Origin of the sequence: Variovorax sp. JS1663 (assembly GCF_002157355.1) — a bacterium.
Classification (GTDB): domain Bacteria; phylum Pseudomonadota; class Gammaproteobacteria; order Burkholderiales; family Burkholderiaceae_C; genus Variovorax.
The window spans coordinates 1-53,884 of sequence record NZ_LYMK01000046.1 but is presented as its reverse complement, the minus strand read 5'-3'; the positions used below and the strand labels follow the sequence as shown (position 1 = coordinate 53,884).

Below are 53,884 nucleotides of genomic sequence, written 5' to 3'. Positions count from 1 at the left end.
GGTCACGTTGGTGTTGGTGGCGTCCAGCTGGCTGCCGTTGACCGCATCGGTGCTGGTGGTGCTCAGGGTGCCGGGCGCCACGTTGGTGATCTTGGTGCCGCCAGTGCCGGCCAGCGTGACGTTCTTGTTGTCGATCACACCGCCGTTGACGTCATACTTGATCACCCCATCCTGGATGTACTCCTGGACCGCAAACAACTGGCTGCCGTTGATGCCATCGGTGCTCAGCTTGCTCACCTGGCCAGCAGCCAGGTTGGTGATCTGGCGCCGTACGGTTGCGTTGCCCACGCTGACAACGCCTGCCGGCGTACCGCCCGCATAGGTATAGGGGACCCCGGCAATCGTCCCGTTCGCGGTAGCCACCGCCGCCGAGGTCGTCGTATTCGCGCCCAGCGCCACGCTGTCGGCCGTGGTGACGCTAGCCCCAAGCCCAAGCGCCGTGCCATTTTGGACGTCGACCCTGGAGAATGCGCCAACAGCCGTGCTATTTTGGGCGGTGACACTGGCGCCCGAGCCAACAGCCGTGCCAAAGGCCGCACTATTAAGGTCGTCGATCCCGACAACACTCGCAGAAGAACCAATCGCCGTTGAGGACTTGGCAAAGCTGATCTTTGCGCGGAAACCGAACACGGCTGCGTTGTCCGAGTTGTTGTTGACCAAAGAACTCACACCGATCGCGATCGAGCCGCCAGACTTGTCATCCAGGATGCCACCACTGTTATTACCAATGGCAATAGAGGTGCCGGAAAACACCCTCAAGTCCGAACCAAGGGCAGTCGAGTCCTGTCCTATGACGCGCACGTTACTCCCGATCGCGATCTGGTCGCCGGTGGTGAGCGGCTGCGTCGACGACGCCGTCGCCGAAGCGTTGTTGCCAATCACGATGTTGGTAGCCCCCGCCCCAGTGGCCACAGCAGTTCCAAGTCCAAAGGCAAAATTGGCCTTGCCCGTGCCAACAACGTCTTCCGGGCCGCGGCCGATATCCACCACCCAAGAGGTACCCATGTTGGCCTTTACGTCGCACCCCACGGCAACGGCGAATTGACCAGCCCGCGCCGGCGCGAAGCACTTGTCAGGTGAGATCGCTGTCGAGTTGAGATCGTTGGCGGCCTGGCCACTCCCGAGCTGCTGGGCAAACGCGTCAGGCACGCCACCCATCGCCACACACACCGTGACAGCCGCCACAGCCAGCTTCGCCGACCGGCTCCCCTTCCCCCTCGCCTTCGTGATCTCCGAAGCGGCAACCCATGCACCAAGGGCCTCGTTCCATACGGTGCGGTATGACTTATTCATGCTGTCGATGTCCTTTTGTGGCGATGAGGAAGGGACACTCCCTTCGATAGCAGCAGGCGCGCTCCCTCCGCGACAAACGCGCTTGCTCCTTGAGCGGGCTGGATCGTGCCGGACCCTCCACCCCCGGCGAGTCCACCGCGACAATTGATCAGATTGAGGAATAAGAGGCCAGAAAGCCCGAAACCGGCCTGGCGACGAAGCCGCGCGGAACGTGAAAACTGGCGGCGCCGAAATCAAAGGCGCAACAATTTACGAGATTGCCGGCCTGAAAAAAGGGAAGAATGCAGGCCCATCTTCTTGCACCCATGAGACGAGACATCATGCGCATCGCAGTACTCGACGACGACCCGACCCAGATGGGCTTCCTGGTTCACGCGCTCAAACGGGGGCTGGACACGGGGGACGAAACCGTGACCTGCGTACCCTTCGACAAGGGCGAGACGCTGCGCAAGTCGCTGCGGCAGGAAACCTTCGACCTACTGGTGCTCGACTGGAACGTGCCCGATCTCGACGGGGTGGAACTGCTGCACTGGCTGCGCAGCTTCCAGAAGAGCGACGTGCCGGTGATCATGCTGAGCTCGCGCAGCGCGGAGCGCGACGTCGCGGGCGCGCTGGGCATCGGGGCCGACGACTACGTGGTGAAGCCCTTCCGCACGATGGAGCTGTGCGCGCGCATCCGGCGGCTGCTGGCGCGCAAACCCATGCTCGCTGCTGCGGCCGAGCAGGAGCGCTTCGGCAAATGGCGCTTCGACCAGGCGAACCTCGCCGTGCATTTCAAGGGGAACGACGGGGCGGTGACACGCATCCCGCTCACGGACCGGGAGTTCCGGCTCGCGCTGGCGCTGTTCCGCCACATGGGCCATCCGGTCTCGCGCGCCTACCTCCTCGAGAAGCTGGGAGTGCACGGCACCGAGATGCCGTCGCGCGCACTGGACAGCCACATCTACCGGCTGCGCAGCAAGCTGGGGCTGCACAGCGCGAGCGGGCTGCGCCTGCAGACGGTGTACGGGCGCGGATATCGGCTGGAGCGGGTGGTCGAGGGGATGGACGAAGACGAAGGCACGCCGATGCCGGGCAGCGAGGACGGGGGCATGGTCGGTGACGAAAATGGCTAGGCCGGCCTTCGGGCAACGGCTGGCCGCAGTACTGAGCCTGGTCGGACTGGCTGCATCGGCATTCGCGCAGGGCCAGGAGGCCAAAGCTCCGCCGGCGCCAGCCGGGGGGGCCTACCAGGTACGGCCTGGCGACACGCTGTGGAGCCTGTCCGACAAGTTCATGAACTCGCCGCTGCAATGGCCGGAGCTCCAGCGGAAGAACGCAGTGCCGGTGCCCGAGCGGCTGAAAGTGGGCCAATGGCTGAAGCTGGGCAGCCGGGCTGCGGTGCTGCATGTGGCGGGCAGCGTGTCGATGCAGCGTGCACCCGGGCCGGAGCAGGCGCTGACGGCGGGCACCACCCTCGAGCCAGGGGATCTGCTGAGCACCGGGCGCGACGGCTTCGTGACCGTGGGCTTCGCGGATGGCAGCCGAGTGGTGATGCCCTCGAACAGCTCGGCGCAGCTGATGGAGGCGGATGGGCAGCAGACGCGGCTGACGTTGCGCAGCGGGAGCATCGAGTCCTATGTAGAGAAGCAACGGGAGCGTGAATTCGAGATCCGCACGCGCAGCTTCTCCCTCGGCGTGAAGGGGACGCATTTTCGTGCCCGTGCCGAAGGTGGTGCCGAGGCGCTGGAAGTGCTGGAGGGCCTCGTACGGGCGACGGAGCTCGATGGGGGCCGGCGCAGCGTGGACGTCGGTGAGTTCGAAGGCATTCCGCTGGGCGCCGGAGATGGCGCGCTGGAAGTGCGAGGCCTGCTGCCACCCCCAGTACTGCGCGCGCCGCACGATAGAAGCACGGTGGAGGCGCAGGCGGTGGCCGGTGCGGCCGCGTACCGGCTGCAATTGGCGAACGACTCGGGCTTCCTGCAGCTGGCGGCGGAGTTGCGCGCGCAGCGCCCGTATTTCGCGCTGCAGACACTGCCGGAACCGTTGGGGACGGGCTTCTATCACACGCGAATCTCCGCCATCGACGCGCAGGGGGTCGAGGGCCGGTCGAGTGAGGGCGTGACCTTCGTGGCGCCGCCGCAGGCGCCGACGACCAGCGAGGCGCGGGCGGCCGGCGGTGGCCTGTGGGATATACGCTGGACAACGCGTCAAGGGCAAGGCCATACTGTGTTTGAGCTCGCGAAAACGCCGGACTTTGCGTCGCCGCTGGTGGTGACGTCAGGGGCCTATGCAAGCGGCGTGTCGGTCGGTCCTCTCGAAGGCCCTGGACGCTACTACTGGCGAAGCCGCGAGCAAGCAGAGGGAGAGTCGGTGTTGTCATCCGAATGGGGGGGCAGCTTCGAAGTACCTCCCCCTTGAGCCGGGGAGTCCTCGCGGGTGGACTCATGCAGCGATTGCACCGTCGATATCTGGCCGAATGGATGTTGATGTTGCTGCTGCTGCCGTCTGCCATCGTCTGGCTGGATGGACGCCCCGGACTGGTGGAGGCCAACGCGGCCATCTATGACCGGATGCTGTTCGACAGCGCGCAGCGGCCGTCGGGCGACATCCTGATCGTTGGCATCGACAAGCGAACACTGGAGATGCTGGGTCCCTGGCCGGTTCCACGGTCGATCCATGCGCTGTTGCTCGAGCAGCTGGCCAGGCGTGCGCCGAAAGCGGTGCTGCTGGATCTCTTCCTCAGCACGCCATCTTCCGACCCCACGCAGGATCAGGCGCTGGCCGCGGCAATGGCAAAGGTGCCGGTGTACCTTCCGCTGGACTACGTGACGGGGTCGGGCAGGACGTCCTCGTTCAGGCCGCCGATTCCTGTGCTGGCCAAGGCGGCGCACGGTGTGGGCCATGCCAATGCGACGCCGGATGCCGACGGGTTGGTGCGAGGCCTCTGGCGCTGGGAGGGCCCGGCGCAGGAGGCATGGCCTTACCTGGGCCTGGTCATCGCCGGCAAGCCGGGGGCGCCGGTAGCCGCCTCCCAGCTGGGAGAGGAGGCGAGCGAGGGCTGGGTGCGGCTCGGACGCTTCGGGATCGACTTCGCGGGCGCGGCGGGCAGCTATCCCACGGTGTCGTACCTGGACATGCTGCGCGGCGATTTCAACGACGAACTGGTGCGCGGCAAGCTGGTGCTGGTGGGGGCGCTGGCCGATGCGGCACTGGGCGACACGGTTCCGGTAGCGGGCATTGGCGCACAAACCAATCTGCCGGGGGTGGAAGTGCATGCCAATGCGATCGACTCCCTGCTGCATGACCAGGCCATCGAGGTGCCAGTGGACTGGCGGCGGGTGTTGTGGATCTCGGTCCCGATCTGGATCGCGCTGCTGCTGTTCCTGCTGAACGCGAGCCATTCGGCGGCATGGACATTGTCGGTGGCGGCACTGTGCATCGGATTGAACTATCTCGCACTGGTGCAGGGGCGCATCGCGCTGCCGCTCGCTTCGCCGCTGTGCGGTGTAGCGGCGGCCTACGTCCTGTGGAGCTGGCGCCGCATGAGCGAGCTGCTGTTGTTCTTCCGCGAGCGCGCGGAGCGGCTCAATGCGGTGCCGGCGGGCGCCTTCGAACCGCCGCTTCCCTTGCAACCGGTCGCGCTGGACTCGGTGGAACGCCGGACCAACACGCTGGATCTGGCGATCGAACGGCTGACACGGCTCCAGGCGCTGTTGACCCAGGGCATGTGGTCCTTGCCGGTACCGGTGCTGATCTGCCGTCCCGACGGCGTGGTCAGCCAGAGCAATGCAGCGGCCCAGCAGCTCCTGGCGCCTCAGCCTTCGCTGTCCTCGGCGGGCGCGATGCAGCGGCCGGACGATGGTGCCGACCGGCTCCAGGGCGCGGACTTGCCCCAGCTGATCGCCGGCCTGCGGAAGGCGGAGATAGAGGACCCGCGCATGGTGCAGGGGCGGGTGCAAACAATCTGGGACGAGGCGATGGTCCGTGAATACACCACCGAACAGGGCAGCATCTTCACGCTGCGCGCAGCCTTGCTGGACGAATCCAACACGCAGAGCGCGTCCTCGCGTGCCTGGGTGGTGGTGCTCAACGACATCACCGCGGAGCGTCAGGCGCAGCGCGAGCGCGAGCAATGGTTCAGCTTTCTCTCGCATGACGTGCGCAGCCCGCAGGTGTCGATTCTCAGCCTGCTCGCGCTCCACGTCGACGGCGCCTCCGATGGCGACGTGCAGCACATGATCGACGGTATCGGCCGCGAGGCACGCCGCACCATCCAGTTGGCGGAAAGCTTCATGGACATGCTGGAAGCGGAGTCGAAGGTGTATCGCTTCGCGCCAACCCTTGCGGGCTCGGTGGTGCTCGATGCCATTGACGCGATCTGGTCCGCGGCCCACGCACGCGGCCTGACCGTCGAACCGCGGCTGGGCGCAGCGGAGGGTGCGCTCTGGGCGGACGCGTCATTGCTGACGCGCGGGTTGGTGAACCTGCTGAACAACGCGATCCGCTACAGCCAGCCCGGGGACACCATCTATGTCTGCGTGGAGACGGATTCCCAGTCCGCCTTGGCCCATGGTGAGGTCGTGATCTCGGTACAGGACGAGGGCAGCGGGATGGATGCAAGCCAGATCGAGGAGTTGATGACCCACGAAGGGGGACGCAAGTCGACGCCTGGCGCGGATGCAGAAGCAGGCCATGGCTGGGGCCTGGGCCTGATGATCGTGCGCAAGGTAATCGCGCGCCACGGCGGCTGGCTCGACGTGGTGAGCGCACCGGGCGCGGGGACGACCTTCCTGATCGGCCTGCCCCTCAGCCCGGAAGACACGCAGTTCGAACCGCCTGGCGGGGAAACGGCGGCAGTGGAAGGCACGAGCGCCGCGGCGCCGCGACTCAGCCGCTGAGGGCCGAGGAAGCCTCGCACTGCTCGATGCCATCCGGTATCACGACAGGCTTTGCGGTCTTCCTGCCATGGTGGCGGCTGAGCTTGAAGCCTCCATAGCGGATGCTGCTGAGCTGCCATTCGCAGCCCTCGAAGGTGGCCAATCCGAGATGGGTGCGAAGGCGTGCCACGGAGGCATCCAGCCAGCGGCCGCCGGCATCGGGGATGAGGCCCGAGGCCATGGTGCGCAGCCAGTCGCGCGACAGCACGCGGTTGGTGTTGTGGAAGAACTCGAGCGCGAGTTCGAAGTCCACCGGCCGCAGGTGGACCTCGATGTCGTCGAACACAACCGACTCCCTCGCCGGCACGAAACGGTAGGCCCCCCATGTCAGGCCCGTGATGGCGGGGGCCATCGAATGCTGCGTCAGGAACGACTTCAGCCCGTTGTGCACGTCCGCAAAGCAAGTCGGCGCGGCGAGCACCAGATCGCCCTCGGCGCAGCGCAGGGCGCCGGGGGCCTTCAATGGATTCTCCCGCGTGAGAAAGAGCATCGGCGCGCCGGCCGCCACCACGCTCCTGGCGGCACGCACCCAGGCCTGCACCTCGGCCGGGTAGTGCGGAAGGCCAAGGCACACGGCCGCACAACGCAGCAGGCCTTCGCGCAGCGGAAGCAGTTCCTCCAGATCGTTGAAGACCAGCGGTGCATAGCCAAGCGCGCGGACGGCGCGACGCATGTGCTCGCGGGTACGAAGTACAGGGTCGATCACGACCACACGTCGAATCAGGCTTTCTCCGGCTGGCATGTCATGGAGCTCCGATGGTTGGCATGGGCGCCGGGGAAGGCCGTGACACGGGACTCCTCGATCGCCTTGCACAGTGGTAAGACTTAATGCTTGCTATGGTGCCGAGCGGCACAAGGCGTACGACGGACCCGCGACAATTGATCAGGATTAATCCGAGTCAACGGCGAGATCCTGACCTGGTTCACAGTCTCGCGGCGAGAAGCACCACGCACCTTCGCAAAGGCGCGCAGCGTGGGCCGCATAGGCGCTACCGGCAGGCCCTTCGACGATCCGCGCGGCAGAAATCGTGATGATTCATAACCTGATGAATTGTCACGCCGCGAGAACCGCACTCACGACGCACATTCCACCCGGCGCAGTAGGCCGGCCGACGAGATCAGCTCATACCCTGCGCCCTCCGAGCGAGGCACCCGCCTGGCGCGGGAAACTCAGGCCTCGGTGAGCGACTGGGCTGCCACCACCGCCTCGGTGCGGTTGCGCACGTTGAGCGCGCGGAAGATGGCCGCGAGATGAATCTTCACCGTGCCCTCGCTGATGCCGAGCGCACGCCCGATCAGCTTGTTGGGCTTGCCTTGTGACAGCAGTTGCAGCACCTCCACCTGGCGCTCGGTCAGCACGGTGCGCAGGTGCTCGAGCGTCTGGGCGGTGGCCGCGGAGGAGGCACGCTGCGCCGCCTCACCGGCCCCTGCAGGCACGCCGGCCGTCACGCCCGGCGGCACGGCGGATAGCAACATGGGCGGCACGTAGACGCCGCCGGCCAGCACCAGGCGCACGGCCGACAGCATCACCTCGGGCGAGTAGGCCTTGGGAATGAAGCCCAGCACGCCGCGCTCCAGCGCCGCACGCATGATGGCCGGGTCCTCGTAGCCGGAGAGCACGATCACGGGCACGGCCGGATGGCGACGGCGGATCTCCTCCACGTGGGCCTGGCCCTCGGCGCCGGGCATGTTGAGGTCGATCACGGCCAGGTCGATGTCATCGGACGCGCCGGCCAGCAGCTCGTCGACGCTCATCGCCAGGACGAACTCGATGCCTGGCTCGATCTCCGACAGCTTGGCCTTGACCGCCTCGATGACGAGCCGGTGGTCGTCGGCGATCAGAATTTTCATGGCGGGCCCCAAAGAATTAGTCGTAGTGAAGCGTGACGCTCAAAGTACCACCAAAGATAACTTCGATCGCCACGCGCAGCAAGGCTCGCCGGCCGCCCGAACGACATAGTCCCCAAGCGGTATGGCGAGGCCCCAGGTGCGTTGAAAGAATGAATCCAACCTTCAACGCACAACCCACGGGGACATCGGCATGTGCAAACGCTGCAGGCCCAAAGCTCCCGTCGTCGAAGAATAGCGCGAGCGCTTCATGGCTCGGCTGTTCGACTGCTTCAGTGCGTTGTTTTCGTTCGGCCTCGAACTGGAAGCGGCCATCGCCGCCGGCCGCGCCGTGCCGGCGCCCGATGCGGTGCAGAACCGCGCGCGTCAACTGCTCGAGCAGGCGCGCACCGCGGCACGGGATGCCGGCAGCACGGACGCGCACATCGAATCGGCCGCCTTCGCCATGGTCGCGTGGCTCGACGAGCTGATCGCGCGCCATCCAGGCTGGAGCGGCAGCGGCGCGGCGCCGCTGCAGGCGCAGCTCTTCAACTCCAACAACGCGCACAGCGAGTTCTTCCACCACCTGTCGGCCCTGCAGCCGGACGAAGGCGAGGTGCGCGAGATCTACTGGCACGCGCTGGCACACGGCTTCAAGGGCCAGTACTACTTCGAAAACGGCGACGGCGGCGAGCTCGGCAAGCTGAAGGACCTGCATGGGCGCCAGCTGCCCGTGGTGCCGCTGGCGCTCCAGACCCTGGCCGAGGAGCGCATCACGCCCCAGCCCTATGGCACGCCCGACCCCCCGGCCCCGCGCGTGCCGGAACGCCGCGAGCGCGCGCTGATGCGTGCCGCCGGCGCCTTGGCGCTGCTGATCCCCCTCGCTTACCTGCTCTGGACCATGCTGGGCGGCCCGCGCGAGCCGTCCCCCACGCTGGCGCAGCGGGTCGAGCAGCAGTTGCAGGCCTTCGCCTGCGCGGACCTGGCCGCCTCGCCGGAGCGCAACGGCACGCTGCGCATCAGCGGCTTCGTCCCGGTGCCAGAGGACATCGCCCGCGTGGAACGCGAGGTGCGCGCCGTGCCGGGCGCAGAGGCGGCCAGCTTCGATCTGCGCCTGCGCATCTGGCCGCATTGCGAAGTGGTGGCCATCCTCAAGCCCTACCAGGCACGCAACCAGGCGCTGCGGCAGCCGCTCAAGGTGCGGGTGCCGAGCGCGCACGAGCACCGGCTGCGCGAGGGTGATCCGGTGCTGGTGCGCGTCACCCATGCCGATCAGGAGGGCCATCTCCGGGTCGACTACTACACGGCCGACGGTGCCGTCATGCACCTTGACGCGAGCCGAGGCCTGTCGCGCCTGCGGCCGGGCGAGGCCGTCGAGCTGGGCCACGACATCCCCTCGAGCTGGCTGGTGAGTCCGCCCTTCGGCACGGTGCTGATCACAGCCCTGTCTTCGACCGTTCCGCTGCAGGACACCGCCGGCGCGCCGCCCTTCGAGCTCGCCTCGGCCTACCTGCAGCGCCTGCGCGAGGGGCTGGCGCTCAACGAGGCCGCGGGGCGGCCGATCGCCGACTTCATGTTCCTCGAAACCGTCGCCCGATGAGCCGCATCCGACGGCGGCCGCCATGAACACGCCGCACCCGCTGCCCACCCAATACGGCTTGCTGCTTGCGCTGTGCATGGCAAGCCTGCTGGCGCTGTGGTGGTTCATGCTGGGTGCGCGGCACTCGGCGCGGCGGCGCATGCTGCGGCGGCGCATCGAAGCGCTGGAGCTGCCAGCGGACGCGGCGCTTCAGGGCGCTGTCGCCGCCACCCAGGCCGCGGCCCTGCAGATGCGCGAAACGCTGCTGCGCAGCTCGGCCCTGCGCGGCCTGAACCAGCCGCTCTACGACCTGCCCTGGCTGCTGTTCATCGGCGGCGAGGACGCCGGGCTGCCCGCCTTGCTGGCGGCCGCCCGGCGCGATGCAGCGCCCGCACCGGCACCGGCACCGGACGCGGGCGCAGAACCCGCATTCTGGCGCTGGCACCTGCTGCCGGCGATGGTGGCGATCGAGGCCGGCCCCGCCGCCATGCGCGAGCCGGCCACGCCGCAATCGCGCGGCCTCTGGCTGCACGCCCTCCTGGCCCTGGCCGACCAGCGCGAGCGCCTGCCGCTCAACGGCATCGTGGTCTGCATGAGCGCGGCGGCCCTGCTGGGCGACGGCCAGCGCCTGGCCGCCGATGCCCAGCGCCTGCGGCAGCGCATCGACGAAGCCGCCGAACTGCTGCGGCTGCACCTGCCCATCTACCTGCTGGTCACAGGCCTGGAACGGCTGCCGGGCTATGCGGTGCTGCGCGCTGCCCTCCCTGCCCCGGTGCGCGCCCAGGCCCTGGGCCATCGCCTGCCGGACGGCATCGCGGCAGCAGGCCGGTCCGACATGCTATTCGAGCCGCTGATCCAGCGGCTGCACGCCCTGCGCATGGGCCTGCTGCGCGGCGAGCCCGAGCCGGCGCGTCGCCAGGCGATCCATGTCTTCATCGAGCAGTTGCGCACGCTGCAGCCCGGTCTTCGCATCACCGCGCAGCATCTCTTCGGGCCTTCGGGGGGCCATGCGCACGCGCGCTGGCGCGGCCTCTACCTGGTGGCGGCACCGGCGCTGGAGGATGAGGCCGCGTTCATCCAGGACCTGTTCCGGCGCTTCCTGCCGGCCGACCAGCCCCTCGCACGATGAGGCGCGTGGTTATTTGGTTTCGATTCGGATCTGCCGAGCGCCGAAACTCGTGGTCAGCACCAGGGGCTTCCCCGGCTCCACCGGCTTCACCTCGCGCCAGCGCGCGCGCTCGAGGTCGCGGTAGGCGGCCATCACGCCGATCGCCTTGATGTCGGCGGCCAGCACCATCTCCAGCTTCTTGCTGTCGCCGGGCCGCAACAGCACTTCCTCGCGCTGCGCCATCTCCGCGCCCAGCGTGGCCTGGTCCTTCTCGAAGAGCGAGAAGAAGTCGGCCGACTCGAAGGCGCTGCTGGTCTTGAGCGCATAGACGCGCACGGTGAGCGGGGAGGCCCGGCCGCGGGCGTCGGGGTTGGCATCGGCGCCGGCCACCAGCGTCATGGCCACCGGCGTGGTGACGGGCGGCGGAGGAGGCGGCGGCGGCTTCGCGCAACCGGCGGCCAGCAGGCCGGCGGCCAGCAGCCCTAGGCCCGACAGCAAGCGACGGCGCCCCGCGTTGCGAAGGCGTCCATAGGGCGAACGGCGTGTACCGGGCTTGCTCATGCTATTCCCTTCGTTGCATTGACCCGTCTGAGGGCATCTTTGATTATCACCAGCGTCTGCCGACAGATGAATCGGCCGGAGGGCAGAGGTCATGCACCCGCGCCGGCAGACCCCTATCCATTCGAACAGCCACATGCTGACACCCGAACTCGTCGATGCACTGCAAGCGCCCGTCAGCGAGGCCTCGCCGTGCGGCGATGACCTGGAGTACGACCCTGCCTTCACCGCGCTGGAGACGGCCGCGCAGGGCAAGGCCGAGCAGCAGTTCGGCGACACCGTCATTCCCGCCGTCGAGCCCGAGTGGCGCGAGGTCAGCGAGCAGGCCCAGGCCCTGCTCACCCGCAGCAAGGACGTACGCGCCGCCGTGCTGCTGCTGCGCGCCGGCACGAGGATGCAGGGCCTGAACGGCTTCCTTTTCGGCCTGCGCCTGCTGTCAGGCCTGCTCGACCAGTACTGGGACGGCATACATCCAAAGCTGGATGCCGACGACGACAACGACCCGACCATGCGCCTGAACGCGCTCGCGCCGCTGGCCGACGAAGGCATGGTGCTGCGCGACCTGCACGACGCGCCGCTGGGCGTGGCACGCGGCATCGGGCCGATCCGGGTGCGCGACATCGCCATCGCCTACAACGCGATGGCGCCGCTGGGCGGCGAGGCGACGTTGTCCTTGTCCCAGATCCAGGGCGGCCTCGAGGCGATCCATGCCGAGAACCCCGAACTGCTCCGGGCCGCCATGGAGGTGCCGGACCGGGTCGCCGCCCTGCAGCGGCTGCTCGACGAGCGCAGCGGGCGCATCAATGGCGTCGACCTGTCGCGCCTGCGCAGCGTCGGCCAGATCGTCCAAAAGGCCTGCGCGGCGGTCGTCGGTGCCCCCGATCCCGCCGGGGACCTGGCCGGGGAATCGGAAGGCGCCGACGGCGCAGCCCCCGGCGGCGCACCTGCGCGCGCGGCCGCTCCCGGCGAGCTGCGCAGCCGGCAGGACGTGCTGCAGACGCTGGACCGCGTGATCCGCTACCTGGAGCAATCCGAGCCCGGCAACCCGGCGCCTCTCCTGATCGCGCGCGCCAAGAAGCTGATCGGCGTGAGCTTCCTCGAGATCATGGCCGACCTCGCACCGAACGCGCTCGACACCATCGAGACCGTGACCGGCAGGCAGGCGTCCAGCGAGTGAGGCCTCTGCCGATCCCGCCGCACGCCCGCATCCATCGACATTCCACCCCGCAAGGAGTTCTTTCATGTCCAAGAGCAGCCAGAAGTTCATTGCCCGCAATCGGGCGCCACGGGTCCAGATCGAATACGACGTGGAGCTGTACGGCGCGGAGAAGAAGGTGCAGCTGCCTTTCGTGATGGGCGTGCTGGCCGACCTCTCGGGCAAGCCGGCCGATCCGCTGGCGCCGGTGGCCGACCGCAAGTTCCTGGAGTTCGACGTCGACAACTTCGATTCGCGCATGAAGGCCATGAAGCCCCGCGCCGCTTTCTCGGTGCCCAACACGCTCACCGGCGAGGGCGAACTCAAGGTCGACATCACCTTCGAGAACATGGACGACTTCTCGCCCGCCGCCGTGGCCCGCAAGGTCGACGCGCTCAACAAGCTGCTGGAGGCGCGCAACCAGCTCTCGAACCTGGTGACCTACATGGACGGCAAGGGCGGCGCCGAGGAACTGCTGGCCAAGGTGCTCGACAACCCCGAGCTGCTGAAGACCCTCGCCGCCAGCGCCAAGCCGGCCGAGGAAGGCAACGCGCCGGCCGCCTGAAGCCTGCCCCATCCGAACACGAGGAGATAGCACCATGGCCACCGAAGCACTCGACCAGCAGAGCGCACTGAAGGACGTCGCCTACGAAGGAAGCGACTTCGCATCGCTCCTGCAGAAGGAGTTCAAACCCCGCAGCGACGAAGCCAAGAGCGCCGTCGAAGCGGCGGTTCTCACGCTGGCGCAGCAGGCGCTGGCCAACACCCAGGTCATCGGCAAGGACGTGACCCAGTCGATCCAGGCGATGATCGCCGCGATCGACCGCAAGCTCACCGAGCAGGTCAACAAGATCCTGCACAACGCCGAGTTCCAGCAGCTGGAGAGCGCCTGGCGCGGCCTGCACTACATGGTGAACAACACCGAGACGGACGAGAACCTCAAGATCCGCGTGATGGACGTCTCCAAGAAGGAGCTGCACAAGACGCTGAAGAAGTTCAAGGGCGCGGCCTGGGACCAGAGCCCGATGTTCAAGAAGGTCTACGAGCAGGAATACGGCCAGTTCGGCGGCGAGCCCTTCGGCGCCATCGTGGGCGACTACCACTTCGACCAGAGCCCACCCGACGTGGAGCTGCTCGGGGAGATGGCCAAGATCGCCGCCTCGGCACACGCCCCCTTCATCACCGGCGCCAGCTCGAACCTGATGCAGATGGAGTCGTGGCAGGAGCTCGCCAACCCGCGCGACCTGACCAAGATCTTCTCCACGCCCGAATACGCCGGCTGGCGCAGCCTGCGCGAGTCCGACGACTCGAAGTACATCGGCCTGTGCATGCCGCGCTTCCTGGCCCGCACGCCCTACGGCGCCAAGACCAACCCGGTGGAGGAATTCGACTTCGAGGAAGACGTCTCCGGCGCCGACCACAGCAAGTACGCATGGGCCAATGCCGCGTATGCGATGGCCACCAACATCAATCGCTCCTACAAGCTGTACGGCTGGGGCTCGCGCATCCGCGGCATCGAATCGGGCGGCGCGGTCGAAAACCTGCCGCTGCACACCTTCCCGAGCGACGACGGCGGCGTCGACCAGAAGTGCCCGACGGAGATCGCGATCAGCGACCGGCGCGAGGCCGAGCTGTCCAAGGCGGGCTTGCTCTCGCTCATCCACCGCAAGAACTCCGACTTCGCCGCCTTCATCGGGGCGCAGTCGCTGCACAAGCCGGCCGAGTACGACGATCCGGACGCCACCGCCAACGCCAACCTGGCGGCCCGCCTGCCCTACCTGTTCGCCTGCAACCGCTTCGCGCATTACCTCAAGTGCATCGTGCGCGACAAGATCGGCAGCTTCAAGGAAAAGGACGACATGGAGCGCTGGCTGAACAAGTGGATCACCAACTACGTCGACGGCGACCCCTCCACCTCGTCGGAAGAGACCAAGGCGCGCAAGCCGCTGGCCGCGGCCGAAGTGGTGGTCGAGGAGGTGGAAGGCAACCCGGGCTACTACAGCTCCAAGTTCTTCCTGCGCCCCCACTACCAGCTGGAAGGGCTCACCGTGTCCCTGCGACTGGTCTCGAAACTGCCTTCCGGCAAGAAATAAGTCACGCCGAGGCTGTTGAAAAACAGAGACCCGTCATCGTTCTCCAGGCAGCTTCCCCGCAGGTTGGCGGGCAAGCACCGGATCCTTCACCCACCCCCAACTGAAAGGTGTTCATCATGGCAGTAGACATGTTCATCAAGATCGGTGCCGTCGACGGCGAGTCGGTCGATTCCAAGCACAAGAAAGACATCGACGTCCTGGCCTGGAGCTGGGGCGCGTCGCAGAGCGGCACCACGCACATCGGCCAAGGCGGCGGCGCCGGCAAGGTGAACGTCCAGGACCTGTCCTTCACCAAGTACGTGGACTCGGCCTCGCACGCGCTGCTGCTGGCCTGCTGCAAGGGCACCCACTACGACAAGGCCACGCTGGTGGTCCGCAAGGCCGGCGACGATCCGCTGGAGTACATCAAGATCACGATGGAAGACCTGATCGTGACCAGCATCAGCACCGGCGGCAGCGGCGGCGAGGACCGCCTGACCGAGAACGTCACGCTCAACTTCGCCAAGGTGAAGTTCGAGTACGACCCGCAGACGAAAAAGGGCGGCGGCGAAGGGGTGAAGACCGCCGCGTGGAACATCGCGGAAAACGTCGCGTATGGGTAACCCACCCCCGTTGCCTGCTTACTTCGTGTAGCCGCCTCCCCCCCTCAAGGGGGCGACACCAGCGGCCTTCGCTGCGCTTGGCAAAGCAGGTTTCGGAGCGCCGACGACTTTGGAGGTCGTCGGCGCTTTTTTCTTCAGGGCATCGGCCGCGTCGTTTCGTCTTCCTCGCGCGCCCACAGCGCCAGCGCCGTGTAGTTGTCGTGACCCGGCTTGGCGCGGGCCTTGACCTGCGCGTCGAGCTGCTCGACCCACTGGCTGGGGCTCTGCGACGCCTGCAGCGTCTCCCGCAGGACCTCGTCGCCCAGCGGCTCCCAGATGCCGTCGCTGCACAGCAGCAACACGTCGCCCACCGCCAGCGGCATGGGCGCCGAGACCGTGATCTCCGGAGGCTCCTGCTCGGAACCCAGGGCCGACAGGAGCATGTTGCGCTGCGGATGGACCCGCGCCCCCTCCTCGTCCAGCATGCCGCCGGCCACCATCTGCTGGACCAGGCTGTGGTCGACGGTGCGCGTCACCAGTGCGCCGCCGCGGAACAGGTAGGCACGGCTGTCGCCGCTGTGGACCCATGCGATCCGGTGCGCGTGCAGATCGATCGCCGCCAGCACCGCCGTCGAGCGCATGGCCGCCAGCTTGCCGCCCTCGGCCTGGCGCGCCACGATCGCGCGATTGGCGCGCTCCATCAACCCGCGCAGCAGCCCGGCGTCGAGCCCGGGCTGGGCCGCGAATCCCTCCAGCAGGCTGCTGCGGACGATGGCCGCGGCCACGTCGCCGCCGCCGTGCCCGCCAGCGCCGTCGGCCACCAGGCAGGCGACGAAATGGCCGTCGTTCCATTGCCCGAAGACATCTTCGTTGTAACTGCGGCCGCCCTGCCTGGACAAGGTGACGATCTCTATTTCCACGTTCCTCTCCCCCGTTGTTGCAGGCCGGTCAGTTTCCGGACTTCAGCCGCTGCATCTGCTCTTCGTAGGCCTGCAGGAAGGCCTTGCCGAACAGCGCATGGAAGTCGTCCTCCGCTTCGCTGGCGATGCCGGCGTACAGCGCAGTGAACTGATCCCACAGCTTGGCCTTGCGGTTGGCCGCGAACAGGCTGTCGAGCGCCGACCTGGCCGCGATCTTCTTTTCAAGTTCCGCAGGCGCGAAGCGCTCGATCACGTGCGCCAGCGCCGCGCGCATGCCGACCATGACGCCGAACTCGTGTGCGCGCAGGTCGTCGAAGGCGTCGCGCATGGCCGCCTCGGCCGGCATGAAGCCGCGCATGCCGGGGCCGAGCAGATGCGCGAGCGCCACCTCCGCCGTCGGCGAGAACTTGAGCGGGTTGTTGGCCTGGGCCGCGATCATCGTGACCTCGGCACGCACCTCGCGCTTGAGCGTCTGGCGCGCCAGCAGCAATTGGAGCGTGCCCTCCGTGGACGATCGCAGCAGCACGCCGATGCGCTCCATGAGCTCCGGCGTGAGCTGCGACGGCGCCTGGTGCGTACTGCCGAGGCCGCGCAGAAAGGCGGCGAGCAGCGCGTCGGGTGCCGGGCCAGGGGCAGGTGCGGAGACCGGCGCAGACACGGACACGGAGACCGACACGGGCGCGGCCCCGGGCGCGGACACCGACGCCGCCAGCGCAGCCCGCTGCGGCTCCGTCGAAGCGCGCAACGGCTCGCCCGTCATGTCGTCGAACTTCGGCGCAGCCGGCGGCGGCACCGCCTCGCGCGGCGGTGCATAGGCGAACTGGCCGATCTGCAGGTGGTCGCCGCGCGGCGCCGCTGCCGGCGCCTGCACGCTCTGGAAAGCCGCCAGCGGATCGGATGCCGAGGCGGTGTTGGGCTGGTGCAGCGGATCGGCCAGCGGCGACATCGCGAGCGGATCGCCGCCGCCGCCCGCACCGGTGCCGAAGAGCTCGTCGATACCGCGCGCCCGGGACGACGGCGGCGCGAGGCCGAGGTCCGAGAAGTCATCCAGCGGCAAGCCTTGCGCCGGCGCCGGGCCCCTCGCTGCGCGCGCAGGCGCAGGCGCGGGGCCCAGCAGATCCGCGAAAGGATCGTCGGCCGATGCTGAAACGCCGCCGCCGGCACCGAGCGGATCGGCGAAGGGCCCGGCCGAGGCCGACGATGGCGCAGGCGCGGCCGGCGACGAAGCCGGCCCGGGCGGCCCGAGCCCGGCCAGCAGGTCGGCGAAGGGATCGTCGTCGGTCGGCAGCGCCGCGGCTGGACGGACCGGTGCCGGCGCCTGCGCAGCCGCCACCGGCTGCGACGACGCCATCTCCACCGCAAGCTCGAACCCGCCGATCACCAGCCGGTCGCCTTGCGACAGCGCGGCCTCCTGTCCCGCGCCCAGCGGGCGCCCGTTGCACAGCATCGGATTGCTGCCGCGATCGATGATGAAAAAGCGGCCATCGCGGCACAGCACCTGCGCATGCACGCGCGACACGGTGCGCTCGGGGTCGTCGAGCACCAGCGCATTGGTGGCCGCACGCCCGATGGTCCCACCATCGGCGCCGAACTGCGCGGCCAGCGTGCGCGGCGCCGGCGCGCCCTGGAGCGAAACGACGGCGATGCGGATCACGAAATACCTCCCTGCATGCCGGGCCGTGCTTGAGAACGGCCCCCGATCGATCGTCTAATGGCTGCCATGCTTCGATCTCCCATGCTGAACGGCAAGGTCCACATCATGATCCTGGCTTCGCTCGCTGCCTATCTGTCCGCCTGCACCGGCCGCACGCCCGAGCAGCCCGGCGACACACCCAGCCCGAAGCTGGTGGAACTGATCAACGGCGCGATCGCGCGCGAGATCGCCGCGATGGATCCAGCGCTGCGGCCTGGCCTGCTGCCGCAGGCGGGCGAGCAGGCGCGCCGATGGCTGCAGGAGATCTCCCAGGTCGTGGCGCGCTGCCGCTACGGCCCGGGCAACAACGCCAAGTCGAACCTTCTCGAATACGACATCGTGCTGGCCTCCGGGGAGCAGATCACGGGCGTCTACAGCGGCCAGCGCTGCTACTACCCCGTGGCCAAGCCGTTGGTGATGCGCGTGCAGTTCCAGGGCGGGCAGGTGCGCGAGGTGACGACCGACGGACGCGAGCGCGAGCGCCCGGTGGACGCGTCGCTGGGCGAGATCCAGCAGTTCGCCGAACGCGTGCTGCGCGCCGACTGGAAGCGCAACCCCGCGCGCTACTTCCGCCCGGCCAAGAGCAGCGACGACGTCGCGCGCGAATGGGACATGCGCAAGCCCTGACATCAAGCTCATGGCGCCAGCAGCACCAGCAGCGTCTGGCTCGGCACCGTGCGCACGCCCGGGCAGTTGGTGCTGTTCTGCAGCGAGCTGCTGGTCAGCCGCGTCGCCGGCATGCCCTGCAGCAGCACGGTGAAGGCGCCGGTCAGGTGGCGGCTCGGCCCCATCACCGTGCCCGAGGCCACGCCCAGCAGCACGCCGGCGTTGTCGCCGTTGGTCATCGGGATGGTGGTGCCCAGGTTGTGCGCCGGCCCGCCCATCACGAGGATGTTGGGACAGTTGGGAATGGCCATCGGCCCCATGGCGATGTTGGGATAGGGCACTGGAATGGGGGAAGGCGCGGCCGGCGTCATGCAGACGTCGGGAAAGCCCATGTCGGTGCCCATGATCTGGCAGTTGGCGAACATGCTCGCCCCCTATCCGAAGTGGATCTGCGCGCCGCGCGCCTTGATCAGCTCGCGCCCGTTGACCAGGGCATGCTCGCCCTCCAGCCGCATCAGCTGCTGCGCCTGCACTTCCACGTGCGTGGCGCTCACCTTGTCCATGCCGTCGGTGTGGCGCAGGTAGTTCTTGCTGAAGTGCTGCACCCGGTCGACCACGCTCGACAGCAGCGAGCCCACCAGCTTGATGCGCGAGGCCACCAGGCTCAGTTGCCGGCCCACCACGTCGGCACTGTCGGTGGCCAGCGTGGTGCGGCGCGCGCTGGCGTCCAGCAGCTCGGTGCGCAGCTCGATGCACGCCGCATGCAGCGCGAGCGTGCCGCCCGCCACCTCCAGCCGCGTATCGCCATCGCAGCGCAGCACCTGCGGCACGCCCTCCTCGCGCTGGAGCACCGCGAGCACCCAGGTTTCCTGCGGTGCCACGCGCAGGCAGGCGACGCTGTCGCCCGCGGCCGGTGCCAGCAGGCAGCTCGCGGCACGCGTGGCCGGCAGGCGCAGGCTTCCGCTTTGCACGACCAGCGCGCCGCCTTCGGCCTCGGTCACCGTGCCGACGCACCACTGCCCGGCCAGGGGCTGGGCCACAGCCGCATCGGCGCCCTGTGGACGGCGGCGCTTGCGGGCGGGAACGGCGGAGGAAAGGGGTTCGCTCATGGTCAACCTCGTCGAAGAATTCATGCGGCCAGGGGCTGCCAGCGTTCGGCAGCCTGCAGTTCGGGATCGGTCTCGAGCGCGCTGGCGCGATCGCTCATCTGCGCCTCGTCGGTGCGGCTGCCGTGCAGCACGGTGCGCGTCATGCGGGCACCGCGCAGATCGGCGCCGCCCAGGTCGGCATGCCGGAAATCGGCGTAGCTCAGATCGGCCTTCTGCAGCTGGGCGCCGCCGAGCACCGCACCAGCGAAATGCGCCTGGTGCAGCTGGCAGCCGTTGAAGCGCGCGCGTGGCAGGCGTGCGCCGGTGAACAGGGCCTGGCGCAGGTCGGCGCCGCTGAAGTCCACGCCGCCACCGGACGCCTCGCAGAAAAGCGAAGCCGGCGCGGCGGCCTGCACGAAGCGCGCCCCCTCGAGCTGCGCGCCCTGGAAGTTGCACTGGCGCAGGCCCACGCCGCTGAAGTCCGTACCGGACAGGTCGGCAAAGGAGAACTGGCTGCCTTCCAGCTGCAGGCCGTCGAAGGACTTGTTCTTCAGCGAGGTGCGGAAGAAGCTGTTGCGCAGCATGCGCGCGCCGGACCAGGTCAGTTGCGTCAGGTCGCATTCGCTGGTGGTGGTGTACTGCCAGCTGGTGTCGTCCAGGCACACGTCGAGCAGCGTGGACTGGCTGAGCAGCGCCGAATCCAGGCAGACGCCGCGCAGCACCGCGTGGTCGAGCTTGCACTTGGACAGGGTGGCCATGGCCAGCATCGCGTCGGCCAGCTGCGCATGGACGAGATCGCATTCGGCGAACACCGCGCCGTGCAGGTCGCAGCGGCGCAGGTCGGCATGGTCGAGCAGGCAGCGGTTGAACACGGCGCGGCGCATCTGCGCGCCGGTGGCCAGCATGCCGCGCAGGTCGCACTGGTCGAACACCGCCTCGCGCAGGTCGGCACCGCGCAGGTCGGCCTCGGACAGGTTCACGCGGGTGAACACGCCGCCGCCCAGGCCGAGCCGCGCATAGGCGCCCTTGCTCAGATCATGTCCCTCGACGGTCTCGCCCATGGAGACGGCCAGCGTCAGCAGCAGCGGCGTCATGGCATCGCCTCCTGCTGCTCGCGGGTGAGGCGCGGCCAGGTGCGCGCCCGGGTGAGCAGCGCGCCGTCGAAACGCGTGCCGCCATCCAGCCGCACGCGCGCCAGGTCGGCACCGAAGAGGTTGGCGCGCCGCAGATCGCAGCCGCGCAGGTCGGCGTGCTGCAGGATCGCGTCGCGCAGGTCCACGCCCGAGAGGTTGGCTCCCTGGCAGTCCGTACGGCGAAGCAGCGCGCCCTGGGCCACGGCCAGCCGCAGGTCGGCGCCCCGCAGGCGGGCCCCGGACAGGTTGGCGCCGGCCAGCTGCGCACGCACCAGCCGCGCGCCGCCCAGTTCGCTGCCGCCGAAGTTGAACTGCCGCAGGTCGGCCTCGCCGAGGTCCGCTTTCGCCAGGCTGCAGCCCTTGACCGCCACCGCGCCGGCCGCCTTCGCCCCGCCCAGCATCGCGCCATCGAGCCGGCACGTCACGAAGGTCGTGCCTTCCAGCATCGCGGCACGCATGTCCAGCCCAGCCATCTCGCATTCGATGAAGTTGCAGGACAAGAGCCGCGCGCCCGGCCATCGCATGCCTTGCAGGTCGAGCTTGTAGAAGGTCTGGCCTTCCAGGTCGGCTTCGCTCCAGTCGGCCTCGCCCCAGGTGCTTTCGAGCAGATTGGCCTTGATGAAGCGGGCGCGCCGGGCCTGCGTGCCGGCGAAGCCGCAGCGCATCAGCACCGCCTCGGTGAAGTCGGCATCGTCGAACACCGCGCCGGCCAGCCGCGCCCGGCCGAGGTTGGCCTTGCGGAAATCCGTGCCGATGGCCGTGGTGCCATCCAGCTTCGCGTGCGCGAGCACGGCGCGCTCGAACTTGGCGCCGGACAGGTTGGCGCCGCGGAAGTCCACGCTTTCCAGCCAGGCGTCGCGAAAGTCCACCCCGCGCAGGTCCAGCCCGGAGAAATCGGCGCCGGTGAAGTCGGCGCCGAAGAAGCAACGGATGCCGGCCGCGACGCCCCGCGCGACCTCGTCGCGCAACGCGGCCGCCTCGGCCGCCGGCAAGGGATGGGCCGGTGGCTGCACGTGCGCGGTCTGCAGGTAGCCGGCGCGGTGCGTCTCCTCGAGCACGCAGAGCTTGCGCAGCAGCGGCGGCAGCTCGAGCGGCGGCTTCAGGTCCTTCGACGCGGCCTGGATCTGCGCGAGCTGCGCCTGCGCACTGAAGACCGGCGGCCCGCGATGGCTCAGCTCATACAGCGGGACGCGCTTGGCCGCCGCCATCGCCAGGCCCTTCTCGAGCGCGCTGAGCGCATCGTCCACCGCAGCCCATTGCTGCTGCTGCGCCTCCTTGAGCTTGGCCTCCAGGTAGGCAGGCAAGGCGTCGCCCGTGGGCGGCTGCTCCAGCGGCTTCATGCGGATGCCCAGGGCATCCGGGTCCTTGCCCATGGCGCGCACCTTCTCGCGCGCCATTTCCACGTCGAGCTCGGCGCGCCGGTACTGTGCCTTGCCCTGCAGGCCTTCCATGGCGAAGGGGGCCTTGGCCTCTTCCACGGCCGGGTCCGCGGTCGCGATGCCTTCGGGCAGCAGATCGCTGTCGACCAGCGAATAGATGGCACCCAGCGAGGGATGCGCCCGGCGCGCGGCCGCCTCCAGGTAATACGCATCGTCGCGCACCTGCCCCAGGCGCTCGACGGCCCCCAGCAGGCTCGCCACGTCGGACGCATCGTCGGTGCCGATTTCGGCCAGCCCCTGGAAGATCGCAATGCAGCGCTCGGCATGCGGGAAGAACCACAGCGTGGTCAGGCGCAGCGGCACCTCGCGGACCTTGGGTTCGCCCTCGGGCATGGCATAGCCGACGAACACGCGCGCGCGCAGCCCGGGCAGGCGACCTTCGATCCGCGGCCGCGTCGGATGCATGTGCTGGAAGGAGAAGGACTCGTCGCCCACCAGCGGCGTCTCCATCCACTGGTCGGCCGGGGCCAGGTTGAAGTAGCGCCAGTCGGTGTCGGGCGCGAAGCCGGGCGCGTGCTGCTCCATGTAGCTCGCGTCGTAGGTGCCGCGGTAGGCCACGCGCTGGGGATGCATCGGGTCGAGCGCACCGAAACCGGCCGGCGCAATGGCCTGATCGGGATGACGCAATCGGTCGCCCGGCAGTTCGAGGTTGGGCAGCGGCACCACGCCATCCCGTGCCTGGCGGCCGCGGCCGGCCGGGTTCGACGGGACATCGGGGCCGCCGTAGGCGCGCGACCAGTCCAGCGGCATCGAGGCGAAGGGGGCGGGCGCACCGGGCTGGTCGCCATGCCAGATGCGGTCGCCGAAGACCAGCACGGTCTTCTCGCGCCCGCCCACGCGGGCCCGCACGGCACAGGCGTTCTGGCCGGCAGGCTGGTCGGCCGGCGGATGCGCATGGCCGTGCACCAGGAACTCGGGTGTGAGCTTGGACACGCCCTCGTCGATCAGCGGCTGCGCCATCTCCTTCGCCAGGAAGGTCCACATGGACTGCTCCGCCCACAGCGTGCCGCGCTCGCCCTGGTCGAAGGGCAGGTGCAGGCAGGCGCTGATGCACAGGCCGAAGCGCTTGCGGAATTCAATGGGGCGCATCGACAGCCCGAGCGCCTGTGGCTTGAGAACTTGCATGCGATCCGACTGGTTTCAGCTCCCGCCGCCGCCACCTGCGCCGCCACCACCACCCGTGCCGCCGCCGCCCCCGCTGCCGCCACTGCCACCGCCGGTGCTCGGCGGACTGGGGCTGGGGATGGCGGAGCCATCCGCGTTGGTCGTGGCGCCGTCGCTGGCCAGTTGCCCGGCGCCGATGGCATCTCCGCCGGTGAACACTTCCAGGAACACCTGCAAGCCCGTGCCCACCACCGGCACCGCACCCAGGATCCCATGGTTGCGCCGCATGTTGGTCATCACCGCCAGCGACCTCAGGCGCGACGCGAGGCCGTTCATGCCTTCCGCCTGCGCCTCGTCGGCGGCATCGTTCAAGGCCTGCGCGGCATCGGCGTACTGCTTGAGCGTGGCACCGATGTCCGAGAAGGCGCTCCCCGCGCCGGCTACCGCGCCCAGCGCGCCTGCCACCGCGGCGCCCGTGGCCGGCCCACCGCCGCCGCCCGGCGAGATCGTCTTGAGCGGCGTGAGGTTGACGTCGGCCGTGGAGATCGACTTGATCTCCGGCGCCACGCAGTTGACCAGCTTCACCCCCAGCGTGTTCTCGATGAACACGCCGCCGTTGTTGCTCATGGCCAGCGCCAGCGCGTTCTCGATGCTCATCCCCATGAAGGTCGAGCGGTTGATGCCCAGGTTGGCCTCGCTGTTGGTACCGATGTAGCCGCTGGTGTTGGGCCCCAGGATCGTGGTGTTGGAGCCGATGGCCGTCTGGTCGATGTTGCCGACCGACATCATCTCGATGCCGGTGTTGCTCATCAGCTTGATCTTGTTGGCCATCAGGTTCAGCGGGCCGGTCGGCACCGTGATGTTCTTGGAGCTGGAACCCGTGACCATCCAGTCGATGTGCGGCGTCTCGAACTTCATCGAGCCCGCCTTGAAGGACATCAGCCCCGTCACGCTCACCGTCTGGTTGCCCACCACGGTGTGCGTCTCTCCTGCCTTGTACGTGGTCTTGCGGGCGCCCACCACGTCGACCGTGCTGGTGCCGCCCACGGTGAGCTGGTGGTTGGCGTCGACGAAGCTCGTCTGGTTGCCCACCACCTGGTTGTTCTGGTTGCCCTTCACCGTGTTCTTCTGGTCCACGACGACCATGTTGGTGTCGTTGCGCGTCACCGTGTGCTTGCGGTCGCGGTCCACCAGGCTGGTCTGGTCGCGCTTGACGGTGACGGTCTGGTCCCGGTCGATGCTGGTGGAATCGTCGCGTTCCACGCTCCGGCTCATGTCCAGCTCGGCGTGGATCGAGATTTTCTCCTCGCCCTTCTTGTCCTCGAACATGATCTCGTTGCACGTGCCGGGGTTGCCGCCCGGCGTCGAGCGCGTCTTGAAGCCACTCTGCGTCGGCGACTTGTAGGGGATGGGCTGGTCGTCGTTGTAGAGCCGGCCGACGATGATGGGCCGGTCCGGGTCGCCGTTGAGGAAATCGACCAGCACCTCCTGGCCGATGCGCGGAATGAAATAGCCGCCCCAGCCCTTGCCGGCCCAGGGCTGCGAGACGCGCACCCAGCAGGTCGACTTCTCGTTTCGCTTCTCGCTGCGGTCCCAGTGGAAGTGCACCTTCACGCGGCCGTGCTCGTCCACGTGCAGTTCCTCGCCCTGCGGGCCGACCACGATCGCCGACTGCGGCCCCGGCATGGCCACGCGCGGCGTGAGCCGCGGCGGCTTGAAGGGCAGCTCCACCGGGAACACGGTGAGGACGAAGGCGCAGATGCCGGGCTCGCCGGTGCGCATGTGCGGCGTCTCGTCCAGCAGCTCGCGCAGCACGTCCAGCGTGCCGGCGTTGACCGCGTCCTCGGCCAGCGCCTCCTCCAGCAGCTGGCTGGCCTGGCGCGGCCGCTCCCGGAAGTCCACCGACTCGTAGCCCGGGTGCGTCACCACGAAGGTGCAGGTACCGATCACGTAATCGCCGTCGCGCTGGCCGTCGGGGTCGCCCTCGTAGGTGAAGCTGCGGCCGGCGGCGACGTCGGGCCAGGTGGTCAGCGCCCATTGGCGCTCGCGCCGCGCCACCAGTTCCTCGCCCCGGATCTTGGCGATGTTCTCGGCGTCGTCAGGGTTGAAATAGTCGCCCGGGAACTCGAAGACCTCCAGGTTGCCGAGCTCGTGGGTGTCGGAGGCATCCACGTCGGCGCCGAGCTTCTTCTGGATGGCCTTGAAGTCGCTGTCGCGGGCCGCATGCTTGCCGCTGTCGAAGCGCCTCGCGCCGATCCAGCGCGTGATCTCGTTGAACCGCCCCTCGCCGGCCGCGTCGTCGACCCAGCGCAGCGTGGCGCCCGCCGGCAGCTTCTCGTGCGCCACGTCGCTGCTGTCGGCCAGGTGCATGGTGCCCGGCGCGTCATGCGCGTCGAACCAGTAGTAGATGCCCTCCTCCTCCAGCAGCCGCGAGAGGAAGGCGTAGTCGCTCTCCTCGTACTGCACGCAGTAGCGGTGCGGGTTGTGCGTGCCGATCACGTTGCCGGACTTGTGCTTCTTGAAGCGCTTGACCGGGCTGTCCTCGCACACCGCGTCGAACACGTCGAGCACCTTCTTGTCCTGCTGGATCCAGGAGTTCCGGCGCTTGGTGAGCAGCCAGAACCACGAGCGCAGGTGGATGCGGTACTCGAACAGGCGCCCCACCTGCGCGGTGCGCATGAAGCGCACGGCATGCCCCTGGCAATGGCGCTCGTGCTTGCCCCCGTCTGCGTCCTCGAACTCGATGACGACGTCGAAGGCGCGGCCGAGGATGTCCTTGGCGTCGATCTGCTGGTTCTTCGAGAGCACCGCCAACTCGTAGGCCGAGGGACGCGACAGGCCTTCGTGCCCCACCACGCTCCAGAACATCAACTCGCCGTTGACGGGCGAATCGCTCTTGATGGTGAAGTGGATGTCAGCTGCCATGGCTCATGCTTTCTTCTTTCACGCCGGTTGCGAGGGAGACGAATGGGATGCCTCCTTTTTGCAAGACACCACCCATCCTTCCACCGGTCTGCCACTTTCCATGCGCAATTCGGCCCGTCGCATGCCCGCCACCGCCAGGCCGCAGGCCGCGAGCACGTCGCGCAGGTAGGCTTCGCCGTGGCTGTAGCGGCCGTGCGGCTGGAGCCGGAAGTTCCCCTCGCCGCCCTGCAGCACCTCCACGGTGAAGAACAGCCAGCCCTCCGGCCGCAGGGCCCGCGAGGCCAGTTCACAGACGCACTGCAAGTCGCCGAAGTAGCACAGGGTGTCGGCCGAGACGATCAGGTCGTAGCGGGCGGGCCCCGCCTCCCGCAGGAAGGCCGTGAGCTCGGCCTTGGCGAGCGCGTCGTACACCTGCCGGCGGGCGGCCTGGGCCAGCATGCCCTGCGAGAGATCCACCCCCTCCAGGCGCCGCGCGTAGGGCGCCAGCAAGGGGCCGCACAGGCCGGTGCCGCAGCCGGCATCCAGCACGTCGAACGAAGGCTGCGGCCTGCCGAGCGCTTCGGCCACCGCCGTCTCGATCAGCTGCGGCGCGCGGTACTGCAGGTGTGCCAGCTTGGACTCGAAGCTCTCGGCGAAGCCGTCGAACACCTTTTCCACGTAGGCATCCGCGGCGCGCTCGGGCACGGCATCGCCCGAGCAGGCAGCCAGGTGGTGCCGCGCCTCGGGGCTGTCGGGCTCCTCCGCAAGCCAGTCGCGGTACACCTGCGCGGCTTCCTCCACGCGGCCGGCCATGCAATAGGTCATGCCGAGCGCATGGCGCGCCTTGATGAGGTCGGGCCTGAGCAGCAGCGCCTCGCAGAGCGCCACGATCGCCTCGTCGGTGCGCCCCACCGCATGGAGCAGCCGGCCCAGGTTGGTCAGCGCGTCGGCGAATCTCGGGTTGATGGCGATGGCGCGCCGGTAGGCTGCCTCGGCCTCCACGGGCCGGTCCTGCGCGCGCCGCAACACGCCGAGGTTGTTGTGCACTTCCACCAGGTCCGGCGCCAGCCGCACCGCCTGCTCGTAGGCCTCGGCCGCCTCCTCGGCCCGGCCGGCCTCCAGCAGCACATTGCCCAGGTTGTTCCAGAGGCCGGGCTCGTCGGGCGCGATCGCCAGCGCCTGCCGCAGCAACTGCACCGCCTCGTCGCTTTCACCCTGCTGGTGGCGGGCCACGCCGAGCGCGCCGAGGGCGGCCACATGCTCCGGCCGGGCCTGCAGCACCGCCCGGTAGATGCGCTCCGCCTCCGCCGGCCGGCCGTCGCGATGCACGGCCTGGGCGATCTCGAACGCCTGCTCGATGGTGAAGTGGCGCTCCCGCGGGGCGGCCTGCGTGCCCACCGGCTCGGGCGTTGTCTTGGTGCCCATAAGTCCGCGTCGTCTCCGACTCAAAAAATCTGGGTGTTGGTCAGGTTCCTGACGGCGGCGGCGCCGGCGCCCGGGAAGAACTCGCTGAAGCCCAGGTTCACGCAGGTCGCGTGGTCCTGCTCCGTGAGAACGGTGCCCGGATCGGTGAGATCCACGAAGCCGTGGGCATCCCGCACGACGTTCTGCGAAGCGCGTATCTCGCCGCGCTCGACCCGAGTCACCTTGTCGCTGCGAAGGAAGCGCTTCTTGGTGATGATCGTGATCTTCCTGGCGGTCACGCTGGCGTGCTTGACCAGTGTGAACTCCCAGTTGCCGGCCCCGTCGCGCAACCCGAAGACGGCGCCCCACGGCGCCACGGTGAGCTTGGTGAGGTTGGGATTCGCCTCCAGCCGTTGCTCCAGCTGCTTGGCCATCGTCGTGGTCTTGAAGGTGTTGTACCTCAGGCGATCGGTGTCATCGGCGGCCCCCGGATTGAGCTCGCTGACGTAGTCGGACTTGCCCACCGAGCCCACGAACTTCACCGTGGCGCCCCGCCCCAGGAGCCGGCGCCACGCCGCCTCGGTGGTTTCGTTGGGCTGCAGCGGCATCGTCAAGTCGCCCGGGTTGACACCACCGTGGTACAGGCTGGGGGTCGCGGCCGCGCCGATCGCGAACACCGAGCAGCCATTGATGCCGGCCGTGAAGAACAAGCTGGGATTGGCCAGCGGGGCGATACCGCCGCCGGCAAAATTGATCACCGGGGTGGTCGCGATGTCCGAAATCTTGAGCTTCAGGATCTTGCCGCTGAACCAGGGCAGGAACCAGCAGGGCACCCAGCCCTGCCGCGACGCCACGGTCGGCAACTGGGCCGGCGTTTTGGTGACGAAGGTCAGTGCGCCGACGAAGTCGCGCTCCACCGGGCCGAGCTTGATGAAGCGGATCATGTCGTCCACCTGGGCGAGCTTCAGCTTGGCGCCGAACACGCCGGTCGTGAGCTGCGCATTCGTAAACATCGACACATCGCCATGCGGCGGCGAGATCGGCGTCGTGCGCAGCACCGCCTGCTTCATCTGGTAGTTGCCGTTCAAAAGAATGTTCGTGACGCGAGCGATGGTTTCCTGGCTGGCTAAAGGCATGGCGTGGCTTCCTCTCCTCGGGTGGTGATCACTGCGGTGCCTTCACATCGAAGGCGTAGCTGAAGTTGCCGTCGGCAACGCCCACCTTCACGCCCTCGATCGCCTTGCCTTCCATCATCCGGTTGAGGAACTCGCGGCTGATGTCGGGCAGCATGGTGTTGGTGAGGATCGCGTCGATCATCCGCCCGCCCGATTCGCTCTCGGTGCAGCGGCTCACGACCAGCTTCACCACGTCGTCGCCGTACTCGAAGGGGATCTGGTAGCGCGCCTCCACCCGCTTCTTGATGCGCTTGAGCTGCAGCTCGACGATCTTGCCCAGCATCTCGTCGGACAGCGGGTAGTAGGGGATGGTCACCAGCCGGCCCAGCAGCGCGGGCGGGAAGATCTTCAGCAGCGGATCGCGCAGCGCCTTGGCCATGCCCTCGGGGTCCGGCATCAGCTCCGGGTCCTTGCACAGGCCGGCGATCAGGTCGGTGCCGGCATTGGTGGTGAGCAGGATCAGCGTGTTCTTGAAGTCGATGCTGCGCCCCTCGCCGTCTTCCATGAAGCCCTTGTCGAAGACCTGGAAGAAGAGCTCGTGCACGTCGGGGTGCGCCTTCTCCACCTCGTCCAGCAGCACCACGCTGTAGGGCCGGCGGCGCACGGCCTCGGTGAGCACCCCTCCCTCGCCGTAGCCCACGTAGCCGGGCGGCGCGCCCTTGAGCGAACTGACGGTGTGCGCCTCCTGGTACTCGCTCATGTTGATGACGATCATGTTCTGCTCGCCGCCGTACAGCGCCTCGGCCAGCGCGATCGCGGTCTCGGTCTTGCCCACGCCCGAGGTACCGGCCAGCATGAAGACGCCGATCGGCTTGATGGGGTTGTCCAGCCCCGCGCGCGAGGTCTGGATGCGCTTGGCGATCATCTCCATCGCATGGTCCTGGCCGATCACGCGCTGCGACAGCAGCTTCGGCAGGTTCAGCACCGTCTCGATCTCGTTGCGCTGCATGCGGCCGACGGGAATGCCGGTCCAGTCGGCCACGACGGAGGACACGGCATGCTGGTCCACCGAGGGCAGGATGAGCGGCGATTCGCCCTGCAGCGTCGCGATCAGGCCCTGCAGCTCGTGCAGCTCGGCCAGCAGCGCGGTGCGGTCGGACGCTGCCGCTTCCGGTGCCGCGCCGTCCACCGGCTTGTTGCCCTCGCGCAGCTTGCCGCGCAATTCGAGCAGCCGGTCGACCAGGCCTTTCTCTTCCTTCCAGCGCGCATTCAGCGTCTCGAGCTGCGCCTTCGCGTCCGTGAGCAGCGACTGCACCTGCGACGCGCGCTTGCTCACGTCGATGCCGATCGCCCCCTCGCGGCCGATGATCTCCTGCTCCACCGTCAGCGCCTCGATGCGGCGCTGGCAATCTTCCACCTCGGGCGGCATCGCATGCTGCGACACGGCCACGCGCGCGCAGGCCGTGTCGAGCAGGCTCACCGCCTTGTCGGGCAGCTGCCGCGCCGGGATGTAGCGGTGCGAAAGCTTGACGGCCGCCTCGATGGCTTCGTCCAGCAGCTGCACGCGGTGGTGCTTCTCCAGCACGCTGGCCACGCCGCGCAGCATCAGGATGGCCTTGGTCTCGTCCGGCTCCGGCACCTGCACCACCTGGAAGCGCCGCGTCAGCGCCGGGTCCTTCTCGATGTACTTCTTGTATTCGGCCCAGGTGGTGGCGCCGATGGTGCGCAGGTTGCCGCGCGCCAGCGCGGGCTTCAGCAGGTTGGCCGCATCGCCGGTGCCGGCCGCGCCGCCCGCGCCCACCAGGGTGTGGATCTCGTCGATGAACAGGATGATGGGCGTAGGCGAGGCCTGCACCTCGTCGATCACCTGCCGCAGGCGCTGCTCGAACTCGCCCTTCATGCTGGCGCCGGCCTGCAGGAGGCCGATGTCCAGCGTGAGCAGCTTCACTTCCTTGAGCTGCGGCGGCACGTCGCCGCGCGCCAGGCGCTGCGCGAAGCCCTCGACGACCGCGGTCTTGCCGACGCCGGCCTCGCCGGTCAGGAGCGGGTTGTTCTGGCGGCGCCGCATCAGGATGTCGACGATCTGGCGGATTTCCTCGTCCCGCCCGGTCACCGGATCCATCTCCCCTTTCTTCGCCTTCTCCGTGAGGTCGACAGCAAACTTCTTGAGCGCATCGCCCTTGCCCATCGCGGCGGGGGCCATCGCGCCGGTGTCTTCGCCGGGCGCGCCGCTGCCCATGCCGGTGCCGTCCTGCGCGCGCATCTTCGATTCGGGCGAGGGGTCGCAGATCTTCGCGAAGTTGTCGGCCAGGTCCTCGACCTTGACCTTCTCGAACTGCTTCGACAGGCCCATCAGCGGGTTGCGCAGGCTGGGTGTCTTGAGCATGCCCACCAGCAGGTAGCCGGTGCGCACCTGCGCCTCGCCGAACTGCAGCGTGGCGTAGGTCCAGGCGCGCTCGATGGCGTTCTCGATGTGCGGCGAGAAGTCGCTGATCGCGGTGGCGCCGCGCGGCAGGCGATCGAGCGCGGCCGTCATGTCCCTGGCGATCACCGAGATGTCCAGCCCGTAGTGCTGGATCACGCGGTGCAGGTCGGAGTCCTGCGACTGCAGCAGCTGGGCGAACCAGTGCTCCAGCTCCACGTAGGGATTGCCGCGCATCTTGCAGAAAACCGTGGCGCCTTCGATCGCCTTGTAGGCCAGCGCGTTGAGCTTGCCGAACAGGGCGGTGCGACTGATTTCACTCATGGCTGTTTCTCCATCGTCGGGATGAGTCGGAATGAATGGCTAAGTCGAGGCGTGGACAAGCGCCGCTTCGCCGTCGATGCGAACGTCGGCCGCGTCGCGCGTGCGCGGCCGCGCACCGAGCCAGGACACCCAGCCGAGGCGCGGCGCATTGCCGGTGCCAGCGCCCAGGCGCGTGGGCGGGACTTCGTCCTGCTTCAGGATCAGCTCGGCGTCCCAGTACAGCTCGCCGCCCAGCAGCTGCTGCATCCAGCGCTGCAGCGCGGGCCGGGCGGTGCCGGTGGGCAGGAACATGCGGTAGCGCTCCAGCGAGAGCGGCCCCAGGTGCAGCCGCACCCGGTGCTGCCGGTCCCAGGCGCGCTGTCCCATCATGGCGCCGAGGCCCAGCGTGCGCGAGGCCAGGCCCTCCCCGCGGCCGAGGCGGGTGAGTTCCTGCGCGGGCAGCGTCATCCAGTGGCCGACCCAGCGCTCGAGCCGCACGGGCACGTCGAAGTAGCCGGCGAGCACGGCTTCCACGCCCTCCGCGCTGTGCACCTGCCGCACCAGCCGGCCGGAGAAATGCAGGCGCGCGTCGTCGTGGATCTCGTCGCGGCCCTGCCGCGCCGCCGTGCCGATGCCGGCCAGCGCGCCGACCTGGCGGCGGAAACTGTCCTCCTGCGGCCGGTCCATGCCCACCGCCGGCCGTGCCTGCGCCCAGGCGCGGTAGAAGAAGAGCGAGAAGCGGTGCGCGAAGGTGTCGAGGAAGGCGAGCCAGGTCGGATCGCCGTGGTTGATGGTGCGCTCGCGGATGAAGTCGCTCAGGTGCACCGGCAGCGGGCCGTTGGGCCCGAGGTAGCCGAAGAAATGCTGGCGCAGGCGCGGCGGCGAATGCGCTGTGGCCTGCTCGAAGCGGCTGAAGCTCGCCGGCGCGAAGGACAGCGACGGCTCCTGCCCGACGCGCAGCGGCTCGGCGCCCGGCAGCAGCGCACGGCCCCAGCGCGGCGCCGGCGCCGCCAGGGCTTCGAGCCGGCGCATCAGCGCGAAGTAGTCGTAGGCCCAGGGCTCGGCACTGCAGGCCTGCACGCGCTGGCCGACCGTCTCGGCCGCCGCCCGCGGCGCAGGAAGGTTCACAGGATCGGGCGTGCCCCGCACAGCGGCCTCCATCGCATGATCTCGCCGCGGCCGGCCGCGGTGAGCACGGTCTCGACGAAATGATTGACCTCGACGTGCCGCGCCAGGTAGCGCGCCATGACGGCGCCGAAGAGGAAGGCGCTGTGCCCGTGAAAGGCGCTGCGCTCCACTTCGAGCGTGACCTCGAGCCCGCGGCCGAAGGCGATCGGCCCAGGCAGCGGCAGGCGCCGCGCCACCGGCTTCGCGCGCACCGACAGCAGGCCGCGCACCTGCCCCTGGCGCGACTCGTCGGCCAGCCCGGCATAGAGCATGAGCATCTCGCGCAAGGCCGCCGCGCCCTGCTGCGGCGAGCTGTCGGCCAGCGACAGGTAGTTGAGCGCCAGGTGGTCGATGACGCGCCAGCCCAGGCCCTGGCTCACCACCGGCGACACCGGCCGGGACGGGCCGCGCACCAAGCGCACGCGCTGCGCCGGAAACGAGTCGATGCAGTCGAAGTCGTTGTCGCGGCCCAGCGGCATCAGGAGCGGGAGGTCGCGGTTGGTGACCAGCGCGGTCACGGCCAGTTGCCGCAGCGCACCCGCGTAGGGCGCCTGCTGCGGATCGACGATCTGCATGTACACCTCGGAGCCGATGTGGCTGCTGCGATGCCCCTCGGTGCGCTGCCGCGCCGAGGGCATGCGCGGCTCGCGGGTGGTCGTGAAGTAGGCCGGGTGCCCGTGACGGCTGCCGTGGAAGGCCGCGTAGAAGGGCAGGAAGGGCTGCTCCAGCGCCCCTTCCCCGGTGCCCGGGTTGCCGTGGCCGATGACCTCGGTGACGGTGTGGACCTCGAAATCCTGGGGCCGCGTGCGGTCGGGCAGCAGGTGGAACTGGCTCACGCCCTCGGTGACGCTCACCCGGTCGAGCCGCTTGCTGAACAGGTTGACGGCGGGCACGCAGTGCAGCTGCACGTTGTCGGCGCTGACCAGCTTCTCGAGCGCCGCATCCCCGCGCGAGAACAGCACGACGAGCTCGACCTCGGAGGTCGCCATGCCCGCGAGCACGCCCTGCAGGCCCGTGATGCGTGCGAACTGGAAACGCTGCGGGAACGCAAAGTACTCCTGCACGAGCCGGTAGCCCGAGAAGCCGGTCGCGGTGACGGGCAGCAGCGCCTCGTCGTCCTCGAAGCCGACGGCCTCGACCGCGCTGGCCGGCAGGTGGCGCACCGAGCCTGCGGAAGCCCCCGCGGCGAGCGGCTGCACCAGCACGCCCAGGGGCTTGCCCAGCATGCACTCGTGCAGTTGCCAGGCCACGTCCTCGGCGCCGCCGAAATGGATCATCAGTTCGTCCATCGCGATCTGGTCGAACTTCAGCCCCGCGGTGGCGCGCAGGGCGATGCGCAGGCCGCCGCGGATCTCGCGCGACTGCGGATGCTGCGCCAGCGGCAGGTCGGGTGCATAGCTGAAATACTGCGCGCGCTGCACTTCCACCGGCCACACGCGCAACGCGCGCGAGGTGCGGAACTCGCAGTGCGTGTTCTGCCCCACGGCCTGCCGCGCGCGCAACCCGCTGCCGCGCCGCAAGGTGGGCCCGTGGGCCAGGTTGGCGTCGTCCGGATCGCAGCCCACCGACACCACCACCATCGAGGGCGTGGGCGCCATGAAATGCGGGTAGACGATGTCGAGCAGGTGGCCGGTGAAGCGCGGGTACTCGGCATCGAGCTTGAGGTTGACGCGCGCCGACAGGAAGGCGGTGGCCTCGATCAGCCGTTCGACATACGGGTCGGCGATCTCCTGGGCCTCGACGCCCAGGCGGTGCGCGATCTTCGGGAAGGCGCGGGCGAACTCTCCGGCGCTTTCGCGGAAATAGCGCAGTTCCTGTTCGTAGAGGGTGAGGAGGCGGGGGTCCATGTCTTACTCCCTCTCCCTCTTGGAGAGGGTGGGGGTGAGGGCACCGGGCCTTCGTCTTGGCGTCGCGCTCGTCAACCAGCAAGGCAAGAACAAAGACATGAGGCCCAAAGTTCTCAACGCCGCGCAAGCGCAGTCTCGTCCTCGATCTCGATGCGCCCTTCCTCCAGATCGATCCGGCTGCGCATCAGGAACTCCAGCGGCACCGGCTGCGCCCAGAGCTGCCCGCGGATCTGGAGGCCGATGCGGTTGTGGGAGTCGAGTGCCGAGCCTTCCATGACGAGTTCCACTTCGAGTGTGCGAGGCAGGATGCGGGGCTCGAACTGCAGTATGGCGTTCTTCAGAGCCTGTTCCATGCTGACACGCTGAACGGACGACGTGAACTGGCCGGACAGCATAGGCAATCCGTAGTTGAGCACCGAGCGCGCCACGTTGGGATAGCGCTTGTCGTCGAAGGCCAGGCCATGCCCGGTGGCGTTGAGCAGCCAGGACAGGTCGCGCAGCATGGCCTGGCGCAGCGCCTGCCGCGTGAGGGTGCGCTTGTCGTCGCTCTCGCGCTTCTCGGTGGGCGCGTCGTCGACGAGCCGGTCCAGCAGCGAGGGCTGCAGGCGCTCCTGGGCGACCTGCTCAGCCACCGGCGCCCTCTTCCTGCGGCGCCTCCGCGGGTGCGGCAGAGAAGAGGATCTCGCGCACGTCCAGCATGGCGTGCTCCTCGCCATCGTCGCCGCCGAGCATTCGCTGGCCCCACCCGGCCCAGACCTCGCGCCGCAGCTCGCGCCATTCAGTCTTGCGCGACAGCTGCAAGGCACCGTCGCTGCAGCGCTCAGAGCCTTCGTAGCGCGTGGGCACCAATGCCAGCGTCTCGCCGCCGTTCTCGAACTGCAGGTGCGCCGGCAGCCAGACGCAATCGCGCAAATCTTCCGGCGGGTCGAACTTCACGTGGGCCAGGCGGGCGAACGGAATCCAGTAGTAGCGGCCGTTGACGAAGGCCTCGAGCACGGGGCCCAGGCGCATGTCGGCATCGGCCAGCCATTCGAAGGGCTTGCCGTCGAGCGTGCCGGGCGTGGCCGGCGCGGCATCGAAGGCGCGGGTGCGCAGGTCCTCGGCCAGCGCCGCGTCGCCGGTGCCCTGACGCAGCAGCGATTCGATCAGGAGCGCGAGCCACTCGTCCGGCTGGCCGAACACCATCGGCGTGCGCTTGCCGGCGAACACCTCGGCGCGCAGCCCCTCGCAGCGGATGGCCTCGCCGTAGACCTGCTTCATCGGAACGGCGAGCGCATCGAGCTCGGCGGCCACGCCGAGCTGGTTGAGCGCCCGCTCCCACTGGCCCATCACGCACAGCAGCTGGGCCATGAAGACGCGCAGCTTGGCATCGGCCGGCTTGGCGCGGACCTCCTCGGTCAGGGCCTTGAGTGCGCCGGCCGGGTCGGCGGCCTGCAGGAGTTCGGCTGATCGCGTCATGGCAGTCCTTTCAGTCGTTGTTCATCACGCAGCTGCGGACGGCGCCGCGCTGACCGGTTGATTTCTGCGGCGCGGAGCGCAGCTCGATCTTTCGATAGTGGAAGAAGATGATTTCGCAGGGCCGCCGCGGTGTGCCACCGGTCAGGATGGAATGGGTGTCGACGCGCGCCCCCTCCAGCAGGATCTCGAGCGTGGGCTGCATGTCCTTCGACGAATCGCCGCCGGCCTTGAAGACCGAGAGCTGGACCTTGATGTCGGCATCCTGGTTTTTCATCAGGCTGGCGATGGAGGCCGTGGCCGCGTCGCAGTTGCGCACGACGATCAGGGGGTGGTTGCGGACCTTGCCCTTGCTCGCGCCCGGCGGCGTCTTGACCTCCGCCAGGTAGGCATAGCCGGCGATGTCCATGCGCTGCTTGCCGTCCTCGTATTCGCGCTTGGACTCGCCCTCCATGACGGTGCCCTTGTTCTCGATCAGCATGGCGAAATCGTTGTCGCTGACGCCCGTCATGTGGTCGAGCAGGCGCAGGGCCTCATCGGGGTCCAGGGTTCCGTCGATCGTCCAGGCCATCTGCATCTCCTCGAATGAATGAAACGACTAGTTGACCGAGGTCCAGCGGACCATGGCCGTGAAGATCGCGCGGCGGCGCTCGGGCGGCGCCGCGCCGCGCACACGCAGGTCGGCCAGTGCCTCGGCAGGGCGGGCGCCGAACAGGCGCGGCGCGCTGTGGGGTGCGGCGGGGACCGCCAGCACCAGCAGGCGGCTGCCCTCGGCGCCGAGCCAGGGCACGTCGAAGCGCTGCGTGGCCGGCGCCTCTTGTGTGCCGCGCTCGAAGCGGTTGGTCTCGCCGGTGTCGCCGGGATACACCGGGCGGATCGCGCCCTGCGCATCCACGCCGACCACGACCATGTCGAGCGATTGCCCGCTGGCATTGCGCACGTGGAGGACCGCGCGCTCGCCGGCGCGCGGCGGCGGCAACCGTGCGGCGGCTTGCTGCACGGCCTCGCTGCGCAGCAGGCGGGTGCCGTCCCAGACCTCGAGCGCGGCGTCGAAGCCCGGCAGCCGGCCGTCCTGGCCGAGGGCCTGCAGGCGGTTCAGCCACTTGAGCTGGGCCAGGGCCTGCAGCCGCTGGCGCAGGTCTTTCGCGTCAGGCACCGTCACGCGCGCGCCTGCTGTGCCGAGTGCCGGCGACTCGATGTCCAGGCGATGGCCGGCCGCGCCCATCGGGGTCCAGCGCAGGTCGGCCTCGCCGCCGTCGACCAGCAGGATCGAGGCCGGGTAGTCCATCGCGATGCCCGGTGGCAAGGGCCCGCTGCCGCGCACGCGCAGGGCGAGCGCGGCCGGCTCGCCGGCCGGCACGACGCTCCACAGCGCGGCGCCCGACAGGCCCTGCAATGAAGCCGGCACCGGCGCGCTGGCGCTGTCGGCGCCCACCTGGGCCAGGCTGGCAGGCGCGCTGCGCACGGTGCCGTCTTCCAGCGTGGCTTGCACGCGCACGGCCTGCTGGGGCAGCAGCCCGTCGAGTTCGCCAGCCTGCACGCGCAGGCTGGCACCGGCGCGCTCGGCGCGCCAGACCGGGCGGGTCGACACCGGTGCCGCGATGTTCGCGAACAGCGGCGCGTCGAGGTTGCCCTCGGCCACGGGCGACGGCAGCTCGCGGTCCGGAAAGCGTGTCTCGAGCTCGGCGATCACGGGCGGATAGAGCGCGAGCACGCCGTCGAAGAGTTCGCGCCAGGTCGCCGGCCGGCGCTGGAGCGCCTCCACCACGGCCCACGTCAGCAGGCCCTGCGGCTGGGCCTCTCGGCTCTTGCGCGGCAAACGCAGCTCGGGCGTGACCTGATGGCTTTCGGACGCGAAGAAGGCCACGTAGCGTGCGCGCGGAACGGCCGGGGCCGCCGGGGCCGCGGGTGCAGCGGCCGGTGCAGCGGCGGTGCCGCGCGCGAGCATGTCGGCGCGGATGCCGCGGAAGCGCACCTCGTCGTCCGCAGGTTCCGCTACTGCCGCGGCAACGGACTGGCCGCGCGTCATCGAGGCTGCGGCACAGGTATCGAACACCGAGCCGACGAACACGCCGCGCGCCAGGAAGGCCTGCACCCATCCGTCGATGTCCACGTCGCGCAGGCCGCCGGGCAGGGGCGCACCGCTGCCCATTGCGCCGGCGACGTCGCGCGCGAGAAAGTTCTCGGCCAGGCCGTCGGGCTCCTGGTAGCGCTTGGCGCCGTCGCGCCAGCGGGTGCCGTGGCCCGAGAAATACAGCAGCACGAAGTCGCCGCCCTGCGATTGCTCCAGCAGCCGGGCCAGCGCCTCCTGGATGCGGCGCGCATCGGGCAGCGCGGCGCCGTCGACGCCATCGGCCACGACCGTGACGTCGGGCGCCGCGAAGCCCTGCTTCAGCAAAGCCTGGCGCATCAACAGCACGTCGTTGCGCGGCGCCTGCAGCCACAACGAGGCGGGCTGGTTCACCAGCTCGGACACGCCCACGAGCAGGGCGCGCTGCGCCGCGCCCGCGCCGCCCGCGCCGGCCGCGAGGGCCAGCAGCAGGGCCGCGCGAAGAAGGCGGCGCAGCCGGATCATGTACGCGGCTCCCCGTTCACGGCGGCTCCACCGATTCGACCAGCGGCGAGGCGGCGAGCAGCGCGCGGCCCTGCACCGCATCGCCGCCGGCCAGGCGCAGGCGCCAGCGGCCCTGCGCATCGGGGCCGCCCATCACCTCGGCGCCCGCCGCGGCGAGCAGGGCCTGCGCATCCGCCATGTCGGTGGCGGGCTTCCAGCGCAGCAGCAACTGCTCGCCCGCGGCGGCCGGCGCGGCGGCGCCGGGGAGCGCGCGGAAGCGCACCTCTTCCTCCTCGCCGCCGGAGCGCAGCAGGGCCGCGTTCTGCACCACCACCACGAGCGCCAGCAAGGCGAGCGCGGGGCGCACGACGCGGTCCGCGCGGAACCAACCCACCAGCCGCGACCACCAGTCGCCGCCGCCGGTCGTCGCTGCCGCCGCCGGGGGCGAGAGGCCGCCGGGCTCGGTCGATGCATGCAGCGGCGCGGCCAGCCGCGCGGCGGCATCGAGGTACAGGCCTTGGTAGTCGGCGCGCGGATCGTCCACGCCCAGCGGCGTGCCGGAGAGCACGGTGAACACGCCGCCGGCGGTGCGCAGCGCGATGCGGCCGGGCTCCGGCGCGATCGGCAGCACCTGCTGCACGGCCCACTCGTCATGCACCGCGCGCACCGCGGCCAGCCGCGTGGCGGAGAGCTCGCCCAGCACGCGCGCGCACAGCTGCGGCCGCTGCTCGAGGTTGAGCACGTTCCAGGTCTGGATCAGGCCGAACATGGGCTCGAAAGGCTCGTCGCCGGGCTCGAGCAGCACGTCGTAGGCGCTGGCCCAGTCGGCCTCGCTGGCGGCCATCCAGCCGCGCCAGAGGTTGCCGTGCAGGCACTTGTCGAGCAGCACGCCGAGCAGCCGGCCCTCGTGCAGCACGCTGACCAGGCGCCCGGGTGCCCAGCGGGCCGGAAAGGCGCGCGCGGCGACGGCCTCGCGGCGGCGCGCCAGCTCGGTGAGCGGCATCAGCAGACTGGCGTCGGAGGGCTGCGCGGCCGCTGCGGCGGCCGCTGCCGGCGGGGCATCGCCGGCGGGCGTCTCGCCGGCGTGCCCGAGGGTGCTTCGGATCAGGCTGAGCGGCGGCCAGAGGTCGAGCGTCATGGGTTCTTGTCCTGAAGGATTTATGTCTTCAGGCGTAAGACGCTTCAGCGCCCAGGATTTTGAAGACCTGCAGGATCGCGCCCATGTTCTCGGCCGTGATCGCGATGCCCAGGGTCTGCGAAATCCACTGGCCCAGCGTGGTGCGCGCGTAGTCGGCCGGCAGCCCTTCGCGCTTGTGCACCAGGCCCAGGCGGCCGGCGCGGTAGTGGTAGGAAGCGATGGCATGGCGCGCGGCGATGCCCGAGAGCCCGCCGGCGGCCTCGCGGCCGAAGCCCTCGCACAGCAGGATGCGCTCGGGCTCGGGCAGGCCGGCGATGAAGCTGCGCGCGGCGGCATGCACTGCGGGGCTGCTGAGGCCGTGTTCGGCCAGGTCATCCTCCGCGTCCTCCACTGCACCGACCTGGGCCTCCAGTTCGTTCTCGGTGACCTGGTCGCCGATGGAGAGCTTGCGGCGGAAGCTGCTCGCGCGGGTGCAGTCGATCAGGTAGCGCCGGAAGTAGGCGCACAGGGCGAAGGCGGTCGAGGGGGCGCTGCGGGTGCGGGCCTCCTCGTCGCCGGCCGTGGGTTCGTCGGCCTCGTCCGGGTCGGCATCGAGCCGCAGCACCTTGGCGTAGATGAACTGCGCCACCAGCTCGGCCCGGCTCTCGCCCAGCGCGCGCAGCTCGGGCGGATGGCAGCCGCCGAGGGCGCCGCCGACGATGCCGTACATGCGGCCCATCTCCTCCGAGGACAGGGTCTGCCGCCGCCGCCAGAGGCGGACGAGCTCGACGCTTTGTTCGGAAGATAGGGTGTCCTGCATGTCAGTCGTCGACGCAGGCGCCCTCCTGCGGCACCAGGCATTGCGGGAGATCGGCACCCACCGCCGCGCCACGGGTGCGGATGGTCGAGGTCGCGGCCGCCGCCACCGCCTGCCCGCGCGGCAGCAGGATCCACAGCTGCCCGCGCTCCTTCATGCGCCGCGCCTGCGCGGCGGCCTGCTGGCCGTTGCCGAAGAAGTAGTCGGCCCGCACCGCGCCGCGGATGGCGCCGCCGGTGTCCTGCGCGATGGTGAGGCGCTGCATGGGTGTGCCGGTGCCCGGCGCGCGGGTGGAGACGAAGACGGGGTAGCCCAGCGGCGTGCTGCGCGGATCGACCGCGATCGAGCGACCGGCCTGCAGCGGCACGCCGAAGGCACCCACCGGCCCGCCGGCACCGCCGCCGGCCTCCTTGAAGAAGACGTAGCTCGGGTCCTTGATGCCGGAGCCGAGCACCGGGCTGGTGGCGCGCCGCCCGGGCACCACCACGGCGCCGCTGGCAGCCGGCAGGGCCAGGGTGAAGCCGCGGGTGCGGATCGCCGTGCTGTCGTCGGGCTCGTCCTCGCCATCGTCGAGCTCGAGCTCCACGCCGAGGCCGCGCGTCTTCACCCGGCTGATCGGCTTGCCGGAGGACGACTGCGCCAGCGTGGGCCGGAAGGGCTGGCCGTTCTGCTCGGCGTAGGCGACGCGGATGACTTCGCCGCTGGGCAGGCGGACGCGGCCCGAACCCTGGATCTGCATCTCGTAGAGCGCGGTGGCGCTGCTGACGAAGGCCAGCACGCGGGCGTTGGGCGCGCCCTTGGTCTCGATCTCCTCGCGCGTGTAGTAGGGCAGGAGGCGCCGCCCCTCGATCCGCAGGCGCACCTTGCGGTCCAGCGTGTCCCGCGTGATTCCCGAGAGGTCCAGCGCATAGAGGCCCGGCGCGCCCATGTCGCGGGTCGACAGGCCCTGCTGCACCACCACGTTGCGGCCCTCGATGCGCGCGGCCACCACGCCGCTGCCGGGCGGGAGCTTGCGCGCATCGGCGAAGAGCATGTCCTCGGGCTGGCCATAGACCGGGTAGATGTAGGGCGGCGCATAGGTGCGGCTGCCGGCGATCTCGGGCTCGAAGTAGCCGGTGACCACGCCGTCGGGCCGGCGGTCGTCGTCGCGGATCTGGTAGGCCGAGAACTCGCGCTCGAAGAAGCCGCGGATGGCCGGATTGCTGTTGGCATCCACCGCCGTGGCGCGCTGGCAGATCTGGCGCCACTCGGCGCCGCGGCCGGTCAGCACCTTGCAGCTGCCGATGAAGGCCGGCCAGCTTTCGGAGAAATCGTCGCGGCCCCAGCCGGGCACGGCGTCGTACCCCACCGCCGTGTAGGTAGCGAGCTGGGTCGAGAAGGTGCGCGCCTGGCCGGCGACGCTGGCGTTGGCGCCCGACGGACGCGCGGGGGCAGGCTCCGGCGCGGCAGCCACCGGCGCCGGCGCCGGTGCAGGCGCCGCCGCGGGCGCGGCCGCTGGCGCCGGCCTGCCGGGTGCGGGCGCCGGGGCCGGCGCCGTGGCGCAGGCCGCCAGCGTGGCCGCCACCGCGGCGGCAGCGCTCCAGCGCGCGGGCACGCGGAGGGAAGAGAACGGGGTGTGGGTCAGGGGATTCATGCTGCGCTCCGGGTCTGAAGGCGTTGGACCACCACGGGCCCGACGTCCTGAAGACGATTACTTCTCCGTGATCTTGAAAAACGCGCTGCCATAGCTGTCCTTGCAGGGCGCGCCTGATGGGCACACGGGCTTGCCGAGCAGCGGCGCCGGGCCGCTGCCGCGCGCGGCCTCGAGGGCAGCCAGCACCGGCAGCGGGAATTGCGGGAACACGCCCTCGCTCTGGATGCCCGAGCCGCTGAAGTCGCGCTCGTGCTCGCTGACCAGCACCGCGAACTGGTTCACGCCGGGAGGGCCGCCCGCATCCATCGGCCAGGAGGCGCGCGGCAGCGCGAGGGCGGCGCCGGCGGCGATCTTGTTGTACTTGTCCAGCAGGTTCGGGAAGAGCAGGAACATCTCGCCGCCGCTGGACAGCAGGTAGACGTAGACGAATCCCTCGCGCTTGCTGCGCACCTCGAAGCCCAGCTTGTCCTTGCCGACCGCGACTTCGGCCTTGCGCGCGCTGGCCGACACGTCGAAGCCGGGCGTGGTGCCCTCGGCCAGCGCCTGCAGCGACTCGGCGGGCGTGCGCGCACGGGGTGGCGGTGGCGGCGGAGGCGGTGGCGGCGCGGGGGTCTGCGCGACATCGGTCGCCGGCGGCGGCGCGGCCGCGACGGTGCCGGTCGACGTGCCCGCATCGCCGCCGCGGCCTTGCAGCCACCACCAGCCACCGGCCGCGGCGAGCACGGCCACGGAGGCCACGGCGGCGATCGCAACGCCCTTGCTTCGCGGCGCAGCCGCGGCGGCAGGCGCGGGCGGCGGCGGCATGACCGTGCGCGCGCCACCCGCATGCGGCGCGACCGGCGCGCGGATCACCGTGGCCCCGCCGTCCAGCCCCAGCGCCTCGCGCAACTCGGCCATGGACTGCGGACGCGACTCGGGCCGCACGCCCAGGCCGGCGTCGATGGCGGCCAGCAGGCCGGGGCTGTAGCGCTGGCGCAGCGTCTCGTTGCCGGCCAGCGGCACATAGGTGTCGTTCAGCAGCCGCGCCACCGAGGGCGGCGGTGCGCGCCCGCACACGGCCACGTGCATCACGGCGGCCAGCGCGTAGACGTCGGTCCACGCGCCCTGCGACATGTCGGGCATCTCCGCGTACTGCTCGATGGGCGCGTAGCCCGGCTTGAGGATGACGGTGATGGCCTGGGTCTTGTCGGTGATCACGCGCCGCGCGGCGCCGAAGTCCAGCACCACCGGCCGGCCCGAGCCCTCGAGCAGGATGATGTTGTCCGGCGCGATGTCGCGGTGGTAGCAATTGGCGGCATGCATGACGGCGAGCGCCTGCGTCACGCCGTCCATGATGCGCAGCAGCCAGCCTTCGTCGGTGCCCCCGCCGGACGCCTGCAGGGCCTGCAGCGCCTGGCGCATCGTGTCGCCGCGGTAGAAGGGCATCACCATGTAGGTGGTGCCGCGCTCCTGCCAGAAGCGGTAGACCTTGAGCAGCGAGGGGTGGTCGAACTGGGCCAGCAGGCGCGCCTCGTTGATGAAGCTGCGCATGCCCAGGTCGAAGGTCTCGCGGTGCTGTTCCGACAGCGGCACGACAGTGCCGTCGCCCTGGCGGGTGGAGAGCGAGCTGGGCAGGTATTCCTTGATGGCGACCACGCGCTCCAGCGTCGGGTCCCAGGCCTCGTAGACCACGCCGAAGCCGCCCTGCCCGACGATGCGCGTGACCTCGAACTCGGCCAGCCGGCTGCCCACCGGCAGCAGGCCCGCCTGCGTGTTGCTGCCGCCGCCGCTGGCACGGGTGGCGGGTGCGGGGGACAGCGTGGGCGTCTGGCCGGGGGCGATGGTGGGGGCGCCGCTGCTGATCACGGTCGCGCCGTCGTCGGCCGGTGGGGAGGGCGCGCGGCCGGGGCGGCCGGTGACGACCTGGGTCGGGTCGTCGTCGCCTGGTGGCGCGGCGCGCGAGGAAGGGTCCTGGTCGCTCATGGGGCCACCTCACCCAGGGCCATCACGCTGGTGAGGGCCCTGCCTTGCGCCCTCTCCCTCTGGGAGAGGGCTGGGGTGAGGGCACCGTTCGCTTGTTCTTGCCTTGCTGTTTGTTTGGCGCAGGAGCCGGGAATTCGCCCCGGCGGGCGAGTCACTTTCTTTGCTTCGCCAAAGAAAGTAACCAAAGAAAGGCGACCCCACTGCGCGTGTCCCTCCGCTTCGCTGCGGGCAACCTGCGGTGCTCGCGCAGAGGGGATCGAACTCCAACGCGCCATGGCGCGTCCTTCTGTGGGGTGCTGGGGGGCCAGTGCAGTGCGTCTGCTTGCACGTTGCCAAAGCGCATGCGCCCAGTTTTCCGCGAAGCGAAGCGAGCTGTCGGTGGCCGAGCGCAGCGATGGCCCGACCCACTTCCCCTCTGTGCGTGCCGAGGAGCGCAGTGCAGCCGGCCTGCATGCCTGCCGAAGGACAGGCATGCTTCGTGATCTGACTTGCCGCGGCTGTTTGAGCAGAGTGAACGAAGTGAACGTCGCGAGTTCCGCGGCAGGCCGGCTGCGCGAGCACCGCAGGTTGCCCGCAGCGAAGCGGAGGGACACGCGCAGTGGGGTCGCCTTTCTTTGGTTACTTTCTTTGGCGAAGCAAAGAAAGTGACTCGCCCGCCGGGGCGAATTCCCGGCTCCTGCACCAAACAACCAGCAAGGCAAGAACAAAGGCCCAGTGCCCCCACCCCCACCCTCCCCCAGAGGGTGAGAGAGAGGGAGCAAGACCGACCGAACGGCGCTCACGGCCCCACCTCCTGCCGCCCGCCCGGCTCGCCGCCGAAGCCGAACAGCGCCTCGAACTGGTCGTCCTGCGGCAGGCCGTGGCTGGTCATGCCGGGCCCGCGCTCGGCGACGGGATCGGTGAACCACAGCGAGTGGCCGACCTCCGGCAGCGCCAGCGGCGGATGCTCGCCTTCGCCCTCGCCGGCCCCGTCCGCATAGCCGTCGAACAGCAGCTGCAGACGCTCGTCGAAGCGCAGCGCATCGAGGTCGTGCTCCAGGCCTTCGAGCGCCGCCTGCGCGGCCAGCGTCCACCAGCGCTGGGTGCGCGCCAGCACCTCGCCTTCGAGCGCGGTGCGCGAGGACACCAGCTCGGCCGCCAGCGTGAAGGGGAAGTAGCGCCCGACGCCGTCGACCGAGGGCATCATCACGCCGAGCCAGCTGCGCCCGCCGATCACGCCCTCGCCCAGCACGAAGCACCACAACGGCGCCCTGAGGTAGCGCTCGGTCCAGTCGAGATGGCGCGCGCGCATCCTCCCCAGGCCGCCCTGCAGCCAGCGGTCCCACAGGTCGCGGAACTCGGTGGGCATGCGGCGCTGGGCGAAGTCGCCCATGCCGGGCAGCTTGCCGAACCAGCCTGGGGCGAGCGTGGAGCCTTCTTCCTGCATCACAAGCCCTCGGGACAGGCGAACTCGCGCAGCTCGCGCAGGCGGATCGGGTGCTGCACGCTGTTGGTGGTGACCTCGAAGCGTGTCTTGCGCGCGCCGACCTGGAAGGTGATGAAGAACTTCTCGGGCGCGTCGCCGGCCTCGAGCTGGCCGTCGTCGAGCACGCGGAACAGGGCCCAGGGACCATCGACCGCCATGCCCGACGGTCCGCTCGCCGCGGGCGGGCTGACCTGCACGCGCACCTGGTTGGTTCCCTTGGGGCCGGGCCACTGGATCGCCATCGGCACCACCGGGCCGTGCGCGTACTTCACGAGCTGGCCATCGACGTCGAGGATGAACTGCGTGATGCCCGCGTCCATCTCCATCGGCTTGAAGTCCAGCCGCATGGCGGGCGTGCGGCCGGCGGCGCGGAAGAAGATCTCCCTGATGCGGGCCGCGCGCTCGAACTGCGCGACCGCCTGGACGGTGATCGCGCCCTGCTCGGCCACGGGCCTGTAGCGCCAGGGGCGCGTGCTGGTGTCGACCAACGTGGCCAGGCGCTTCTGGAAGAAGTCGTCCATCAGCCCGCCGGGGCCGAACATCTGGCCGAAGTCCTCTGGCAGCACGTCGCGCTTGCTGTTCTGCACGAAGGGGTAGCGGCCCGCGATGGCGCGCTGGCAGAACTCGGTCACCGGCCGCAGGTCCTGGCTCAGGCTGCCGCGCTCGGCCACGCGCGCCTGCGCGGCGCCGGTCTGGCTGAGGTTCTCGACCATGGAGCGCACCGGCTCGGGCAGGCGCATGGCATCGGAGCGCAGCTTGGCCGCGACGTCGCCCGGCGGCGGTGCGCTGCGGCTCTTGACCGCGCTGTCCACCGCGGTGAGGTAGACGTAGACCTCGTTGAAGAGCTTGAGCGTGTCGTCGATGGGCGCCGGCCCGCCCGGCGTGGGCGAGGTGACGAGGCGGCGCAGCGGCTCGAAGCGGTCGTCGACGATGCTCTCGATGCGCTTGCCGGCGGGAAGCTGCTTGTCGGGCTCGCTGCCGAACAGGTTCTCCAGGTTCTTGCGCGTGTTGCGCACCGTGTCGGCGGCCCGGGCGACCGCGTCCTTGGCCTGCTCGGGCGGAGTCAGCGTGGTTTCCTTCACCGCCGCGCGCAGGAAGGCGGCCAGCGGCGAGCCGGCGCCCGAGAGGATGCGTGCCATGTCGATGTTCTTGTCCAGCCCGTTGGCGCGCACCAGGCGGACGTCGGCGAGCAGCGCCTCCCAGACCTTGACGTACTCCTCCAGGTAGAGGCGGCGCACGCGGTCGGTCAGCGCGCCGAGGGCGGCGGCGTCGCGCAGGCGGTCGGCCGCGCCGCGCTCCTGGCCGAGCACCCACGGGTCCTCGCTCGCGAGCAGGCCGGCGACCACCACCACCTCGTTCTGGAAGGCCTTGTGGTAGCCGTCGTAGGTGAACATGCCGGGCACGCCCTCGGTCAGCGGGCGGCCGCTGATGCGTTCGAAGACCAGCGGCCCCGACGGCCCGGCCGCGTTGGCGACACTGAAGGGCGGGATGTCCTTGCCCAGGCGCTGGCGCTTGAGGCGGCTGAAGACGCGCGCCTCCAGCGGGTAGCTGGCGAGCACGGCGCGCACGTTGCGCACCAGGGCCTCATCCATCTTGAGCGGCGAGCGCGGCGGGCCCTGGGCGATCAGCACGTCGAGCTGGTCTTCCAGCAGCTTGCGCTGGTCCTCGGGGATGCCGCGGTCCAGGCTCCTCGACCAGTCCAGCGTGATCCAGGCCTTGAGCGCATCGGCGTCGAAGCGCTCGGGCTGGTGCAGCATCAGGTAGGTCTTGAGCGCCTCGTAGCTGAACTCGAGGTTGTCCTTCTGCGCGGTGCGCAGCTGGTCCTCGATGCGCTTGGCCAGCTGCGGCAGGAAGACCTCGCCCAGCGCGCGCCGGTGCGCGAGCATGGCGGCGGCATCGAGCTTGTCGCCCTGGTAGAGGCCCAGCGTCATCGCGAGCGGCTCGTCGCCCTGGCGGTTCTCGGGCGTCTTCCAGATGTTGCGCAGGCTTTCCAGCACCGGCGCGACCTGGACCAGGTTCTGCACGCGCGCGGGCACGGCCGCGAGCTGCTGGCGCGCCGGCTCGATGCGCGCGTCCACCGCTTTCAGGTACTCCAGGTTGCGCCAGCTGCTCCAGCCCCAGCCGGCCAGGAGCGCGAGCGTGACGAGCGTCATCGCCGCCAGGCCGGCCACCCGCCACGCGTGGCGGCGGCGCTCCAGCTTGACGTCGGCGCCGGCCAGGCGCTGCTCGGGGAAGACCACGTCGCGCAGCAGCGAGGTGAGGAAGTAGCTGCGTCCGCTGCTCTTCTGCGGCGGCAGCACCGCGCGCTCCAGGCCGAAGCTGCGCGAGAGGGCGCCCATCACGCGGTCGATCGGGCTGCCTTCCTGCGTGCCGCTGGTGAAGTAGACGCCGCGCACCCAGGGCGGCTGGCTGAAGCGCGAGCCGGTGAAGACCTGGTCGAGCAGGTCGGCCAGCAGCGGCTCGATCGAGCCGAACTGCGCCGGGAATCCGAAGATCGCCGCGCGCCGGGTGCCGTCGGTCTCGCGCTGCATGCGCTGGAGGAGCGCGTCGTTGACGCGGCCATGCAGCAGGCCGAACTCGCGGTGGAAGGCCTGCGTCAGGCCCTTCTCGTCGATCGCCGTGCCCTCCTCGGCCGGCAGGGTGAAGCCGAAGACCTGGGCGCGCTGCTCCTTGCCCAGGTCGGCAAAGTACTCGGAAAAGCCATAGAGCAAATCGCTCTTGGTCACCAGCACGTAGACCGGCAGCCGCGTGGCGAGCCGCGCGTCCAGCTCCAGCAGGCGCGCGCGGATCGAGGCCGCGAGCGTGCTGCGCGCCTCGGCGTTGTGCGCCAGCAGGTCGGCGACGCTGACGGTGAGGAAGACGCCGTTGAGCGGCCGGCGCGGGCGCACCTTCTTCAGCAGGCCGAGGAAGCCGTCCCAGGCGCTCTTGTCCTCGGTCTGGTGGCTGTCCTGCGTGGTGTAGCGGCCGGCGGTGTCGATGAGCACCGCGTCGTCGGTGAACCACCAGTCGCAGTTGCGGGTGCCGCCGATGCCGCGGATCGCGCCGGGGCCGAACTTGTCGGCCAGCGGGAAGGACAGGCCCGAGTTCACCAGCGCGGTGGTCTTGCCCGCGCCCGGCGCGCCGATGAAGACGTACCACGGCAGGTCGTACAGGTAGCTGCCGCCCGAAAGCGAGAGCCAGTCGCGCCAGCCGGGCTTGCGGCCGGCGGCATGCAGGCGCATCTTCTTGAGCGTGGCCACGGCCTCGGTGAAGCGGGCGTTCAGCACCTTCTGCTCGCCGCTGTCCTCGGCCGATGCGGCCTGCGCGGCGGGCGCCTTCATGAGGCCGTCGGTGAGATGCTGGCTGGCCTTGCGCACGCGCCAGCGGCGGTACAGGGCGCGCAGCAGCACCAGCAGCACGATCACGCCGATCAGCACGGCGCGCGAGAGCTCGCTTTCCAGCGGCGCCCATTCGCCGATGCGCACCAGCGGGCCGATCCACCAGATCAGGAGGCCGACGACCAGCAGCGCCAGCACCGTCAACAGCACGGGATGGACCAGCCATCCGAACAGCTTCTTGATCATCGCTTCGCCCCCGCCAGATCAGCCGCCACGCGCTCGGGCGGCGACAGCAGCACGACCTCGACCCGCCGGTTGCGCGCCCGGTTGGCCGGCGAGTCGTTGGGCGCGACGGGCTCGGCATCGGCCTTGCCGTCGGAGCGCATGCGGGCCGGATCGACCAGCGTGGACAGCGCGCCCTTCACCGCGTCGGCCCGCGCGGCCGAGAGATGCCAGTTGGACGGATAGCGCATGGAGCGGATCGGCTGGTTGTCGGAATGCCCGGTGATCAGCACCTCGCCCTGCACCTCCGCCAGCGCCTGTCCGATGCGGTTGAGCACCGGCAGCGACTGCGCCATGGGGTCGGCGCTGCCCGAGGCGAAGAAGCTGTCGCCGCGCAGCCGCACCGTGCTGCGGTCGGCCTCGTCGGTGACGGTGACCAGGCCCTGCTTGATCTCGGCCTCGAGGAATTTGGCCAGCCGCGGCGACTTGGCCATCACCGCCGGCGGCGCGATCTGCACGTTGGGCACGCGCAGGCTGGAGACGGCGGCGTAGGTGGTGTCGGAACGCTGGTTCATCGCCAGCCGCAGGCCGAACCAGGCCAGCGCCAGCAGCAGCGCGAAGCCGGCCGCGAACACCCACAGCGGCAGCGACTCGCGCAACCGCACCGTGCCCGCGCCCTGCCCGCGCCAGTGCGGCGAGAGCTCGGCCTCGACCGGCGGGCGGTCCTTGGCGATCAGCTCGGCCAGGCGCTGGCGCACGCTGTCGAGCTGGGCGCGGCCGTTCTCCACCACGCGGTAGCGGCCCTCGAAGCCCAGGGCCAGCACGCTGTAGATCAGCTCGAGCAGGGGCCGATGGCGCGGCACGTCCTGCGCCAGCTTGGCCAGCAGCTGGAACACCTTTTCGCCACCCCAGGTCTCGTTGTGGAACTGCACCAGCAGGCTCTGCTTGTTCCAGCCGCCCTGCACGCCCCAGGGCGTGTTGGCCACCGCCTCGTCGAGCGCGGTGCACAACACATAACGCGCGGCGAGCACCGACTCGTCGCCGACGCCGGCGCGGCGCGCGTCGGCATCGAAGCGGTGGACCGCCTCGGCGGTGGAGGCGCGCAAGGTCGCCATGTTCGTCGGCTGGGCCAGGTTGCGCAGCTTGCCGATCAACACCAGCAGCGGGCCGGCGGCCGACACCAGCGGGTTGAGCAGATGCAACTCGCCGAGCTCGGCCGGCAGCGGCTCCGCGCCACCCATGAGCGGTGGGGGCGGCGGCGGCGCTGCCATGCCGGCCGGCGTGCGCGGCTTGGGCTTGATGACCGTGCGCTCCGACTCGAAGGCGGAGAAGGGGTCGGGGGTTGTCATGGTGCGACGCCTCTGTCTTTGACTACCTCTCCCTCTGGGAGAGGGAGCAATACCCGGGGCTCGACCTGATCATGATCTGATCGCCCAGAAGGCGAGATCGAGCCCGGGGAAGTCGCCCGCGATGTGCATCGCCATGCCGCCGGATTGCTCCAGCTGGCGCCACAGGTCGCTGTTGCGGGTTTCGAGCTCGAAGTAGTTGGCGCCGGCGTGGAAGGGAATCTGTCGCGGCACCACGGGCAGCGGCACCAGCGCCACGCCCGGCAGCGCCAGGTTGACCAGGTCGCGGATGCGCTCGACCGGGCCGATCTTCACCTGCGTGGGGAAGCGCGCGCGCAGCGCCTCGCCCGGCATCTGCGCGTTCACCGCGAGCACGAAGGTGGCGTTGCGCTGCAGCTCCACGTCGGGGATCAGCGCCACGCGCACGCCGTGCTTGCGGTCGTGCAGGTCGATGCGGATGGCCGACTGCTCCAGCACCATCGAGAGGCTGCGGCGCAGGTCCTCCATCAGCGGCTTGAAGCTCATGGCGAGCTCGTCGTGCACGTAGGGCGCGAAGCGGGCCACGCGGCGCGCGTCGCGAAAGCTCGCCAGGTCGCCGGCCAGCGCCAGCGCGCGCTCGAAGAAATGCTGCGGATGCAGCGTCGCGCTCTTCGCCAGGTGGGCGAACACGGCCTCGTTGCGGTTGACGGTCTGCAGCAGCAGGAAATCGGCGATCTCTGCCACGCCGCCGGTGCCGCCCTGGGTCATGCGCCCGGCCAGCGCCTCGCCGCGCTGGCGCAGCAGGCCCAGCAGCTCGTCGAGCCAGCCGCGCACCGTGGCATGCCCGGCCACGTCGAGCAGCGGCGGGACCTGGACGCGGTCGAGCTGCACCTGGTTGTCGGCGCGGCGCTCCACCACGCGCGCGACCTGCAGCGTCGTCCAGGCATCGGTGGCGTCGCCGGCGCGCATCAGCCGGGCATTGAGCGCGCCGAGCTGCAGCATGGCGGTGCGGTCGCCGGCGGTGTTGGAATCGGGCACCTCGGCCTCCAGCACGCGGTGGCGCACCAGATCTTCGTAAGCCTCGGCATCGGCCTCGCGCGCGCCGGCGCGGCGCAGCGGCAGCGCCAGCAGCACCGCCTCGTCGCGCATGCCGCCGGGGATGTCGATCGGGTCGGGCAGCGGGTCCACGGCCGGCATGTCGAACACCGTGCCGTCGCCGAACACGCCGACCGCGCGCACCAGCGCGAGCTTGCCCAGCGTGAGCGCGGCCGCGTCGATCTCGAGTTCCGCGAAGCCCCAGGCATAGGGCGTGGTGGTCCGTAACAGCAGGTGCCGCGCATGGTCGGCATGGCGTTCGCTTTGCTGCAGGTGCTGGGGCTGCAGCAGCATCCCCTCGCTCCAAACCACTTTAGTTCGCCAAGTCATCCACGCTCCGTCGATGGCGGGCGCCCCGCCGGGATAGGAAACATCTAGTTTCCGGCGCGAGGGGGAGGCGGCAAATCTGGCGAATGGCCTAGGGAGGAGAGGCGGTCTAGTGCTAAGGGGCTATTGGCCGGGCTGGTGGCGCGCCTCCGGCGGCGCCGTGAATCCGTCTCAGGTCTGCCGCGCCGGCGGGTCCCGCCTCCGCGCCGATGGCTGCCGCGCGCCGCGCCAGATGCGGATGCCCAGGTAGATGAGGTACAGCCAGCCCAGCTGCTTCGAAGCTGGGGCCGGGGCTCATGGCGCCGACGGTCATGGCGCCAGCGATGCCGAGCAGGGCGAGGGTGATGTCCATCGGCGTGCACCTTCGGATGGACAGCTGGAGAAGGGGGCGATGTTAGTCCGCAGGGCGTGCGACCGTTTCGCGCGGAATGTCCGAAGCCGGTGCGGGTTGCTTTCCGACATGGGCTCGCGGACCGGCTCGCAGAATGCCTGCATCGCCTCTCTCGGCGACAGGAGAACACCATGCTTCAGACATCACCGATGTATGCGTACATCCCCGTGAAGGACGTGGACCGCGCGCGCCAGTTCTACGAGCAGAAGCTGGGCTTCAAGCCCAAGACGGAGACGGCCGGCGGCGTGATCTACGAATTCGCTGGCGGCACGGCCTGCTTTCTGTATCCGACGCCGAACGCGGGGACCTCGCAGGCCAGCCAGGCCTTCTGGGAGGTTGCTGATATCGAGCGCGAAGTGGCCGAGCTGAAGTCGCGCGGGGTCGTGTTCGAGGACTACGGGATGCCGGGGCAGGATGCGAACGGGATCTTGACCGACGGCGGGGCAAAGGCGGCTTGGTTCAAGGATACGGAGGGGAACATCATGGCGGTGGTGCAGAGTTTGTGAGGCGCTCCGCTCGAGAGAGCCGCTGCCAAGCGACCTTGGCAACCCACGACAAGAAGGCAATGACGTTATGTACTTGCTCGATGACACGGAGACTGCGTCTCCGTTCGGCGACTGAAGGCCGAGCGAAATCAATCTCTCTTCGTTCGGCCAAGCTGAGGGTGGCATCGGCCGGAGAAATGGCTTGCCGTCCACATAAACAATCAATTCATTCAACTTCAGCCTCCCCGACGTGCTCATACCTTATTCAGACCAAATTACTCCTTAGCTTTTAAGTACTTTTGCCAGTGATAGATGGTCTGACATGCAATTACAAGCACCCCAAAGAAAATAAAAAGCCACATCTTTTGAGAAAAATTGATAACAAATCCATCACTCCAAATGCAATGGCGCCACTCTCCACTCAACAAGAAATTAAGAGTGCAATTTGACCGCCAAGAGCAACTGCGACTGGGAATACAAGTGAAGCCCTAAAGGCGTCTTTTTTTTACCTTCGCGTCCGACCAAAGGCTTGATCCCTTCGCCTGCCGCATTGATGGTCGTGACCAACCCCAGACCGCTGAGCCCGCCAGTCCCAGCGCCACCAATCCCGTATCCAAACCCTGTCCCGTAGCCAGCAATGGTGAGTGCTTGCGCGGCGCCTCCCGCGCTGCCGGTGAAGGCATCGAGCCTCTGACTGCCTTGCGGTCCGAGTTCCCCGATCTCAAATGCCCCCTGCGCCGCCACCGTATTCAGCAGCGCATTGGCAAGGCCGTAGCGCAACTCGTCCTCCAGCTGGTCCGCGAACGGGGCTGAACCATTGGTCGCGTTGGCGAGGTTCTCCGGCAGCAGGCCGGACGTGCTCAGCCCCTGCACGACACCGGCCGTCAGCATGGAAGTGACGATGGCCTTGATGCCCTCGCTGCTGCCCGGCTCCTGGCCCAGGTCGCCATCGTTGTGATGCCCGCTTGTATGGCTGCGGTCGTCGCGGGATAGGCTGCTGCGCCGGCAGTCCCCATCACGGACGTACCCGCACCCGCCGCCGCGACGCCCACCACCACTGTCACCACCAGCGCCGTCATCGGCCCCATGCCGCTTTGGTGATAGGACCACCGGTCGTGCTCCTCCTTCAGGCCGTGAGGTCGCGCCCGGCTTCCAGGCTCACGCTGCCCGCGCCGCTGATGGTGGTGCCGCTCTCCTGGCTTTGCTGGCCTTCGCGCGAGTTCTTGCCGCTCCAGCGGATGTCTTCTGCGCGGCCCGTCGTGACGCTGTCAGTACCCCACGACTGCCAGAAGCTTCTGCAGATCAATTGGATAGCCATACCCCCCGTTCGCGGTACTCGACAAGGTGATATCCCCCCGCCAACTTCCGATCAATATGGACGGAACGTCTGTCCCGCGAAACGCAAACCTAAGATCGTGACG

Annotated in this window: 41 protein-coding genes; 11 read left to right on the top strand and 30 right to left on the bottom strand. The window is 69.5% G+C overall.

Annotated elements, in window-relative coordinates; translation table 11 throughout:
• The coding region (locus tag A8M77_RS35615; RefSeq protein ID WP_272947458.1) for an ESPR-type extended signal peptide-containing protein at positions 1-1,293 on the bottom strand (1,293 nt) is incomplete at its 3' end.
• A gap of 320 nt (positions 1,294-1,613) precedes the next feature.
• On the opposite strand from A8M77_RS35615, the gene A8M77_RS28400 reads away from it, so the two are divergent.
• The 3 genes from A8M77_RS28400 (at position 1,614) to A8M77_RS28390 (ending at position 6,173) form a co-directional block, all read left to right on the top strand.
• Positions 1,614-2,408 (top strand): response regulator transcription factor, encoded by a 795-nt coding sequence (locus A8M77_RS28400; RefSeq protein WP_086924821.1) that lies wholly within the window; start codon positions 1,614-1,616, stop codon positions 2,406-2,408.
• 160 nt (positions 2,409-2,568) lie between these two features.
• Positions 2,569-3,693, top strand: a complete 1,125-nt coding sequence (locus tag A8M77_RS28395) for a FecR domain-containing protein (protein ID WP_238137006.1) — start codon at positions 2,569-2,571, stop codon at positions 3,691-3,693.
• 26 nt (positions 3,694-3,719) lie between these two features.
• Positions 3,720-6,173, top strand: a complete 2,454-nt coding sequence (locus A8M77_RS28390) for a CHASE2 domain-containing protein (RefSeq protein ID WP_158101015.1) — start codon at positions 3,720-3,722, stop codon at positions 6,171-6,173.
• Here the strand turns inward: A8M77_RS28390 and A8M77_RS28385 are convergent.
• The gene (locus tag A8M77_RS28385) at positions 6,163-6,954 is read right to left on the bottom strand and encodes a response regulator transcription factor (RefSeq protein ID WP_143694789.1); all 792 of its coding nucleotides are present in this window, start codon (positions 6,952-6,954) and stop codon (positions 6,163-6,165) included. The two genes, A8M77_RS28390 and A8M77_RS28385, sit on opposite strands and share 11 nt — an antisense overlap.
• A gap of 428 nt (positions 6,955-7,382) precedes the next feature.
• Complete coding sequence (locus A8M77_RS28380; protein ID WP_086924817.1) at positions 7,383-8,063, bottom strand: response regulator transcription factor; 681 nt, start codon at positions 8,061-8,063, stop codon at positions 7,383-7,385.
• 247 nt (positions 8,064-8,310) lie between these two features.
• Between A8M77_RS28380 and A8M77_RS28375 the strand changes: the two genes are divergently transcribed.
• The gene (locus A8M77_RS28375; protein WP_086924816.1) at positions 8,311-9,639 is read left to right on the top strand and encodes a DotU family type IV/VI secretion system protein; all 1,329 of its coding nucleotides are present in this window, start codon (positions 8,311-8,313) and stop codon (positions 9,637-9,639) included.
• Between the two features lie 22 nt (positions 9,640-9,661).
• Positions 9,662-10,747: a type VI secretion system protein gene (locus tag A8M77_RS28370; RefSeq protein WP_086924815.1), complete on the top strand. Its 1,086-nt coding sequence runs from the start codon at positions 9,662-9,664 to the stop codon at positions 10,745-10,747.
• A 9-nt stretch (positions 10,748-10,756) separates the two neighbouring features.
• Here the strand turns inward: A8M77_RS28370 and tssJ are convergent, their stop codons facing one another.
• Positions 10,757-11,287, bottom strand: a complete 531-nt coding sequence (gene tssJ, locus A8M77_RS28365) for a type VI secretion system lipoprotein TssJ (protein WP_086924814.1) — start codon at positions 11,285-11,287, stop codon at positions 10,757-10,759.
• A gap of 133 nt (positions 11,288-11,420) precedes the next feature.
• Here tssJ and tssA point away from each other — a divergent pair, with 133 nt between their 5' ends.
• From tssA to A8M77_RS28345, 4 genes are all read left to right on the top strand, one after another.
• Positions 11,421-12,461: a type VI secretion system protein TssA gene (gene tssA, locus A8M77_RS28360; protein ID WP_086924813.1), complete on the top strand. Its 1,041-nt coding sequence runs from the start codon at positions 11,421-11,423 to the stop codon at positions 12,459-12,461.
• A 64-nt stretch (positions 12,462-12,525) separates the two neighbouring features.
• A complete protein-coding gene (gene tssB, locus A8M77_RS28355; RefSeq protein ID WP_086924812.1) occupies positions 12,526-13,044 on the top strand; it encodes a type VI secretion system contractile sheath small subunit in 519 nt (172 codons plus the stop codon).
• A 34-nt stretch (positions 13,045-13,078) separates the two neighbouring features.
• Positions 13,079-14,572 carry a type VI secretion system contractile sheath large subunit gene (tssC, locus tag A8M77_RS28350; RefSeq protein WP_086924811.1) on the top strand — a complete coding sequence of 498 codons (1,494 nt, stop codon included), beginning with the start codon at positions 13,079-13,081 and terminating at the stop codon, positions 14,570-14,572.
• A gap of 116 nt (positions 14,573-14,688) precedes the next feature.
• Positions 14,689-15,174, top strand: a complete 486-nt coding sequence (locus tag A8M77_RS28345; protein WP_086924822.1) for an Hcp family type VI secretion system effector — start codon at positions 14,689-14,691, stop codon at positions 15,172-15,174.
• A 134-nt stretch (positions 15,175-15,308) separates the two neighbouring features.
• Here the strand turns inward: A8M77_RS28345 and A8M77_RS28340 are convergent, their stop codons facing one another.
• Together A8M77_RS28340 and tagH are read right to left on the bottom strand one after the other, a co-directional pair.
• Positions 15,309-16,073 (bottom strand): PP2C family protein-serine/threonine phosphatase, encoded by a 765-nt coding sequence (locus A8M77_RS28340; protein ID WP_086924810.1) that lies wholly within the window; start codon positions 16,071-16,073, stop codon positions 15,309-15,311.
• Between the two features lie 28 nt (positions 16,074-16,101).
• The gene (tagH, locus tag A8M77_RS28335) at positions 16,102-17,727 is read right to left on the bottom strand and encodes a type VI secretion system-associated FHA domain protein TagH (protein ID WP_086924809.1); all 1,626 of its coding nucleotides are present in this window, start codon (positions 17,725-17,727) and stop codon (positions 16,102-16,104) included.
• Positions 17,728-17,793: 66 nt separating this feature from the next.
• Here tagH and A8M77_RS28330 point away from each other — a divergent pair, with 66 nt between their 5' ends.
• A complete protein-coding gene (locus tag A8M77_RS28330) occupies positions 17,794-18,393 on the top strand; it encodes a hypothetical protein (protein ID WP_143694788.1) in 600 nt (199 codons plus the stop codon).
• A gap of 8 nt (positions 18,394-18,401) precedes the next feature.
• Here A8M77_RS28330 and A8M77_RS28325 read toward each other — a convergent pair whose 3' ends face one another.
• The 22 genes from A8M77_RS28325 to tssK form a co-directional block, all read right to left on the bottom strand.
• On the bottom strand, positions 18,402-18,797 hold the full coding sequence (locus tag A8M77_RS28325) for a DUF4150 domain-containing protein (RefSeq protein ID WP_086924807.1): 396 nt from the start codon (positions 18,795-18,797) through the stop codon (positions 18,402-18,404).
• 9 nt (positions 18,798-18,806) lie between these two features.
• Positions 18,807-19,481 (bottom strand): DUF3540 domain-containing protein, encoded by a 675-nt coding sequence (locus A8M77_RS28320; protein WP_158101014.1) that lies wholly within the window; start codon positions 19,479-19,481, stop codon positions 18,807-18,809.
• 20 nt (positions 19,482-19,501) lie between these two features.
• Positions 19,502-20,554, bottom strand: a complete 1,053-nt coding sequence (locus tag A8M77_RS28315) for a pentapeptide repeat-containing protein (RefSeq protein ID WP_086924805.1) — start codon at positions 20,552-20,554, stop codon at positions 19,502-19,504.
• Positions 20,551-23,157 carry a DUF2169 family type VI secretion system accessory protein gene (locus tag A8M77_RS28310; protein ID WP_086924804.1) on the bottom strand — a complete coding sequence of 869 codons (2,607 nt, stop codon included), beginning with the start codon at positions 23,155-23,157 and terminating at the stop codon, positions 20,551-20,553. Before A8M77_RS28310 ends, A8M77_RS28315 begins: the two co-directional genes overlap by 4 nt.
• Before the next feature lie 15 nt (positions 23,158-23,172).
• Positions 23,173-26,061 (bottom strand): type VI secretion system Vgr family protein, encoded by a 2,889-nt coding sequence (locus A8M77_RS28305; RefSeq protein ID WP_086924803.1) that lies wholly within the window; start codon positions 26,059-26,061, stop codon positions 23,173-23,175.
• An 18-nt stretch (positions 26,062-26,079) separates the two neighbouring features.
• A complete protein-coding gene (locus A8M77_RS28300) occupies positions 26,080-27,465 on the bottom strand; it encodes a tetratricopeptide repeat protein (RefSeq protein ID WP_086924802.1) in 1,386 nt (461 codons plus the stop codon).
• Positions 27,466-27,485: 20 nt separating this feature from the next.
• A complete protein-coding gene (locus A8M77_RS28295; protein ID WP_143694787.1) occupies positions 27,486-28,580 on the bottom strand; it encodes a hypothetical protein in 1,095 nt (364 codons plus the stop codon).
• Positions 28,581-28,608: 28 nt separating this feature from the next.
• Positions 28,609-31,305 carry a type VI secretion system ATPase TssH gene (gene tssH / locus A8M77_RS28290; RefSeq protein ID WP_086924800.1) on the bottom strand — a complete coding sequence of 899 codons (2,697 nt, stop codon included), beginning with the start codon at positions 31,303-31,305 and terminating at the stop codon, positions 28,609-28,611.
• Between the two features lie 39 nt (positions 31,306-31,344).
• Complete coding sequence (gene tssG / locus A8M77_RS28285; protein ID WP_238137005.1) at positions 31,345-32,412, bottom strand: type VI secretion system baseplate subunit TssG; 1,068 nt, start codon at positions 32,410-32,412, stop codon at positions 31,345-31,347.
• The gene (gene tssF / locus A8M77_RS28280) at positions 32,409-34,298 is read right to left on the bottom strand and encodes a type VI secretion system baseplate subunit TssF (RefSeq protein WP_086924798.1); all 1,890 of its coding nucleotides are present in this window, start codon (positions 34,296-34,298) and stop codon (positions 32,409-32,411) included. The genes tssG and tssF overlap by 4 nt, the downstream gene beginning before the upstream one ends.
• A gap of 113 nt (positions 34,299-34,411) precedes the next feature.
• Positions 34,412-34,930 (bottom strand): type VI secretion system baseplate subunit TssE, encoded by a 519-nt coding sequence (gene tssE, locus A8M77_RS28275; protein WP_086924797.1) that lies wholly within the window; start codon positions 34,928-34,930, stop codon positions 34,412-34,414.
• Complete coding sequence (locus tag A8M77_RS28270; RefSeq protein ID WP_086924796.1) at positions 34,923-35,756, bottom strand: type VI secretion system accessory protein TagJ; 834 nt, start codon at positions 35,754-35,756, stop codon at positions 34,923-34,925. Before A8M77_RS28270 ends, tssE begins: the two co-directional genes overlap by 8 nt.
• 10 nt (positions 35,757-35,766) lie before the next feature.
• Positions 35,767-36,324, bottom strand: a complete 558-nt coding sequence (locus A8M77_RS28265; RefSeq protein WP_086924795.1) for a type VI secretion system tube protein Hcp — start codon at positions 36,322-36,324, stop codon at positions 35,767-35,769.
• 27 nt (positions 36,325-36,351) lie between these two features.
• Positions 36,352-38,328 (bottom strand): caspase family protein, encoded by a 1,977-nt coding sequence (locus A8M77_RS28260; RefSeq protein ID WP_086924794.1) that lies wholly within the window; start codon positions 38,326-38,328, stop codon positions 36,352-36,354.
• A 16-nt stretch (positions 38,329-38,344) separates the two neighbouring features.
• Positions 38,345-39,445, bottom strand: a complete 1,101-nt coding sequence (locus A8M77_RS28255; RefSeq protein WP_086924793.1) for a hypothetical protein — start codon at positions 39,443-39,445, stop codon at positions 38,345-38,347.
• Positions 39,446-39,473: 28 nt separating this feature from the next.
• Positions 39,474-40,244 (bottom strand): hypothetical protein, encoded by a 771-nt coding sequence (locus A8M77_RS28250; RefSeq protein WP_086924792.1) that lies wholly within the window; start codon positions 40,242-40,244, stop codon positions 39,474-39,476.
• 1 nt (position 40,245) lies between these two features.
• Positions 40,246-41,874 carry a murein transglycosylase A gene (gene mltA, locus A8M77_RS28245; protein ID WP_086924791.1) on the bottom strand — a complete coding sequence of 543 codons (1,629 nt, stop codon included), beginning with the start codon at positions 41,872-41,874 and terminating at the stop codon, positions 40,246-40,248.
• Between the two features lie 57 nt (positions 41,875-41,931).
• Positions 41,932-43,836: a serine/threonine-protein kinase gene (locus A8M77_RS28240; protein ID WP_086924790.1), complete on the bottom strand. Its 1,905-nt coding sequence runs from the start codon at positions 43,834-43,836 to the stop codon at positions 41,932-41,934.
• Positions 43,837-44,614: 778 nt separating this feature from the next.
• Positions 44,615-45,262 (bottom strand): type VI secretion system-associated protein TagF, encoded by a 648-nt coding sequence (gene tagF, locus A8M77_RS28235; protein WP_086924789.1) that lies wholly within the window; start codon positions 45,260-45,262, stop codon positions 44,615-44,617.
• Positions 45,262-48,864 carry a type VI secretion system membrane subunit TssM gene (tssM, locus tag A8M77_RS28230; protein WP_086924788.1) on the bottom strand — a complete coding sequence of 1,201 codons (3,603 nt, stop codon included), beginning with the start codon at positions 48,862-48,864 and terminating at the stop codon, positions 45,262-45,264. The genes tagF and tssM overlap by 1 nt, the downstream gene beginning before the upstream one ends.
• Entirely contained in the window at positions 48,861-50,189 is a 1,329-nt protein-coding gene (locus tag A8M77_RS28225; protein WP_086924787.1) for a DotU family type VI secretion system protein, read from the bottom strand. Before A8M77_RS28225 ends, tssM begins: the two co-directional genes overlap by 4 nt.
• A gap of 69 nt (positions 50,190-50,258) precedes the next feature.
• On the bottom strand, positions 50,259-51,590 hold the full coding sequence (tssK, locus tag A8M77_RS28220) for a type VI secretion system baseplate subunit TssK (RefSeq protein WP_086924786.1): 1,332 nt from the start codon (positions 51,588-51,590) through the stop codon (positions 50,259-50,261).
• A gap of 519 nt (positions 51,591-52,109) precedes the next feature.
• On the opposite strand from tssK, the gene A8M77_RS28215 reads away from it, so the two are divergent.
• Positions 52,110-52,484, top strand: coding sequence for a VOC family protein (locus A8M77_RS28215; RefSeq protein WP_086924785.1), 375 nt, complete (start codon positions 52,110-52,112; stop codon positions 52,482-52,484).
• 411 nt (positions 52,485-52,895) lie between these two features.
• Here the strand turns inward: A8M77_RS28215 and A8M77_RS28210 are convergent, their stop codons facing one another.
• Together A8M77_RS28210 and A8M77_RS28205 are read right to left on the bottom strand one after the other, a co-directional pair.
• On the bottom strand, positions 52,896-53,573 hold the full coding sequence (locus A8M77_RS28210; protein WP_143694786.1) for a hypothetical protein: 678 nt from the start codon (positions 53,571-53,573) through the stop codon (positions 52,896-52,898).
• Between the two features lie 16 nt (positions 53,574-53,589).
• Complete coding sequence (locus A8M77_RS28205) at positions 53,590-53,781, bottom strand: hypothetical protein (protein WP_143694785.1); 192 nt, start codon at positions 53,779-53,781, stop codon at positions 53,590-53,592.
• Between the last annotated feature and the right edge of the window lie 103 nt (positions 53,782-53,884).

Bases quoted from the DNA above. Each gene is read 5' to 3' on its own strand.
- tagF (WP_086924789.1), bottom strand. From the start codon at position 45,262: ATGCAGGAAGAAGGCTCCACGCTCGCCCCAGGCTGGTTCGGCAAGCTG.
- tssA (WP_086924813.1), top strand. From the start codon at position 11,421: ATGCTGACACCCGAACTCGTCGATGCACTGCAAGCGCCCGTCAGCGAG.
- A8M77_RS28315 (WP_086924805.1), bottom strand. From the start codon at position 20,554: ATGACGCCGCTGCTGCTGACGCTGGCCGTCTCCATGGGCGAGACCGTC.
- tssK (WP_086924786.1), bottom strand. From the start codon at position 51,590: ATGACTTGGCGAACTAAAGTGGTTTGGAGCGAGGGGATGCTGCTGCAG.
- A8M77_RS28400 (WP_086924821.1), top strand. From the start codon at position 1,614: ATGCGCATCGCAGTACTCGACGACGACCCGACCCAGATGGGCTTCCTG.
- A8M77_RS28390 (WP_158101015.1), top strand. From the start codon at position 3,720: ATGCAGCGATTGCACCGTCGATATCTGGCCGAATGGATGTTGATGTTG.
- A8M77_RS28395 (WP_238137006.1), top strand. From the start codon at position 2,569: ATGAACTCGCCGCTGCAATGGCCGGAGCTCCAGCGGAAGAACGCAGTG.
- A8M77_RS28310 (WP_086924804.1), bottom strand. From the start codon at position 23,157: ATGCAAGTTCTCAAGCCACAGGCGCTCGGGCTGTCGATGCGCCCCATT.
- A8M77_RS28205 (WP_143694785.1), bottom strand. From the start codon at position 53,781: ATGGCTATCCAATTGATCTGCAGAAGCTTCTGGCAGTCGTGGGGTACT.
- A8M77_RS28325 (WP_086924807.1), bottom strand. From the start codon at position 18,797: ATGTTCGCCAACTGCCAGATCATGGGCACCGACATGGGCTTTCCCGAC.
- tssH (WP_086924800.1), bottom strand. From the start codon at position 31,305: ATGAGTGAAATCAGTCGCACCGCCCTGTTCGGCAAGCTCAACGCGCTG.
- A8M77_RS28385 (WP_143694789.1), bottom strand. From the start codon at position 6,954: ATGCCAGCCGGAGAAAGCCTGATTCGACGTGTGGTCGTGATCGACCCT.
- A8M77_RS28240 (WP_086924790.1), bottom strand. From the start codon at position 43,836: ATGAGCGACCAGGACCCTTCCTCGCGCGCCGCGCCACCAGGCGACGAC.
- A8M77_RS28320 (WP_158101014.1), bottom strand. From the start codon at position 19,481: ATGAGCGAACCCCTTTCCTCCGCCGTTCCCGCCCGCAAGCGCCGCCGT.
- A8M77_RS28225 (WP_086924787.1), bottom strand. From the start codon at position 50,189: ATGACAACCCCCGACCCCTTCTCCGCCTTCGAGTCGGAGCGCACGGTC.
- tssF (WP_086924798.1), bottom strand. From the start codon at position 34,298: ATGGACCCCCGCCTCCTCACCCTCTACGAACAGGAACTGCGCTATTTC.
- tssC (WP_086924811.1), top strand. From the start codon at position 13,079: ATGGCCACCGAAGCACTCGACCAGCAGAGCGCACTGAAGGACGTCGCC.
- A8M77_RS28260 (WP_086924794.1), bottom strand. From the start codon at position 38,328: ATGATCCGGCTGCGCCGCCTTCTTCGCGCGGCCCTGCTGCTGGCCCTC.
- A8M77_RS28270 (WP_086924796.1), bottom strand. From the start codon at position 35,756: ATGACGCGATCAGCCGAACTCCTGCAGGCCGCCGACCCGGCCGGCGCA.
- A8M77_RS28215 (WP_086924785.1), top strand. From the start codon at position 52,110: ATGCTTCAGACATCACCGATGTATGCGTACATCCCCGTGAAGGACGTG.
- A8M77_RS28370 (WP_086924815.1), top strand. From the start codon at position 9,662: ATGAACACGCCGCACCCGCTGCCCACCCAATACGGCTTGCTGCTTGCG.
- A8M77_RS28250 (WP_086924792.1), bottom strand. From the start codon at position 40,244: ATGCAGGACACCCTATCTTCCGAACAAAGCGTCGAGCTCGTCCGCCTC.
- A8M77_RS28345 (WP_086924822.1), top strand. From the start codon at position 14,689: ATGGCAGTAGACATGTTCATCAAGATCGGTGCCGTCGACGGCGAGTCG.
- A8M77_RS28375 (WP_086924816.1), top strand. From the start codon at position 8,311: ATGGCTCGGCTGTTCGACTGCTTCAGTGCGTTGTTTTCGTTCGGCCTC.
- A8M77_RS28305 (WP_086924803.1), bottom strand. From the start codon at position 26,061: ATGGCAGCTGACATCCACTTCACCATCAAGAGCGATTCGCCCGTCAAC.
- mltA (WP_086924791.1), bottom strand. From the start codon at position 41,874: ATGAATCCCCTGACCCACACCCCGTTCTCTTCCCTCCGCGTGCCCGCG.
- A8M77_RS28295 (WP_143694787.1), bottom strand. From the start codon at position 28,580: ATGCCTTTAGCCAGCCAGGAAACCATCGCTCGCGTCACGAACATTCTT.
- tssM (WP_086924788.1), bottom strand. From the start codon at position 48,864: ATGATCAAGAAGCTGTTCGGATGGCTGGTCCATCCCGTGCTGTTGACG.
- A8M77_RS28300 (WP_086924802.1), bottom strand. From the start codon at position 27,465: ATGGGCACCAAGACAACGCCCGAGCCGGTGGGCACGCAGGCCGCCCCG.
- A8M77_RS28330 (WP_143694788.1), top strand. From the start codon at position 17,794: ATGCTTCGATCTCCCATGCTGAACGGCAAGGTCCACATCATGATCCTG.
- A8M77_RS28255 (WP_086924793.1), bottom strand. From the start codon at position 39,445: ATGACGCTCGACCTCTGGCCGCCGCTCAGCCTGATCCGAAGCACCCTC.
- tssB (WP_086924812.1), top strand. From the start codon at position 12,526: ATGTCCAAGAGCAGCCAGAAGTTCATTGCCCGCAATCGGGCGCCACGG.
- A8M77_RS28380 (WP_086924817.1), bottom strand. From the start codon at position 8,063: ATGAAAATTCTGATCGCCGACGACCACCGGCTCGTCATCGAGGCGGTC.
- A8M77_RS28265 (WP_086924795.1), bottom strand. From the start codon at position 36,324: ATGGCCTGGACGATCGACGGAACCCTGGACCCCGATGAGGCCCTGCGC.
- tssJ (WP_086924814.1), bottom strand. From the start codon at position 11,287: ATGAGCAAGCCCGGTACACGCCGTTCGCCCTATGGACGCCTTCGCAAC.